This window comes from Shewanella sp. Koi 1, from assembly GCF_052907445.1.
In genome coordinates, this window is the sequence record NZ_JBREJM010000001.1 from 2,533,731 (window position 1) to 2,591,401 (window position 57,671).

At 48.0% G+C, this 57,671-nt stretch carries 53 protein-coding genes and 1 riboswitch (1 of these 54 only partly in view); of the genes, 24 read left to right on the forward strand and 29 right to left on the reverse strand.

Going from position 1 to position 57,671, the window contains the following annotated elements; genetic code table 11:
- The 4 genes from ACUZ8J_RS11150 to ACUZ8J_RS11165 all read left to right on the forward strand — a co-directional run.
- Positions 1 to 723, forward strand: the 3' portion of a protein-coding gene (locus ACUZ8J_RS11150; protein WP_089067852.1) for an alpha-L-glutamate ligase-like protein. 222 nt of this gene lie to the left of the window's left edge; only the last 723 of its 945 coding nucleotides appear in the window; the start codon falls outside the window, past its left edge; its stop codon occupies positions 721 to 723.
- On the forward strand, positions 698 to 2,605 hold the full coding sequence (locus ACUZ8J_RS11155; RefSeq protein WP_446693854.1) for a M3 family metallopeptidase: 1,908 nt from the start codon (positions 698 to 700) through the stop codon (positions 2,603 to 2,605). Before ACUZ8J_RS11150 ends, ACUZ8J_RS11155 begins: the two co-directional genes overlap by 26 nt.
- Positions 2,532 to 3,731: a DUF3541 domain-containing protein gene (locus tag ACUZ8J_RS11160; RefSeq protein ID WP_446693855.1), complete on the forward strand. Its 1,200-nt coding sequence runs from the start codon at positions 2,532 to 2,534 to the stop codon at positions 3,729 to 3,731. Before ACUZ8J_RS11155 ends, ACUZ8J_RS11160 begins: the two co-directional genes overlap by 74 nt.
- Positions 3,732 to 3,905: 174 nt before the next feature.
- A complete protein-coding gene (locus ACUZ8J_RS11165) occupies positions 3,906 to 4,808 on the forward strand; it encodes a LysR family transcriptional regulator (protein ID WP_011622660.1) in 903 nt (300 codons plus the stop codon).
- 176 nt (positions 4,809 to 4,984) lie between these two features.
- On the opposite strand, the gene ACUZ8J_RS11170 is transcribed toward ACUZ8J_RS11165, so the two are convergent.
- The 10 genes from ACUZ8J_RS11170 to ACUZ8J_RS11215 form a co-directional block, all read right to left on the reverse strand.
- Positions 4,985 to 6,667, reverse strand: coding sequence for a putative metalloprotease CJM1_0395 family protein (locus ACUZ8J_RS11170; RefSeq protein ID WP_446693856.1), 1,683 nt, complete (start codon positions 6,665 to 6,667; stop codon positions 4,985 to 4,987).
- 62 nt (positions 6,668 to 6,729) lie between these two features.
- Entirely contained in the window at positions 6,730 to 7,137 is a 408-nt protein-coding gene (locus ACUZ8J_RS11175) for a hypothetical protein (RefSeq protein ID WP_446693857.1), read from the reverse strand.
- A 2-nt stretch (positions 7,138 to 7,139) separates the two neighbouring features.
- Positions 7,140 to 7,403: a chemotaxis protein gene (locus tag ACUZ8J_RS11180; protein ID WP_086903466.1), complete on the reverse strand. Its 264-nt coding sequence runs from the start codon at positions 7,401 to 7,403 to the stop codon at positions 7,140 to 7,142.
- A 124-nt stretch (positions 7,404 to 7,527) separates the two neighbouring features.
- A complete protein-coding gene (gene thiH / locus ACUZ8J_RS11185) occupies positions 7,528 to 8,643 on the reverse strand; it encodes a 2-iminoacetate synthase ThiH (RefSeq protein ID WP_446693858.1) in 1,116 nt (371 codons plus the stop codon).
- Positions 8,640 to 9,404 (reverse strand): thiazole synthase, encoded by a 765-nt coding sequence (locus tag ACUZ8J_RS11190; protein WP_446693859.1) that lies wholly within the window; start codon positions 9,402 to 9,404, stop codon positions 8,640 to 8,642. The genes thiH and ACUZ8J_RS11190 overlap by 4 nt, the downstream gene beginning before the upstream one ends.
- A 1-nt stretch (position 9,405) precedes the next feature.
- Positions 9,406 to 9,609, reverse strand: coding sequence for a sulfur carrier protein ThiS (gene thiS, locus ACUZ8J_RS11195; RefSeq protein ID WP_446693860.1), 204 nt, complete (start codon positions 9,607 to 9,609; stop codon positions 9,406 to 9,408).
- Positions 9,606 to 10,622 (reverse strand): HesA/MoeB/ThiF family protein, encoded by a 1,017-nt coding sequence (locus ACUZ8J_RS11200; RefSeq protein WP_446693861.1) that lies wholly within the window; start codon positions 10,620 to 10,622, stop codon positions 9,606 to 9,608. The genes thiS and ACUZ8J_RS11200 overlap by 4 nt, the downstream gene beginning before the upstream one ends.
- On the reverse strand, positions 10,619 to 12,301 hold the full coding sequence (thiE, locus tag ACUZ8J_RS11205; RefSeq protein WP_446693862.1) for a thiamine phosphate synthase: 1,683 nt from the start codon (positions 12,299 to 12,301) through the stop codon (positions 10,619 to 10,621). Before thiE ends, ACUZ8J_RS11200 begins: the two co-directional genes overlap by 4 nt.
- 2 nt (positions 12,302 to 12,303) lie before the next feature.
- The gene (thiC, locus tag ACUZ8J_RS11210; RefSeq protein WP_446693863.1) at positions 12,304 to 14,484 is read right to left on the reverse strand and encodes a phosphomethylpyrimidine synthase ThiC; all 2,181 of its coding nucleotides are present in this window, start codon (positions 14,482 to 14,484) and stop codon (positions 12,304 to 12,306) included.
- A gap of 158 nt (positions 14,485 to 14,642) precedes the next feature.
- Positions 14,643 to 14,741, reverse strand: a riboswitch (TPP riboswitch).
- Positions 14,742 to 14,915: 174 nt separating this feature from the next.
- On the reverse strand, positions 14,916 to 16,082 hold the full coding sequence (locus tag ACUZ8J_RS11215) for a hypothetical protein (protein WP_446693864.1): 1,167 nt from the start codon (positions 16,080 to 16,082) through the stop codon (positions 14,916 to 14,918).
- Positions 16,083 to 16,356: 274 nt separating this feature from the next.
- Here ACUZ8J_RS11215 and trhA point away from each other — a divergent pair, with 274 nt between their 5' ends.
- Entirely contained in the window at positions 16,357 to 17,040 is a 684-nt protein-coding gene (gene trhA / locus ACUZ8J_RS11220) for a PAQR family membrane homeostasis protein TrhA (protein WP_446693865.1), read from the forward strand.
- A 98-nt stretch (positions 17,041 to 17,138) separates the two neighbouring features.
- On the opposite strand, the gene ACUZ8J_RS11225 is transcribed toward trhA, so the two are convergent.
- A complete protein-coding gene (locus ACUZ8J_RS11225) occupies positions 17,139 to 17,669 on the reverse strand; it encodes an NUDIX hydrolase (protein WP_446693866.1) in 531 nt (176 codons plus the stop codon).
- 114 nt (positions 17,670 to 17,783) lie between these two features.
- Positions 17,784 to 18,608, reverse strand: coding sequence for a tRNA (adenine(22)-N(1))-methyltransferase (locus ACUZ8J_RS11230; RefSeq protein WP_446694932.1), 825 nt, complete (start codon positions 18,606 to 18,608; stop codon positions 17,784 to 17,786).
- Positions 18,609 to 18,826: 218 nt separating this feature from the next.
- On the opposite strand from ACUZ8J_RS11230, the gene ACUZ8J_RS11235 reads away from it, so the two are divergent.
- The 3 genes from ACUZ8J_RS11235 to ACUZ8J_RS11245 all read left to right on the forward strand — a co-directional run bounded on the left by ACUZ8J_RS11235 (position 18,827) and on the right by ACUZ8J_RS11245 (position 22,619).
- A complete protein-coding gene (locus ACUZ8J_RS11235; protein WP_446693867.1) occupies positions 18,827 to 20,938 on the forward strand; it encodes a glycoside hydrolase family 97 protein in 2,112 nt (703 codons plus the stop codon).
- A gap of 310 nt (positions 20,939 to 21,248) precedes the next feature.
- A complete protein-coding gene (locus ACUZ8J_RS11240) occupies positions 21,249 to 22,133 on the forward strand; it encodes a helix-turn-helix domain-containing protein (protein ID WP_446693868.1) in 885 nt (294 codons plus the stop codon).
- A gap of 36 nt (positions 22,134 to 22,169) precedes the next feature.
- On the forward strand, positions 22,170 to 22,619 hold the full coding sequence (locus tag ACUZ8J_RS11245) for a carboxymuconolactone decarboxylase family protein (protein ID WP_279768286.1): 450 nt from the start codon (positions 22,170 to 22,172) through the stop codon (positions 22,617 to 22,619).
- Between the two features lie 85 nt (positions 22,620 to 22,704).
- Here the strand turns inward: ACUZ8J_RS11245 and ACUZ8J_RS11250 are convergent, their stop codons facing one another.
- From ACUZ8J_RS11250 to ACUZ8J_RS11260, 3 genes are all read right to left on the reverse strand, one after another.
- Entirely contained in the window at positions 22,705 to 23,712 is a 1,008-nt protein-coding gene (locus ACUZ8J_RS11250; protein WP_446693869.1) for a class I SAM-dependent rRNA methyltransferase, read from the reverse strand.
- A 187-nt stretch (positions 23,713 to 23,899) separates the two neighbouring features.
- Positions 23,900 to 24,778, reverse strand: coding sequence for an alpha/beta fold hydrolase (locus ACUZ8J_RS11255; protein WP_446693870.1), 879 nt, complete (start codon positions 24,776 to 24,778; stop codon positions 23,900 to 23,902).
- A 133-nt stretch (positions 24,779 to 24,911) separates the two neighbouring features.
- Complete coding sequence (locus tag ACUZ8J_RS11260) at positions 24,912 to 25,205, reverse strand: YciI family protein (protein WP_011622642.1); 294 nt, start codon at positions 25,203 to 25,205, stop codon at positions 24,912 to 24,914.
- 746 nt (positions 25,206 to 25,951) lie between these two features.
- On the opposite strand from ACUZ8J_RS11260, the gene ACUZ8J_RS11265 reads away from it, so the two are divergent.
- Together ACUZ8J_RS11265 and ACUZ8J_RS11270 are read left to right on the forward strand one after the other, a co-directional pair.
- Positions 25,952 to 27,547: an MFS transporter gene (locus ACUZ8J_RS11265; protein WP_279768279.1), complete on the forward strand. Its 1,596-nt coding sequence runs from the start codon at positions 25,952 to 25,954 to the stop codon at positions 27,545 to 27,547.
- 129 nt (positions 27,548 to 27,676) lie between these two features.
- Positions 27,677 to 30,193 carry a glucan 1,4-alpha-glucosidase gene (locus ACUZ8J_RS11270; protein ID WP_446693871.1) on the forward strand — a complete coding sequence of 839 codons (2,517 nt, stop codon included), beginning with the start codon at positions 27,677 to 27,679 and terminating at the stop codon, positions 30,191 to 30,193.
- A 180-nt stretch (positions 30,194 to 30,373) separates the two neighbouring features.
- Here the strand turns inward: ACUZ8J_RS11270 and ACUZ8J_RS11275 are convergent, their stop codons facing one another.
- Complete coding sequence (locus ACUZ8J_RS11275) at positions 30,374 to 31,186, reverse strand: AraC family transcriptional regulator (RefSeq protein ID WP_446693872.1); 813 nt, start codon at positions 31,184 to 31,186, stop codon at positions 30,374 to 30,376.
- A 78-nt stretch (positions 31,187 to 31,264) separates the two neighbouring features.
- Between ACUZ8J_RS11275 and ACUZ8J_RS11280 the strand changes: the two genes are divergently transcribed.
- From ACUZ8J_RS11280 to ACUZ8J_RS11295, 4 genes are all read left to right on the forward strand, one after another.
- A complete protein-coding gene (locus ACUZ8J_RS11280) occupies positions 31,265 to 32,653 on the forward strand; it encodes an SLC13 family permease (RefSeq protein ID WP_446693873.1) in 1,389 nt (462 codons plus the stop codon).
- A 284-nt stretch (positions 32,654 to 32,937) separates the two neighbouring features.
- Positions 32,938 to 33,333, forward strand: a complete 396-nt coding sequence (gene umuD, locus ACUZ8J_RS11285) for a translesion error-prone DNA polymerase V autoproteolytic subunit (protein ID WP_446693874.1) — start codon at positions 32,938 to 32,940, stop codon at positions 33,331 to 33,333.
- The gene (gene umuC, locus ACUZ8J_RS11290) at positions 33,330 to 34,604 is read left to right on the forward strand and encodes a translesion error-prone DNA polymerase V subunit UmuC (RefSeq protein WP_446693875.1); all 1,275 of its coding nucleotides are present in this window, start codon (positions 33,330 to 33,332) and stop codon (positions 34,602 to 34,604) included. The genes umuD and umuC overlap by 4 nt, the downstream gene beginning before the upstream one ends.
- Positions 34,605 to 35,052: 448 nt before the next feature.
- Complete coding sequence (locus tag ACUZ8J_RS11295; protein ID WP_109285935.1) at positions 35,053 to 37,725, forward strand: TonB-dependent receptor plug domain-containing protein; 2,673 nt, start codon at positions 35,053 to 35,055, stop codon at positions 37,723 to 37,725.
- Between the two features lie 85 nt (positions 37,726 to 37,810).
- On the opposite strand, the gene ACUZ8J_RS11300 is transcribed toward ACUZ8J_RS11295, so the two are convergent.
- Complete coding sequence (locus tag ACUZ8J_RS11300) at positions 37,811 to 37,987, reverse strand: hypothetical protein (RefSeq protein WP_446693876.1); 177 nt, start codon at positions 37,985 to 37,987, stop codon at positions 37,811 to 37,813.
- A gap of 171 nt (positions 37,988 to 38,158) precedes the next feature.
- Between ACUZ8J_RS11300 and ACUZ8J_RS11305 the strand changes: the two genes are divergently transcribed.
- From ACUZ8J_RS11305 to ACUZ8J_RS11345, 9 genes are all read left to right on the forward strand, one after another.
- On the forward strand, positions 38,159 to 38,563 hold the full coding sequence (locus ACUZ8J_RS11305; protein WP_446693877.1) for an ArsC family reductase: 405 nt from the start codon (positions 38,159 to 38,161) through the stop codon (positions 38,561 to 38,563).
- Complete coding sequence (gene dapE / locus ACUZ8J_RS11310) at positions 38,560 to 39,705, forward strand: succinyl-diaminopimelate desuccinylase (protein WP_011626270.1); 1,146 nt, start codon at positions 38,560 to 38,562, stop codon at positions 39,703 to 39,705. Before ACUZ8J_RS11305 ends, dapE begins: the two co-directional genes overlap by 4 nt.
- Complete coding sequence (locus ACUZ8J_RS11315; RefSeq protein ID WP_446693878.1) at positions 39,699 to 40,487, forward strand: M15 family metallopeptidase; 789 nt, start codon at positions 39,699 to 39,701, stop codon at positions 40,485 to 40,487. Before dapE ends, ACUZ8J_RS11315 begins: the two co-directional genes overlap by 7 nt.
- 65 nt (positions 40,488 to 40,552) lie before the next feature.
- Entirely contained in the window at positions 40,553 to 41,383 is an 831-nt protein-coding gene (locus ACUZ8J_RS11320; RefSeq protein WP_446693879.1) for an alpha/beta fold hydrolase, read from the forward strand.
- Positions 41,384 to 41,536: 153 nt separating this feature from the next.
- Complete coding sequence (gene can / locus ACUZ8J_RS11325; protein WP_086903490.1) at positions 41,537 to 42,142, forward strand: carbonate dehydratase; 606 nt, start codon at positions 41,537 to 41,539, stop codon at positions 42,140 to 42,142.
- A gap of 429 nt (positions 42,143 to 42,571) precedes the next feature.
- Positions 42,572 to 43,759: an 8-amino-3,8-dideoxy-alpha-D-manno-octulosonate transaminase KdnA gene (gene kdnA, locus ACUZ8J_RS11330; RefSeq protein WP_446693880.1), complete on the forward strand. Its 1,188-nt coding sequence runs from the start codon at positions 42,572 to 42,574 to the stop codon at positions 43,757 to 43,759.
- A 19-nt stretch (positions 43,760 to 43,778) separates the two neighbouring features.
- The gene (gene kdnB, locus ACUZ8J_RS11335) at positions 43,779 to 44,849 is read left to right on the forward strand and encodes a 3-deoxy-alpha-D-manno-octulosonate 8-oxidase KdnB (RefSeq protein ID WP_262251000.1); all 1,071 of its coding nucleotides are present in this window, start codon (positions 43,779 to 43,781) and stop codon (positions 44,847 to 44,849) included.
- A gap of 84 nt (positions 44,850 to 44,933) precedes the next feature.
- Entirely contained in the window at positions 44,934 to 45,671 is a 738-nt protein-coding gene (gene kdsB / locus ACUZ8J_RS11340) for an 8-amino-3,8-dideoxy-manno-octulosonate cytidylyltransferase KdsB (protein ID WP_011622622.1), read from the forward strand.
- A 28-nt stretch (positions 45,672 to 45,699) separates the two neighbouring features.
- Complete coding sequence (locus ACUZ8J_RS11345; protein WP_374916924.1) at positions 45,700 to 45,936, forward strand: DUF2897 family protein; 237 nt, start codon at positions 45,700 to 45,702, stop codon at positions 45,934 to 45,936.
- Positions 45,937 to 46,297: 361 nt separating this feature from the next.
- On the opposite strand, the gene ACUZ8J_RS11350 is transcribed toward ACUZ8J_RS11345, so the two are convergent.
- The 7 genes from ACUZ8J_RS11350 to ACUZ8J_RS11380 all read right to left on the reverse strand — a co-directional run bounded on the left by ACUZ8J_RS11350 (position 46,298) and on the right by ACUZ8J_RS11380 (position 51,526).
- Complete coding sequence (locus tag ACUZ8J_RS11350) at positions 46,298 to 46,720, reverse strand: GNAT family N-acetyltransferase (RefSeq protein WP_446693881.1); 423 nt, start codon at positions 46,718 to 46,720, stop codon at positions 46,298 to 46,300.
- Between the two features lie 105 nt (positions 46,721 to 46,825).
- Positions 46,826 to 47,443 carry an immunity protein Imm33 domain-containing protein gene (locus tag ACUZ8J_RS11355; protein WP_248968900.1) on the reverse strand — a complete coding sequence of 206 codons (618 nt, stop codon included), beginning with the start codon at positions 47,441 to 47,443 and terminating at the stop codon, positions 46,826 to 46,828.
- Positions 47,444 to 47,531: 88 nt separating this feature from the next.
- Complete coding sequence (locus ACUZ8J_RS11360) at positions 47,532 to 48,023, reverse strand: DUF2199 domain-containing protein (protein WP_446693882.1); 492 nt, start codon at positions 48,021 to 48,023, stop codon at positions 47,532 to 47,534.
- Positions 48,024 to 48,152: 129 nt separating this feature from the next.
- Positions 48,153 to 48,797, reverse strand: a complete 645-nt coding sequence (locus ACUZ8J_RS11365) for a hypothetical protein (protein WP_446693883.1) — start codon at positions 48,795 to 48,797, stop codon at positions 48,153 to 48,155.
- A 151-nt stretch (positions 48,798 to 48,948) separates the two neighbouring features.
- The gene (locus tag ACUZ8J_RS11370; RefSeq protein WP_337839571.1) at positions 48,949 to 49,902 is read right to left on the reverse strand and encodes a DUF4917 family protein; all 954 of its coding nucleotides are present in this window, start codon (positions 49,900 to 49,902) and stop codon (positions 48,949 to 48,951) included.
- Between the two features lie 83 nt (positions 49,903 to 49,985).
- Entirely contained in the window at positions 49,986 to 50,579 is a 594-nt protein-coding gene (locus ACUZ8J_RS11375) for a hypothetical protein (protein ID WP_446693884.1), read from the reverse strand.
- A 554-nt stretch (positions 50,580 to 51,133) separates the two neighbouring features.
- Positions 51,134 to 51,526 (reverse strand): hypothetical protein, encoded by a 393-nt coding sequence (locus ACUZ8J_RS11380; RefSeq protein WP_446693885.1) that lies wholly within the window; start codon positions 51,524 to 51,526, stop codon positions 51,134 to 51,136.
- A 307-nt stretch (positions 51,527 to 51,833) separates the two neighbouring features.
- Here ACUZ8J_RS11380 and ACUZ8J_RS11385 point away from each other — a divergent pair, with 307 nt between their 5' ends.
- Positions 51,834 to 52,793, forward strand: a complete 960-nt coding sequence (locus ACUZ8J_RS11385; RefSeq protein ID WP_446693886.1) for an integron integrase — start codon at positions 51,834 to 51,836, stop codon at positions 52,791 to 52,793.
- Between the two features lie 227 nt (positions 52,794 to 53,020).
- On the opposite strand, the gene ACUZ8J_RS11390 is transcribed toward ACUZ8J_RS11385, so the two are convergent.
- The 5 genes from ACUZ8J_RS11390 to ACUZ8J_RS11410 are packed head-to-tail and all read right to left on the reverse strand — an operon-like array spanning position 53,021 to position 57,076.
- Positions 53,021 to 53,608 carry a cytochrome c3 family protein gene (locus tag ACUZ8J_RS11390; RefSeq protein ID WP_011626281.1) on the reverse strand — a complete coding sequence of 196 codons (588 nt, stop codon included), beginning with the start codon at positions 53,606 to 53,608 and terminating at the stop codon, positions 53,021 to 53,023.
- An 8-nt stretch (positions 53,609 to 53,616) separates the two neighbouring features.
- Positions 53,617 to 54,102: a nitrate reductase cytochrome c-type subunit gene (locus tag ACUZ8J_RS11395; RefSeq protein ID WP_446693887.1), complete on the reverse strand. Its 486-nt coding sequence runs from the start codon at positions 54,100 to 54,102 to the stop codon at positions 53,617 to 53,619.
- A 10-nt stretch (positions 54,103 to 54,112) separates the two neighbouring features.
- Entirely contained in the window at positions 54,113 to 56,602 is a 2,490-nt protein-coding gene (napA, locus tag ACUZ8J_RS11400; protein ID WP_446693888.1) for a nitrate reductase catalytic subunit NapA, read from the reverse strand.
- A gap of 2 nt (positions 56,603 to 56,604) precedes the next feature.
- Positions 56,605 to 56,862: a chaperone NapD gene (locus ACUZ8J_RS11405; RefSeq protein WP_007648114.1), complete on the reverse strand. Its 258-nt coding sequence runs from the start codon at positions 56,860 to 56,862 to the stop codon at positions 56,605 to 56,607.
- 43 nt (positions 56,863 to 56,905) lie between these two features.
- Positions 56,906 to 57,076: a periplasmic nitrate reductase, NapE protein gene (locus ACUZ8J_RS11410; RefSeq protein WP_278892370.1), complete on the reverse strand. Its 171-nt coding sequence runs from the start codon at positions 57,074 to 57,076 to the stop codon at positions 56,906 to 56,908.
- Between the last annotated feature and the right edge of the window lie 595 nt (positions 57,077 to 57,671).

Consider the following 57,671-nt stretch of genomic DNA (forward strand, 5'->3'; position numbering starts at 1 on the left):
AAGGGCCGCACAGGGTTTGTGATCAAACCTGCCAAGGGCTCTGGTGGTAAAGGCATTTTAGTGATCACCCATATCGAACAGGGGCGTTACTATAAACCCAGCGGGCATGAAGTCAGCCCATCGGAATTGGATAGACACGTGTCCAATATCCTCAGCGGCTTATTCTCCCTTGGCGGCAAACCCGATGTGGCGATTGTCGAGGGGCTGATTGAATTCGATCCCGTGTTTGACGGTTACAGCCATGAAGGCGTGCCCGATATCCGCTTGATTGTCTTTAAAGGTTTTCCGGTAATGGGGATGCTCAGGCTCTCCACCGCCGCCTCCGATGGTAAGGCCAATTTGCACCAAGGCGCCGTAGGTGTGGGCGTTGACATTGCCACGGGAAAAGGGTTACATGCTGTGCAATTTGATGCTCCAATTGAGTTTCATCCAGACACAGGCAAAAAGCTCACCGATATCGTCGTCCCCCACTGGGACAGCTTGCTGCATACCGCATCGAGCGCATATGAAATGTGTGAGATGGGTTATTTAGGTACGGATATGGTGCTTGATCAGACTAAAGGCCCGCTATTATTGGAACTCAATGCACGCCCGGGACTGGCGATCCAGATTGCAAATGGAAAAGGCATTTTGCCTAGACTTAAGCATGTCGAAGCCATGTCATCCCATTCAATGACAGTTGCAGAACGTGTAGCCTATGCAAAAATCCATTTTAACGGCTAGCCTGTTTGGCTGGTGTTTATCCTCCCTCGGTGCAGCCTATGCTGCGCCAAGTCCTGTGCCGCTGCTGGTTGAGCAGTGTTTGCGCCAACCCAATATCGATTTGGCAGGCGCCTTCGCCAGTTACGCCAGCACCCACCAGCTCCCAAGCTTAACATTGGCGGATAAAGCCCTAGTGTTAGAGCAGCAAACCATTGGGCTGAATAATGTCAACGACAGACTCACCTACTACCGAGGTTTGCCACTGTCGGGGGATGAGCGCCAAGGTTTACTGCAGTGTCAGTTGCGCTTGGCCGATACTCTGAGCGACTTACTAAATCAGGCGGAATTTAGCCAACTGGCGTTTGAGCTGACGCAAGCAGCATCGATAAATCATGCTGCAGCAAGTCAAGAACAGGCCTTGCTCGGCGAGCAATTAACGGCTTTATTACGCCAACATTTATCCATTATGGATAAAGCCAAGCTGCACACGGCGCAGGCCAGCATTCGCCAAGGTTTAGGCAATCAGCAATTTCAACTGGATATTCAAGCGGCTAACTGCCAGCTCACGGATGAAGGAGCCGAGGTTAATACAGCCAATAACGAAGAAGAAACGACAAATTCAGGCACTTTTTCAGGGACTATCGCCAATTACCTGTTAAAGCAACCCAATGCCGAATGTCGACAAACCCTGTGGCAAGCCTATCAAGGTCGAGCCAGGGAACATAATCAAGTCGCCTTACACCGCATTGCCGAGCTGCGCCAACACATTGCCAATGACGCAGGTTTTAGCGATTACGCCAGTTACAGCCTCAGCGATCAGCTACTCAATACCCCGGAATTAGTTAAAGCGTTTCTCGATAGTCAAACCGAAGCGATTCAGGTTGCACCTTGGGATCTTGGCCGTACCTTATCGCAATTACCCAGTGCGCAAACCACCGCACTCAATACCCGTGAGCTGCTCGACAAGGCCTTAACAAGCTTAAGCGAGTTTGGTTTACGTTTTGAGGTGATTAGCGAGCATCTAGACTCGGCAGCCACTCAAACGGCACTTTCTCAAACGGCACTCGCACAAGCGCAGCAACAGATCCTCCGCGTTTACCATATGGATAGATTATTGGGAGAAGTGTATCTGGCTATCGGCGCTCAAGATAAAGTGAATAAACCTAGGAATGCCAGTCAACACACCCTCAGGCAAAATGTGATTGGACAGCAATTTGGTCAACAGGCGCTTGAGCTCCCCGCGACACTCAATAATTTCAAAGATATCGAACGCTTTACCCAAGCCCTCGCCGATGCAATGACCTCGCTGGCGCGCGGCAGTCATTTTTACCTTAATAACACCTTAGGCCCGACGCTCGATACCAATCAATTACCGAGTCTTTGGCTCGCTAAGGTATTACGCCAAACGCTATTCCCCCAATTTGATACCCTATATATTCAACCGAGGGAAACGCTCGCAAGCACCTATGCAACGCAGCTTAAAGCCTTTCGCGCTAAGGTAACACTTAACTTTTACCAGTCCTTAAACCAGCAAAGCTATCCGGATCTTCCTGCGGAGTTTAGCAAAAGCTTTGGGGCGAACTGGACACAAGCGATTGATTACCCTTACAGTTTCAATGCAATCGCCAACGAAGGCCCACGTTATTATCAATCCCTGTGGCAAGCCAAACTCGCAACGCTTGTCCATCAATCCACCCAAGACTGCCAAGATAAACTTGGGCTTTTTAATCTCCTCGTGGTCAATGAGACCGCACTCACCTTGAGCGAGCAACTGCGCGCCATACTTGGCGAACCCGTGGATGCCGCTGCGCTTATCCAAAGGATTATCCATGTCTCAGGATCTGAAAATCACCCATACACCACAACCGAAACACAAACTCACACTACCCATTGTGCTTTTTAGCGGTTTAGCCTTCTTTACCGCACAGAGTGCTTTCGCCAACACGCAAAGCTCACCCCCAAGTCACGCTGGGCTTGAGTACTCACAAAAGGTACTCAAGCCAAACGCCGCGGAGAAACCCGAATTAAGCCAAAGCGACGTTGCGCAGCTTATTCAACAGAACCTTGAAACCCATCTCTATACACTCCCGCCTCGGGTGCAAGGCCATTATGGGATCCGCCTCTATCGCCTGACGGGCGATGAGCAATATGCCAACGCGGCGTTAGTCGATCTTTATGCGGTAACCGAGGCCCAAGCATTTTATGCCTGCCAAATGGATAACCCTGAGTTTGTACGCCAAGCCTCACAAAATGCCATCGCCGAACTGGGCAATGGTCCCAGAGCCAAGGCCCGTAAAAAAGCACTCGCACCCTTTCCTGAGTTTTTATTTTATTCCGATGTGCTATTGCGATTTGCCAGTCGAATCGATGAGTTAGGTTTTACAGGTCCTTGCCATCGTCAAATGATCCAAGCCCTCAAAAAGGCCGACTTACGTCAAGGTTTGACTGATCCCGCGATGATTAAAGCCTGGGCTGCGCAGCTGATTAACTATGTGTATTGGGCCAAACAATTGGGTGTGGGAGATTATCTAGAGGATTATAAAACGGCCTTTACTCGGGTTTATCCTGATTCGCAGGATGCCACACTCAGCAAAGCACAGTTTCGTAATAAGCTCTACGGCATGACGCATTTTATCTTTGCCGCGAGTGAATATTATCAGCATCGGGTGGATGCCACTGAGTTTGCATGGATTTTGGACTACTTTGACGCCAACATTGAGCGAATTTTACAGGATGCGACCGACGATATTATTGCCGAAGTCGGCATTAGTTTTCTGCTAGCGGGCAAGACAGACCATACTGTCGTGGCTCAAACTCGGGCGTATATTGCCAACTCGTTCGACCCTGATAGCCAAATTATCCCCTCACCTAAGGGCAATCCTGACTTAGCCCTTGGCGAGCATCGTAATGTGCTTGCGATAATGTTGCTTAACTGGCCGGAGACGCTCTATCCCGGCCCCTATCTGAACGAACTTAACGCGACGAAAAAGTATTTACCTATGGGCGTGACGCCTAAGGTTATCGATTAACCCATTACTCATAGTTTGTACTGATAAGAGGTTGTCACGCCGCAGCATTGCAACGCGATAACCTCTTTTTCAATTAACACGATAATAGTATTGAAAAAACGATCATAGCTCGCCACTATAAGCCTCAATCTATCGCTTTTTTAGAAACCTGTCGTTTTCGACATGAGGACAACCATGACTCGCGCGAAATCCACCCTTGAGCAATGGCGTATTTTACAGGCTGTCGTCGACTATGGCGGCTACGCGCAGGCGGCAGAAAAGCTCAATAAGAGCCAATCCTCACTCAATCATGCGGTGGCTAAGTTACAACACCAGCTCGGTATAGAGCTACTCGAAGTTCGAGGCCGCAAAGCTTACCTGACACCACAGGGCGAAGTATTATTGCGCCGTTCGCGCCATGTGACTCAAGCGGTCAATGAGTTAGAACAACTCGCGAGCAACCTTGAGCAAGGTTGGGAGCCCACACTCACTATTGCCCGCGAAATCGTCTATCCGATGGAAAGTCTAGTGTGCGCGCTAAGTGACTTTTTGCCCCATAGCCGTGGCACTCGGATCATTATGTTGGACTCAGTCATCACAGGTACTCAAGAATTAATCCTTCAAAATAAGGTCGATATTGCGATTTGCGCCGGAATTCCACCGAAGGGCTATTTATCCGAGCCCCTGTGTGAACAGGAGCTGCATCTGGTTTGCCACCCGAGCCACCCCTTGGCAGAAATGGGCACCTTAGACGATGACAAGCTACTAGCGCAGCACCTGCAACTGGTGATCAAAGACACGGGCCTGCAACCCAATGTTGATATCGGTTGGTTGAAGGCCGAGCAGCGCTGGACAGTATCTAACTTCCATGAGGCGAAAGTCATTTTAAATCAGGGTATTGGTTTCTGCTGGATCCCATCTTTCCTTATCCAAGAGGAATTAGCCGCAGGCAAACTAGTGCGTTTACACCTCCAAGGCAGTCAGAAACGGCGGATTATGTTAAGCCTTGTGATCCCGAATCGTGACCAACAGGGCCCCGCTTCAAAACTGCTGGCCTCTTATCTCCTCAAACATCATGGTGTGAGTACAAGCGAATAACCACGCTCAACTTCTTCCACCGTGTGCGGCAAAACGAGCACCAGGCTGCAGGGAATCATTGTGGGTTTATCCTCTTAATGGCGACTGAACTTGTCAAACAGAACGGGCTTAAGCGATTGTCCTTAATAGGCAAACGCTAGTTAGTTAAAATTTGCGGGCATTTCGAGAACGAGAGGCTAGACATTCACATCTAAGAAGCGTGGACGGTGCAGTGCTAAGGTTTGAGGATTGAACAGGCCGCGTGTATTTTGACCGTTTGAGGACTCAAGCGCCAATCCATTGGACATAACACTGTCTGGCTCGTAGCTAGACGAATCACTTATCCGCTCAAGTGAAACATCATTCGAACCTGATTGATTAACTTCAGTATTTCCCTTACTTGCCAGCGTTGTTACAGCGACCGAGCCATAGAAACGCACCGCATTACTGCCGTTTGTTGTGTGACTCGATGTACCCTTGTTGTCACGAGACGACGCCAACCGCTGCATAGCAACCTCTGGCGCTTCATCCTTATTTGATACAGCGCCGATCGCTAAGGTCGCCGTTGGCGGCTCAATGGTCTCTGTCGTATCAACTTCAGAGGTACTTGCTGCATCTGAGGTTTTACTCGATGCGACCTGCGCTGCAATGGCTTGTTTAATCTTATCAATCACGTCTGTTACAGGTGCCGATGGTTCCTCTTGGGGCGCTGCGATATTGCCATTAGCATCAATCTTGCCTGTGACTTGAATTTGCCGCTCCTTAAGCGGTGGTAAACCTTCAATCTGTGCCTCGGCGCCAATCAGCGTTTCCGTTGTCGGTTGATCAACAATCTGCTGCTGACGTTCCTCTGCAAGTTTCGCCTTGGCCTCATTCATTTTCTGCAGCGCTTCTGCGGCAACACGAATATCCGCCGAAGAAGGATCCACGGGTGCCATCGCCGCCGCATAGACTTGCTTCATCTTATTGATGGTCGCCAGTGGATCGCCAGGTACTATCGACACATCGATTTGCACCTCACCGTCAGTCGCATAGCGTTGACCATCGGCACCTTTTTCATACTGGAAACTGGGGCTTTGGGCATATTGACCGCCCACGCTCGCATGGGCATGCTCATGGGCTTTGACTTCTGTGTCCCTTGATTTTAATGCGTCCACTTGGGCTTTTTGCTGCTCAATTGCCTTTTCTTGCGCCTGCTTAACTTGCTCCTTCGCTACGTCTTGCTGACGAGTTTGCTCATCCTGTGTCTGCTGAGCTTGTTTAGTTTGCTCTGCTTTGGCAAAAACCTCGGCTAACGCTTGCTGCTTTTGCTCCTGCTCTTGTGCCGCCTGCGCCCTTGCCTGCTTGGCTTGTTCATCTCGCGCATCTTGAGCCTGAATTTGTTCTGTTTGACTCTGCTGTTGTTGCGTTTGAGCATTTGGGGTTATTCCAGCACCGACTTGGCCACTTTCACCCGAAGATTCACTAAAGACACGGCTCAACTGCTCGCTTACACCGCTGGATTGATTGCCCTCTTGCAGCGCATTTGAATTGGCAAAAGCTGAAGCGCTGAAATGTGACGCTTTGCCTATCGTATCTGCACTAGCAAATTCAGTCGCAAAGGGAGTCACCACTGCACTTGAGGCATTTGGATTAATGCTATTAGACCCGGTTGAGCCAATATTCGTAGCAACCGCTGTCGATGTGGAGAAAATATTGGCTAACCCCAAACTCGCGGAGCCAACACTGCTATCGGTAGTAGCAATTGTGGCTGCAAGGCTTGGGGCTGGAGGAGAAAAAGGCGTAACAGCACCACTTGGTGCGCTAAAACCTACATCCGATGCCCCCAAGGTTGACACTGATGGCAGTGTGGCTAAAGCCGCAATTTGTCCCTCCCTCATTCCGCCAATCGAGCGAGGGCCTGTGAGTAAGCTAAAGCTATTTGAAGCATGAAGGCTTGTATCTAACGGAGTCGAAACAGTCTCGTTAGAATGTAGTTGTGCCTTGGCATTTCCACCGAGAGCGGTGAAAGCCTTCTGAACAATCCAGTATCAACATGAGATGAAATCGGAGGACTAGCAGGTTTGACATCAGTCAATGAAGCGGGCGGTGTCGTACTGATTGGCATAGCTTGGTCCATCACAGCCCCGAGGCTGCTTAGTGATGGTGCAAGTGCCCCACTCGCTTCGAGTTTTGGCGCATTTAGGTTAACGGTTGAAGCAAAGAGCGTTGCGACCGCCTGACCATTTCCCCCTTGATAAGTCTGCCCGCCTTGAGGTTTTACGCCTTTTGCTGACTCAATAGACTTATCCGCGCCCAAAAACGAAGTGGATGGCGCGCCAATTTGTGCTGACAGCGCCATAACCGACATAACTATACCTTGATGTTAATTATCGAACCTATGGTTTCTGACTCTCGCTGGAGTACCTCAGTCGATGCCTCACCTTGTCGCAATGATTCATTCGCCGCCAGTAACGCCGAAGTTTTATCGGGTTCATCTACCGCCTTAGCGGTTTCTGTCGGCGCAGCACTTTGCGATGGGCTAGGTTTGGCCACATCAATCGTTGCCTGCGTGAGCCCTGATTGAGCCGTTTGCAAGCCTTGCAGACCGGAAGCATAAGCAGATTGGATTTGCATAGGAGTATTCCTGCATCTGGTGATGACTGGATTAATTATTAACCAACTCTAGTGCGAAGTACAGATTTATCGCCCCTTCTAGCGGCATTTTCGAGCGCATTTCTGCAGGATCTTCGCACGCCATTTAACCCGCAATCCAAGCCGATTCCCAATCCTTAAAAACCGGATTAAATCCCCGAAGGCGCATCTGAGCCATGACTTGCTCAACGGTACGTTCATCGCTTATCTCAAACTGATCTAATTGGCTCTCTGGCGCCTGATAACCGCCAGGTTGCGTTGAACTCCCCGCACTCATTTGTGTTATCCCAAGTGGCAGTAAATTATCCCGAAGTGATGGCGCCTCGCGTGTCGATAAACTGATATCAAGTTGCTGATTAAAAAGCCTAAAGGCACAGATCAATTGTACCAGTCCAAGATCGGTTAAATGCACTTTTGGCGCTATACCGCCGGTACAAGGTCGTAAACGCGGTAACGAAATACTAAAGCGAGTCCGCCAATAATGCCGTTCTAAATAGTCCAAATGATGCCCCATCAGTAAGGCATCGAGTCGCCAGTCATCCAAACCCAATAACACGCCTAGGCCAATCTTATCGACACCTGCGCTGGCAACGCGGTCGGGCGTTGCCAGCCGATACGCAAAGTCCTGCTTATTGCCTCGAGTGTGATGCTTAGCATAGGTCGCCGCTTGATAGGTTTCCTGATACACCATCACAGCATCAAGCCCTAGCTCGACAAGCTGGCGATAATCAATCTCTTCAAGCGGCTGAACCTCCATGGCCAAATAACTAAACTGCTGTTTTACAATGGGTAACACGCGCTTAAAGTAATCCATCCCCACTTTGGTTTCATGCTCGCCCGACACTAGTAAGATGGAGTCAAAACCACGGGATTTAATAATCGCCATTTCGGCCGCAATTTCCTGCTCATTGAGCACTTTACGCTTTAGCTTATTACTCATGCTAAAGCCGCAATAGTCGCACTCGTTGGCACACAGATTAGACAGGTATAAGGGCAAATAGAGTCCGATATTGGCCCCAAAGCGTTGCCGAGTGAGCGCCGCCGAGCGCTGCGCCATTTCTTCGATATAGGGCTCTGCAGCTGGAGACAACAAGGCGAGTAAACTCTGCAGATTACCCTCGGGTTGCATCAGGGCGCGCTCAACCTCCACTGCCGTGCAGGAATATAACGCCAGCAATAACTTATCCCGTTCAATACGGGCAAATTGGTCGACAAAACTCATTGCTGCAAGAATCCCGTTAGTGGACTAGTATGCACAGCCTGGGTTTGCACTCGGCCAAGCCCCGCTTCAAAGGCGCGTCGCCCGCAATCCACCGCATCCTTAAAGCACAGCGCCATTTCAATGGGAGAAGCACTGCTCGCGATGGCGGTATTAACCAGCACGGCATCGGCTCCCAATTCCATCGCGTGCGCCGCATGGGATGGCGCGCCGATCCCCGCATCAATCACCACAGGCACTTTTGCCTGCTCAATAATCATCTTGATAAAAGGCTCGGTCACCAACCCCTGATTGGTGCCAATTGGGCTTGCCAATGGCATCACGGCGGCGCAGCCGACCTCTTCTAAGCGGCGACACAGCACAGGATCGGCATGCACGTAGGGCATCACGATAAATCCGCGCTCACACAAGGTTTTGGCCGCCGCTAACGTCTCGACTGCATCGGGCATCAGGTATTTAGGATCGGGATGAATTTCAAGTTTAACCCATTGTGTTCCCAGCATTTCCCGCGCTAATTCGGCGGCGAATATCGCTTCTTTAGCATTACGCGCCCCCGAGGTATTAGGCAAGAGTCGCACGCCCGCTTGCCTAAGTGGCGATAACAAATCATCGGCCCCTGTTTTTAAATCAATTCTTTTCATCGCAACCGTAACCAACTGCGACTGAGACGCCTTAATGGACTCCAGCATCAGCTGAGTTGAGCTGAATTTTCCCGTGCCCGTAAATAATCGTGACTCAAATTCCACGCCCGCAATCGTTAACATCTTAACCTCCCGCGACAACGGCAAATACATCAATCTTATCCTCGTGTTGGCACTGGATAGATGACCATCGGTGTTTTGGCACAACGGCCTCATTAAGCACTAAGGCAACCGAGTGTTGGCAAATATTTTGTGCTTCTAACAAGGCTTGTAAACTCAGCGGTTGTTGCAGTGTTTGGGGCACATTATTGAGATGAATTAAAATCATAACAAACCTCGATTAGGGACAGATTTGAATGAAACGGTTACGGTCGAATGCTGAGTGTTAGCATTCGCCTTTTCTACGCGCTCGCTTGATTGGCGTTGCATGAATTCACTCGGTTTTAATGAATTCAGCTTTAATGAACTCGGTTTTAATCCGCACACTTCGCACTCGGGATCACGGGTTAATGCGGCCGAATGCCATTGCAGCAACTTGGCATCGAAGCGCCAGAATCGCCCAAGTAGCGCTCTCACGGAGGCGATTGAATGGCTTGCCTCTTCGAAAGTCTGATTGGCTGTTTGCTTTGTTGCAGAGGTTGGCGGCGTGGCTAGGAGCAACAATTGCATTGCTAGCAGCGCCTGCATCGATGCCATCACGCCGACACTGGGGCCAAGCACACCTTGGCTGCTACAATTTTGTGGCGCGCGAGTATTCGAGGGGAAAATACAGTGATAACAACCGCCCATTGGGAAACGCTGTTGATCAACCGCAAACAGTTGACCGTTGAAAGCGGCAATGGAGGCACTCACCAGAGGTAAGGCATGCTCAATACACAGTCGATTGATACAGTGGCGCGCCGCAAGATTATCGGTACAATCAAGCACTAACCTCATCTCTTTGTCATGGGCTAACAAACGAGCGAATACATCGCTCGCAGACTCAAGAGTCAAATGCTCGGCAACGGCATCAATCTCACAACCTTGCGCCAACACGGCCAATTTCTGTTTCGCAATGAGGGCTTTGTGATGACCTATATCGTCGTCACTAAAGAGTAATTGTCGCGGCAGATTAGATAATTCCACCCTATCGCCGTCGACAAACGTTAAGCGTCCGACACCGGCGCAGGCTAAATACTGCGCCGCCAGTTGCCCAAGGCCGCCGAGGCCTACGATAAGCACATGAGCCTGTTTCAGCCGCAACTGGCCAGCCTCACCGACCTCGGGTAAAAATATTTGCCGCGAATAACGAATAAAGTCTTTATCGGCAAGGGATTGCGCCTGCGTTTGTGTCGTGCTCATAGGCTTGACTCCCAAGCTCGCGTCAATTCGGCAAAGGCCATTATTGGGTCATTCGCCTCGGTAATCGCCCGCACCACGGCAATATTTCTCACCCCAGTCGCTTTGACTTGGTCAAGATTAGAAGGCCCGATTCCGCCAATTGCCACTAAGGGATAGTGCGCTTTAAACAGCTCAACATAATGCGCTAACTTGAATAACCCTTGCGGCACCGATGGCATTTGCTTGGTTGTCGTCGGGAAGATATGCCCAAGGGCGATGTAAGATGGCGCATGTTGATGGGCACGCAGTAACTCGAAATAACCGTGGCTCGAGATGCCAAGAGCCAATCCCGCTGCATGAATGGCGTTAAGATCCGTCACCGCTAGATCTTCTTGTCCAAGATGCACCCCAAATGCGCCATGCTTTATCGCTAACTGCCAATGATCATTGATAAAAAGCTGCGCATCATAATGCTTACCTAAAGCAATCGCGGTTTGGATTTGTGCCTCAAGTTCGTCCGACGCCAGCGCATTTGACTTTATCCTGAGCTGTACCGTCTTCACGCCCGCCGCCAATAACTGCTCGAGTAATAGTAAGTTATCGACAACTGGATAAATCCCTAAGTCAGGATCAAGGCGCTTAAACGCGCCGCATTGCAAATCACTGGATTCACTCAAGCTGTTTTGAGAATAAGCAGTGACGTGAGGATATGCTGTTAAGCTGTGCGGCCAAGCGGTACGCGCGAGTGGCCCTGGGCCTTTGCCAATACCCTGTGCATAAGTTAAACCTTGATTAACATAGGCTTTTGCTACCACAACGGCATCCTGCAATACAAAGCCAAAGGCTAACACCGTGGCGATGGCTGAAGACAGAGTACAACCACTGCCATGATTATGGCGCGTATTTATCCGCGCGCTGCTGAGCCAAAAGCCGCCATTAGCGTCAAGTGGTGAGCAGCCCGTAACCTGATGACAAATCAGCAGATCTTCCGCCAAACACTGATTATTTGTGGCGATACGATGACTTGTGATATCGCTTTGTTGATCGCTTAAGTTATCCCTTGTGCTAATGCCTGTACTTGCCTGAGCCGCAAAATCAATATCCCCCCCCTTGGCTAATACGCTACAAGCTAACTGCGTAGAGAGTTGCATTGCCGCAGCGGCGAACGCTGCTCTTGTGTGAATTGCTGACACTTGTTTGTCTGTGGCGACAGTAAGCCTTGCCAACTCCTGCACATTCGGCGTTATCAGGCTAATCAAGCCCTTAAAGGGAGTAAAATCAAGTGGCCGGCTCGCCGTGCTCTTATCCCCAAGTTCATCCCCACAGCTTGCGACCATCACAGGGTCGAGAATAACGGGGACGAATGGAAACTGGGTTTTAAAACCAGCCAACCAATCGGTAACTAAATGCAGTTGCTGCTGATTCGCGAGTAAGCCAATTTTAATCGCCTGAGGCGGTAGATCGGCTAACAGGGTCGAAAGCTGCGTGAGTAGCATTGCCTCACTCACCGGCTCAACTAAATCCACTGCCACCGAACTTTGGGCCGTTAACGTGGTGATCACGCTGCATCCATGGCCGCCCAAATCCTTGATGGTGGCTAAGTCGGCTTGGATCCCCGCGCCGCCACCGCTGTCGGAACCCGCAATGGTCCAGACGATAGGTTTAGGCGCCACTTGGCTAATATGTTTAGCTGGGGTCATTATCAAACCTCCGCAACCTGTACTATGGATTGGAGTTCTGTCCCGTCCTTATGCTTGGCCGATTCTTTGGCTGTGTTGGCTGTATTGGCTGTATTGGCTGTATTAACATCGCCCAGCGGCAGATACAGTTTGGCGCCCGAGGCCGCAAACTCAGCCGATTTTTGCGCCATGGCCGCCGCTAATTCATCTTGAGTTTTGACTCTGATCTGCTGGATTGCTTCTGTGTTTGATTGCCCTTGTTGAGCAGGGTTTATCGATGCAAGCGCTTCAGCGCTCTCAACATTTTGGCTTGACGAAGCCACTGACAACGTACCCGCCGCTAAACTTGCCGCATAGTCGCGCACATCTTGGGTGATCTTCATTGAGCAGAACTTAGGGCCACACATAGAGCAAAAGTGCGCAACCTTTGCCGACTCCTGTGGCAGGGATTCATCGTGATAGGCACGGGCGGTATCAGGGTCAAGTCCTAGGTTATATTGATCTTCCCAACGAAATTCAAAACGCGCCTTAGATAACGCATTGTCGCGGATCTGCGCGCCTGGGTGACCTTTTGCAATATCGGCCGCATGAGCAGCAATCTTGTAGGCAATCAACCCTTGTTTGACATCCTGCTTATTGGGCAAACCTAAGTGCTCCTTCGGCGTCACATAGCAGAGCATGGCGCAGCCATACCATGCGATCATCGCAGCCCCAATTCCGGAGGTGAAATGATCGTAACCCGGCGCAATATCGGTAATTTGCGGCCCTAGGGTATAAAACGGCGCCTCGGCGCAGTGGATAAGCTGCTTATCCATATTCTCTTTGATAAGTTGCATCGGGATATGTCCAGGCCCTTCGATAATGGTCTGCACATCGTATTCCCAAGCGATTTTGACCAACTCGCCTAAGGTCTCAAGCTCGGCAAACTGCGCCTCATCATTGGCATCGGCAATCGAGCCTGGACGCATACCATCGCCTAATGACAGCGACACATCGTAGGCCACGCACAGCTCACAAATCTCACGAAAATGGGTATAGAGGAAGTTTTCTTGATGGTGGCTCAAGCACCATTTGGCCATGATAGAGCCGCCGCGGGACACAATCCCAGTCACCCGTTTGGCGGTCATGGGCACATAGCGCAATAACACGCCCGCGTGGATGGTAAAGTAATCGACGCCCTGCTCCGCTTGCTCAATCAAGGTATCGCGAAATACTTCCCAGGTCAGGTGTTCTGCAACCCCATTCACTTTTTCAAGTGCTTGATAAATCGGCACTGTGCCAATAGGCACTGGCGAGTTGCGGATGATCCATTCGCGGGTTTCATGGATATACCTTCCCGTAGACAAGTCCATCACAGTGTCCGCGCCCCAACGGGTTGACCAGACTAGCTTTTCGACTTCCTCCTCGATGGAGGACGTAACCGCCGAGTTACCGATATTGGCATTCACTTTCACTAAGAAGTTACGGCCAATAATCATAGGCTCAGCTTCTGGATGATTGATATTTAACGGAATAATCGCGCGCCCACGGGCAATTTCATCGCGGACAAATTCAGGGGTAATAGGTTTACCAATCACAGCGCCGAAGGATTCACCTTGGCCGCGGCGGTTTAAGATTTCATCTTGCACCTCGGCGAGCGCCATATTTTCCCGAATCGCCACATACTCCATTTCGGGGGTAATAATCCCTTGGCGGGCATAGTGTAATTGGCTCACGCGTTTACCCGGTAAGGCGCGGCGAGGACGAACAATCGCACTTGAGCCAGCTTCGAAACGCAAATGATCGAGCCCATCATCCTTCAGGCGTTGCTGGGTAAAATCTGAGGTCGCACAATCGAGCACTTCAGTATCTTGGCGCTCGATAATCCAGGGCAATCTGAGTTTGGCTAAACCTTGGCGCACGTTAATTTGCGCAGCCGGATCGGAATAAGGACCGGCACAGTCATACACAGGAATGGGAGGATTTTTCTCGACTATGGGCGCGGTCGCTGTGCCGCCAATCCGTGTATCGGTTTGCAGAATTTGCCGCATCCCTACACGGAGATCCTCGCGGCTTCCCTGCAAATACAACTTTTGCGAATTAGGGTGTTGTAATGGTTTAAGGGTATCGATAAATGCTTGGGCCTGGGCGCGCGCCGCACGACGACTCGTTTGTGCCTGGATGTTATCGGCAATCGATTCTGAGGACGATTCTAAACTGGACATAAGCAATCTCACTTTAACAAATAAAAATGGGGTTGCTTGTCTGGAGACTTGAGTGTTGAAGCTGAGCCTTGCAAACCCTAAGCGGATTTGCGGACTCAATAACGACTAAATCGGTGGGTTAATACAGGGCAAAAGGTGGCCGCTGATACGATTTAATGGATGTTATTATGCTTGTTTCCTTCGCAGGTTTTAACCTGATCAGGTTCAACGGATCCCGAATAAACGGTCTCAGCCAAGAGGCACTCCGACAAGATGGGCAAAAGTATAGGCAGAAGCGCAGCGAACAAACAAGCGTAATTTCAAGGTAAAAATCAAATTACCAATCAAAAATAAAGAACGAATAACATATTGTATAAAAACAGATTTAATTTTAATAAACTCTATAAACCACAATAAATACCATTTTAGTGAAAATTTATCATAGCTATTTTTCAACCTTTGGGCCGCTTTACCATCATTTTATCCAGCTGCGCCTTAATGGCATCGTCAATTTCTTGATTCATTTTCTTGCCACTGCAATTGAAGGGGAACCCTAAATTCTCCGCATAGGGATTAATTTGGGTGCCGACTTTAACAACCCGATAGCAGGTATCCCCTTTACGGACAATTCGATTGGGATCCAGTTCTAAATCTAAACTGGTGGGGCCGCTAAAATCGTCAGCATTGGGCACAATCAACACCTCCATCTCAGGACTCATTTCTGACAAATTCGACCGTTTGCTGTAATGATTTGCCTGCTCTAGCACTAAATCATCCAAGGCTTGCTCACGCTGACGTTCAAAATAGCGCTGGGTAAATAATCCTACGCTGCCTGCCGCCCCGCCGCCGCTTTGCCCACTTGCCGCTGACTGCTCTGTACTTACCGCTTGTGCCGAGCTTGATTGGACTTCTGACTTATGAGGTTTAATAGCTTCTTTTGCACTCTTCTGGGTTTGGCTTTGTGTTGAGGCGTTAGGTGTTGAGGCGTTAGGCACTGATGTGCTTGGTACTGGTGCTGTTGATTCTGTTACTTCTGATGCTTTTACTTTTGATAATCGGGCACTGACTTCAGGAGGCTTTGCAATCTGCTTTGTAGTTTTTGGCATCGGCTTTACCGTATTAGGCGCTGAAGTTATCGGCTCGCGAGAAACCGCAGACTCTTCCACTGAGATATCTTGAGCCGGATCCGCTGGAGCGGTTTGCGTTGGCGGCGCATAAATAAAATATGCCTTTAATGCTTTGGTTGCAGTTCGAGCATTGGCTGAAGATTCGCTAAACGACAGCCCTAACTGCTCCGACTGGGTTCGCCATAAAAAAATTAATAATAACAGCAGTAAGCCATGGCCCAGGATGACCCAAAACAATGGCTTAAGATTGAAGTAATGCGACCACTCTCGCCAACTGAAGCCTAAGTTGGGTCTGAATGCGCTATCGCTCTCTCTTTGGTTAGCCTCAGTCAAATTGAGGTTTATAGCACTGCCCAAAGACTCTGCATGGGCGCTAAAAGAGGTTGCACAAAAAGGCATAACGGAAAATGGTACAGTCTCATCGTTTGTCACGCGGCCGTACGCATCAAAACTAAGATCATCTTCTGGGGTAATATTTGAGCGAACAGGCAAAATCCATCCCTTAGTACTTAATGGACAAAGTACTTAACAAATCCATGATTACTATTGGGGATTAGAGAAAGTGCATCGCACAAAGTTCCAAGGCGTTGACATTAATCGGTCGTAAATGGGCACCATAATGTTGTACAACTAGATAAGAGCTCGCTAAGTCTCAGTTGATAGTGTCAACCCCAAATAAATTAGCTTACACGTGTAAGCTAATTATAGCTTTCCAATTTATCTACTGATAGACTCAGTCATTATCGCCATCGAGTGGATCAACAGCATGCCAAGCCAGAGTTTGATAGAGCCGCAAATGAGTCATGAAAAACCATTGAACATCAGTAGCTATAGCCTTAGTGAAGAGATTGCCAATAGCATCAGCCATGGTCTAGGGGTGATCGCGGGCGTGGTTGGCTTAGTGTTTATGATCCTCAAAGGCGCCGACCACCTTACCAACATTCAGCTCACAGGTGTTATTATTTATGGCACAAGCCTCGTTCTGTTGTTTTTAAGTTCTACCCTGTATCACAGCGTGACGCATATAGGCTGGAAACATAAACTCAAGATTGCAGACCATTGTGCTATCTACTGCTTAATTGCAGGCACCTATACCCCGCTGATGTTAATCAGCCTGCAAGGACAGCTTTCAACCGTTATCCTCACGGCGATTTGGTCTTTGGCTATTGGTGGAATTTTATTTAAAACTTTGTTTATTCATCGCTTTAAAAAAATGAGCCTAGTGCTCTATTTAGTGATGGGTTGGCTGTGTGTGACTGTGATAGGCGATTTGACGGCGGCGATGTCACCGCTAGGATTTAAGCTTCTGCTATTGGGTGGGTTGTTTTACACCTTAGGGGTGATCTTCTATGTCGGTAAACGCATTCCGTACAATCACGCGATTTGGCATTTATTTGTATTGGCGGGCGCGATGAGCCATTTCTTTTGTATTTATTTAACCGTGATCTAGCCGCTAACACTGTCTTTCCTCACAAGCCATCCTCAGGATGGCTTTTTTATGGCGGCGCTTTAAACCACAGTGCATTAACCCCATCAAGCTGACTTTATCTACAGCAACTCTTCAACGATTCGTTTGAGCAGAAAGGTTTCCCTGTCGATAGATTGCCCTTTATTGACAAACGTCCGTAAGATCGCTTCATTATGGGCAATCGCTTGATGGATGTTGATCCACTCAGGTCGCATCCCATTTTTTATCTCGTGGGCTTCAAGTCTTGGCTCACCTAGGCCGCGATCACCAAGGCTCATATCGATTTCGCACAGGTAACAGTAAGAATCCATATGTACAACATTTGCGCCCTCACGAAACCAGGAACGATATTCCTCATAACGGCCAAATGGCGCTAACACTCTGGCGGCAATGGCGCCGGTTTCTTCCTGCAATTCGCGAATAAGTCCGACTTCGATACTCTCGCCCTTATCCACCCCACCGCCAGGCAAACCATAGTCGCGATATTTTTGAGTATAGAGCAGCAAAATATCTTCCCCCGACAACACTATGGCGCGGGCGGCTTGACGATAAAAAATCTTCGCCTGTTTAAGATTGAGATTGGCAGCTTGGGTGGACTTCAATAAACGCATAATAAAACTCAAGATTAACGGCTTGATAGCATAAACCAACTCGATGGATTTACAGAGTAAAACCGTTTCAACGCCAAGGCTAAGCGCTAAATGACTACATGTTGACCTATGAGGTTAACAATTCAGTTGCTGCAAAATGTGCTGATAGGCCGCCACAATTTGCGACTTGTTTGGCATGCGATGCTCAGGAATACGCTGATAGTGGCCTATGGTTTGGTCAAGATACCGTTTGGCTTGGTTGGTTTTATCCGCATCTAGCCCTTGCCACATGATTGAGCCCGTCGCACTTAAGGGCACTGCTTCAGTTGTTTTTGAACTGGTATTCGTTTTTGAGCAGGCATTGGCCTGAGTTAAATGCAGGATCTCGTAGAAACGTTGGTTTTCTTCGAGTAAATATTCATCTTTAAGGGATAAGCCCAATTCCGCCAACGCGCTGCGCACATGGTAATTATGATGCACGGGACACAAAATAAATTCGAGCAGGCCACCGCCTTGACTAAAGTCATGATTGCTAAAATTATTTCCACTCTGAGCATCACTTTGACTTTGCTGGTTTATAACAATGCTGCGCACCAATTCAACCAGCAACTCACCGCCCACACCCGCAATAATCACCAAGTGCTTGGCTTGTTTGCCGTATTGCGCCAGTGGCAAGGCCGCCACATCGAGGCAATGCACTTGCCATTCACTCTGGGGATTGGCCTGTTGCTCAGCGTTTTGAGTGTTTGAGATAGACGGCTGGGGGAAAAACCTTGCTAACTCAAGGCTGAGTTGCTGCATCAAGGGCGCGACACAATCGACAAAATGCACCTTAGGCGCGGCATTTCTTTGCAGTAACAGCATGCCGAGTAAACCATGATCGCAGCAGCAGTCCCAAATATGATCGTATCTTTGCTCTACCAACTGATTGATCTGCTGTAATCGCTGACTGATTTTCACCGCTGACGCCTCAAAAATCGCGCCCATACATGCTTGAGCGCCATAAAGCCGCGCATTCTACCCGAGTCAGCGGTTAAAACCCATCTCTTTAGGTTTGCCTATCAGGCTGCCAGCCTCTAGGCCGCACCGGTGAATACGTATGCAACCCATTGCGAGCAAAAAGCCATCACCACTAGTATGCATTGACCCATATTCACTATAAAAACAAGGATCAGGGAATGTTCAGCAATCCTCTTACCCATGCACGCCACATCAACTCGCCAACGCGAAATAACCACCATTGGGCCGCCAGCCTATTTACGCCCAGCTTGCTCGCACTCAGCATTGGCAGTATGCTCAGCACCAGTGCCACAGCACAGACCCTCAACCTGAGCTCACCCGATAAGCAAATCGTCTTGAGTGTGAGTGATGATACGGGCCGACCCGAATACCAAATCCATTTTCATGGCAAATCGATTATCGAACCAAGCCGCTTAGGGTTAGTCTTTGCCTCATTGGGCGAATTAGGCCAAGGTCTTCGCATCAAATCGAGCAACAGCGCCAGCGCCGATGACAAATGGCAGCAACCTTGGGGTGAACAAGAGTGGATAAAGGATCGACACAATCAACTGAGCGTGGTATTAACCGACGGTAAAATCGACTTAAACCTCGAGTTTAAAGCCTTTGACGATGGCATAGGCTTTCGTTATCACTTAGCGACCCAAAACGCACTGCCGACCAATACGCCGCTTGCCATTACCGATGAACTTACCGAATTTAATATTGGCCAGAGTGATAAGGCCACCGCCTGGTGGATCCCTTCTCGTGGATGGAACCGCTACGAATATTTGTATCGCACCAGCGCGCTCAATCAAGTCGACCGAGCCCACACCCCTTTTACCTTTAAACTGGTCGATGGCACCCATTTGAGCATTCACGAGGCGGCGTTAGTTGATTTTGCCTCGATGACCCTCGATCAGCAGCGTGATGGCAAGCTCAAGGCCGATCTCACCCCTTGGTCTGATGGTATTCGGGTTAAAACCCAAGCGGGCTTTTATACCCCATGGCGCACGATTCAAATCGCCGACAAGGCCACGGGCCTGCTTAATTCTCACCTTATCCTCAACCTGAATGAACCCAATAAACTGGGGGATGTCTCTTGGGTTAAACCGGGCAAATATGTCGGCATTTGGTGGGGGATGCACCTCAATGAAAACACTTGGGGCTCGGGCCCAACACACGGCGCAACCACCAGCGAAACAGAGCGCTATATGGATTTCGCCGCCAAGTATCAGTTTGATGGCGTCTTGGTCGAAGGTTGGAACCAAGGTTGGGATGGCGATTGGTTCCATAATGGCGATCAATTCAGTTTTACCAAGGCCTACGATGATTTCGATTTACCCGCCATTACCGCCTACGGCGCGAATAAAGGCGTGCGCCTGATTGGTCACCATGAGACCGCAGGCTCAGTGACCCATTATCGTAATCAAATGGATGATGCCTTCGCCCTGTATGAAAAACATGGCGTGACCCAAGTCAAAACTGGTTATGTGGCTGACGGTGGACAAATCAAACGCATCGATGAAAACGGCATCACCCGTCACGAATGGCACGATGGACAGTTTATGGTCGGTGAATATCTGCACAGTGTAACCGAAGCCGCAAAGCACCATATCAGCATCAACAGCCATGAGCCGATTAAAGATACCGGACTTCGCCGCACCTATCCAAACTGGCTTGCCCGCGAAGGCGCACGCGGACAGGAATACAATGCCTGGGGCAGCCCACCAAATAACCCAGAACACACTGCCATGCTGCCCTTTACCCGCATGCTGGCAGGGCCAATGGACTTTACACCGGGGATTTTTGACTTAGCACCCAAGGGCTTAGATGCCGAAAACCGCGTGCAAACCACCTTGATGAAGCAGCTTGCCCTGTATGTGGTGCTCTATAGCCCAATCCAAATGGCTGCCGACTTGCCGCGCAATTACCAAAAACATCTAGATGCTTTCCAGTTTATCCGCGATGTACCAACAGACTGGTATCAAAGTATCGCACTGGCTGGCGAAGTGGGTGATTATGTGGTGTTTGCCCGTCAGGCCAAGGATCAACAGGATTGGTACTTAGGCGCGCTGACCGACGAAAATGCCCGTCAGGTTAAGGTAAAACTGGATTTCCTCGACCCAAATAAACGCTATCAAGCACAGATTTACCGTGATGGCACTAAAGCCGAATGGAAAACCAATCCTTATGATTATGTGATTGAAACCAAAGAGGTTAGCGCCAAGGATAGTCTGACATTACAGCTAGCCAGCAGTGGCGGCACAGCGATCCGCTTTAAAGCGCTGTAACGACAAGCGCTAACATGAACGCTTAAAAACCCCGAGCAATAGTCACTGAGAAGCCCTTCTTGGTGACTATTTTTTATTGAGCCACTTCGTTACTTGTTTAAGTTACTTTGCTTAAGTTGCTTTGTTTAAGTTCCTTTATTTTAGTCACTTAGTTTGAGTTGCTTAATTTTAGTCACTTAGTTTAAGTTACAGCGCCTAACAACCGTTGGTGGATTGCATGTGAGCAGTACCACGCCCTCCACTACTGAATCACACTTGATACGGATGCAAATTGCATTAAGTTAGCTTAAGCTAAACTCCCCAATGCTTAATGGTGACGACTTTGCGATACACGGCTAATGAACTCGAAATGCGCAGTTTTAAGCGTTTCGAGACCCAATTTGCCCACTTAGGCTTTAATGATTTTCAAGCCATTGCCCCACTGCGTCCTTGGGTGCAGCGTTATTTTCATTTGCATGTCGCAGCAGATTTACCACAGTCAATCGAACAATGCTTCTATCCTGACGGCGGCACAAGCCTGCATTTCTATTTACCATCACCCGGCACTGGCGATACGCCTTTAGTGTATTTTTACTCGGGACAGCAGCGGCATTATCACAGCTTCGCACCGGGTACCGAGCAAATTACGGTGCGTTTTCAGCCCGGTGGCGCCTTCCATTTATTGGGTCTTGAGCTAGCCGCTATCCGCGTCGATACGACAACAAACGTTATCGATGTGACCCAGTGGCCCATCGTGGGTTTAACGGCGCTCTTATACCAACTCGTCGACACATCACAGCCTAGCGAGCGTATCGCCCTCGTGGAATGCTGGCTATTGCAACGAGCGAAGCAATTAGACTTAAGCTTATCGACGCGAATGAGTCTAGTCCCCGCAACCTTACCTCGACTCATCCACACCCAAGCCAATTTAGACACGTTTTACGGGCAACTCCCCATGAGTCGGCGCCAATTTGAACGTAAATTTAAGCAGGAAACGGGTTTATCGCCCGCGCAATTATTGCAGCTGAATCGAGTCAAAATCGCCCGCAACTTATTGAGCCAATCGCCATCCCTTAGTCTCGCGCAAGTGGCCTTCGATTGTGGATTTTACGATCAAGCCCACCTACACCAGCATTTTTTGCGGGTAATGCAGCAAACACCGGGGCAATATAAAAAACGCAAGATGTCGCAAATCTCCAATAAAACGCCCGATTAAGCCCTTAGATTGAAGCCTCAACTTACAGGAGGCTTTATGTCAGAACGAATTCCACGCCAACAGATTTACCAACTCCAACCCGAACTCGCCAAAGCACTCATTAGCCTAGATAAAGCGGCGGCTGACTCGGCGTTTTCGCCATTATTGGTGCATTTAGTCAAACTGAGAGCATCGCAGCTCAATGGCTGCGCGTTTTGTCAGCGAATGCACGCCGAGGAGGCGCGCCACGATGGTGAAACCCAGCGGCGTTTAGATTTACTGGCCGCTTGGCACGAAGTCGATGATCTCTTTGATGCACGGGAGCAAGCAGCGCTGCGCTGGACCGAAACCTTAACCCGCGTCGCCCAATCGCCGGTACACGACAGTGAATATGCCGCGCTCGCCGAGCATTATTCTGAGAAAGAAATTGTCGATCTCACCTGCCTAATCATCGCCATTAATGGTTGGAACCGCGTCGCGATCGCCTTCCATTTACAACCCATCTAGTGGCACATAAATCGACAAATAAACAGGGCACCGAATCGGGTGCCCTGCTTGTTAATATCACTGTGTCGTTCGTATCGCTATGTCGTTAGTTTAAGGTCAACGCGACAATTTTAAGTGGATGATTATCATCGAATGACGGGAAATCCTCATGGGGATCGAGCCAAGTGTGCTCAGTCACACCTCGGCCTTGTTTTTCAACGCAGCGTACTAGGCTATCAAACCAATCTTGTCGATCTACTTTGGCGACATTATTGCAACACACTATTGTGCCACCGGCCTTGGTTGATAATAACGCAGGTTTAAATAACCCTTGGTAATCATTAACTAAGTCGACAATTCCGAAGGCACTTTTGGCATAACGAGGAGGATCGAGGAACACCAGATCAAACTGGGTTTGCGGCAATTTAGGGTAACTCGGCAATTTTTGATTGCGACGTCCGCCCACATTTAAACCTGCTAATTGGCGCAGGGCTGGAAACGCATCACTCTGCACAAATTCACATACCTCTGACACTTGGTTTAACTCGGCATTAGTTCGCCCCGCGGCGAGTGCAAAGGAGGAAAAGTCAACATTCACAACCCGTTCTGCACCGCCCATGGCAGCTGCGGTTCCGATACCACAGGTATAAGAAAACAAATTCAGCACGGTTTTATCTTGGCTATGTGCCCGCACATATTCACGACCAATACGCATATCAAGAAATAGCAGCGGATCCAGTCCTTCGTGGCGCAGCTTAGTGGTGAATTTAATCCCATTTTCCTGCATCACCAACTCCGCACAGGCAATATCATCCAGCTCAGGGCTTAATGCATTGAGCACGCGGGAATGTCCAGCGGAGCGATCGTTATACACCACAGGCAGAGCCACTTCTTGGGTGAGCACTTCCACAATTTCAGCTAATTCCGCATCGGTTAAAGTTTGGTGAAAACTCTGCACTAACCAATTATCGCCGTAGCGATCGACATTCAAGCCACTGACGCCTTCGACTGTGCCATGGAACACCCGAAAACAATCGGTATGGTCTTGTTCTGCTTGTAGTAAAAAATCATGGCGCTTGGCCAGAGCCGTCGATAACAGCGTTTGAATAGACATAAAAAGCGGGACTCATACAGCGAAAACCTGCGTAAGGTTTCGAGGGCAAAACGGCATAATACCAAACTAGGCCGCAGAATATCGGATAAATTCACCCTGCTGGTGCGAAAAAATAGCCTTTAGCATCTTGGCTCGCCGCGATTGTTAGTTCGCTTTTTAGCTTTAGTCGTTACCGCTAAATGCATGCTCAGACTAATTTATACCTTCCGTTTCGATGCAATTCAGCGAGTCCACTTTGGATAAGGCTTAAGCAGGCAGAGGGAGCCTCTAATGGCAGCAGATGTCCATAGCGCTTATCTTCTAAAAACACTGTGTCTGGCGCGAGCTGTTGCCAGCGCAGCCAAGTCGCTTCAGAAAAGAAAACTGACGGTTTCCCTCTGATGGCGACGCAGGGAAGCTTTAGCTGCTGCAATATCGATAATACATTCGGCGGTTGAGTGTAATTATGCGCTTCCCACTGTTTAGGAAACTTCAACGTGAACTGTCCATCAGTGTTTTGATAAACCCCGAATTGGGCTAAGGCGGCAAACGCCTCATCATCAAAGCGTTTGTATAGTTTACTCATTTTGCAATATTCAAGAAAATGCTCACGGCTTTCCCACATATCGCGCTTCTTTAAGGTGTTTTTTGCGGGCGCAGTAAAATTCATTAGTGATTTAGGCATCAGCTTGGCAAACCAAGCGATAGAACGCGATACCATTGCGGGTTCAATAAGGACCAATGCCTTAAACAAATCGGGTCTTTTGCTGGCGGCAAGAATAGTACTGGTTGCTCCCATCGAATGGCCTATGCCCACAATTGGCTCACTGCAATGTTGTTCAATATGCGAGATCAAATCATCGGCATATAGCTGCCAATCTCGGCGCTTAGGCGGCAAACCAACATCGGGCCATGTCGCTCTTAACTCGAGTGCACTCAGGCTAAACGCTTGCTGCAACTTTGCTAATAAGGGCGCATAAACCCCCAATGGAAACCCATTAGCATGGTAAAAATGCGCACCTTCACCAGTGCCAGAAAAGGTCTTAAAAACCTTAGCTTGTTGTAACTCATTGCAAATTTGATCCATCAAATCCTACTTATCGCGTCCCGCTGTGCTAGTTAAGCGGGATGAAATTACCCAACCTCAGCATTTGGCACCTCTCGCTAAAGCGACGAAATCTAGCCTGCCGATATCAGCCTCTAGACAAACTTAAAGGCCATTAAATCACTTCAATCAACTGCTCTAAACCAGCAGCGGCTCGAGTGGGGACAAATTCTACCACCTCAAATTCGGCCACCTCTTCGATATAGAAGGGGTCGAGTTTGACAATGGCTTCAAGCTCGGCGCGATTATCCGCTTTGGCAAGGATCACTCCGCCAGTGCGGGGAACCTTACGGCCAGAGGCGATAAAGGTGCCCTTGGCATAATATTCATCGAGATAGGCAATATGGGCCGCCAAATGCAGTTCCACATCGGCCAGCGTTTTTTTGTAGGTTAAGGTGATAACAAACATAGCGTTCCTTAAGGGCGTAATAACAAGCCAGTATGAATTCTCAATTGCTCTTGCCACACACTTCAATGGCGGCAAGTCGCCAATAGTCAGTAAAGTCTGGCGACATAGTGATGCATTATGCTTTCGCTATCAATAGCCTAGGGAGTGTTGATTAAGCTGAAAGATGATCCATGAACTTACCCATCGGTCTGAGTGGATTGAATGCATAGCCCCCCCCATCACAGCGCGAGTGACCCATGGAGCAAGGTTCTGAACTCCCCCCACCGATGTGAGAACTGGATAAATCGAGGGTTTAAACCCATCCACGCCTCACGTAAAATCCACACACTATTAGTTAAATGGCTGTTTCGCTAGGGTTATCAAGGAATGATGAATACGTATGTAAGCGGTTGTGCGTCAATTGGCGCTGCGGCTACTATAAATTCGCTAGTTTCACCCTCTGCTTGTGGGGTTAAACACTGTGAGGTCGTTTCTGGTGGTTGCCTTTGAGGATAGCTGTCAGGCTTAGGTTCTTTTCTGCTATTGAGCATTTGCATCATTGAGTATGAAAATGAATTTATTGGCGAATATGCTTCTGAGGGAGAGGTATATTCGCCATTTTTTCACCCACATCTACAAGCGCTGATGCACTTTGGGGAAGCTAGCACAACACGCGTAAAACTGAGCAAAGGCCATTGAATAGGCCACACATTATAACGATAAATGACTCAAGGCAGCCCCGCTGCCCGCTACTGAAGGGAAGTTGCATGTCCGCGGATCAACAAACGGTTACCCCATTAGAGAATTTCTCGCCCAAGGTGGCGCAGCGCGCCGTGCATAGGGTGCAACCCGAGCTGAATTTCTGGCAAATCTTCAATATGTGCTTTGGCTTTTTGGGGATCCAATTTGGCTTTGCACTGCAAAATGCCAACGTCAGCCGCATTTTCCAAACCCTTGGCGCCTCTATCGATGATATTCCTATCCTGTGGATTGCCGCGCCGTTAACGGGTCTGCTGGTTCAACCTATTATTGGTTATCTGAGCGATAACACTTGGGGGCGTTTAGGTCGCCGCCGGCCATATTTTTTAATCGGCGCCATTTGTACGACTCTCGCCATTTTTGTGATGCCGCATTCCCCTACGTTGTGGATTGCCGCAGGCATGCTGTGGATTATGGATGCCTCAATCAATATCGCCATGGAGCCCTTCCGTGCCTTTGTGGGGGATAATTTACCCCCCAAGCAGCGCACTCAAGGCTATGCTATGCAAAGCTTTTTTATCGGCATCGGCGCGGTTGTGGCTTCGGCCCTGCCCTATATTCTCAGCAACTTCTTTGCTGTCGCCAATACCGCGCCCGCGGGCGAAATAGCCGATTCGGTGCGTTATGCCTTCTATTTTGGCGGCGCAGTGCTGTTTCTTAGCGTGGCTTGGACTGTTGTGTCTACCAAAGAATATTCCCCCGATGAACTTGCCGCCTTCCATGGCAATGCTGACGCAGGCATAGATGAGCAACAAAACCGCACACGCACCCACAAGAATTATCAATTTGCCGCTATTGTTTGGATGGCTGTAGGCGCACTGCTAACGCTTGCGGTGTTGACACAGGATTTAGATAAGCAGCTGTATATTTTAACCTTAGGGATTTTTGCCTTTGGCCCATTGCAACTTTACTGCGCCCTGCGTTTAGGCAAATCAACGCCCTCACAGCGCGCGCAACTGGGCATTGTCTTTAATGTGGTCGATGATTTATTCCATATGCCTAAGGCCATGCATCAATTAGCCATAGTGCAGTTTTTCTCTTGGTTCGCGCTCTTTGCGATGTGGATTTACACCACTTCGGCGGTGACGTCCTACCATTTTGGCAGCAGCGATGTGTTGTCTAAGGCCTATAACGATGGCGCCGATTGGGTGGGTGTACTCTTTGCCTCCTACAATGGATTTTCGGCCATTGCGGCCCTGTTTATCCCACTGCTTGCTAAACGCATCGGCATCAAACTGACCCACACCTTTAATATGTTCTGCGGCGGTTTTGGGTTGATCAGTTTCTATTTTATCAAAGATCCCAGTCTGTTATGGCTACCCATGATTGGCGTAGGTATCGCCTGGGCTTCGATTCTCTCCGTGCCCTACGCCATGTTATCCGGCGCCTTGCCGCCGAAAAAGATGGGCGTGTACATGGGGATTTTTAACTTCTTTATCGTGATCCCACAGCTGCTCGCGGCCAGTGTTTTAGGCTTAATTCTTAATGGATTATTTGATGGTCAGCCCATCTACGCCCTGATCACCGGCGGCGTTCTGATGCTCTGCGCCGGGATAGCTGTGCTCTTTGTTGAGCAGCCGAATACTCAGCACACTCAAGCGTAAATCGCAGATCCTACAACTCGGCACCCTTGGCGTTTGGGCAACTAAACGCCAAGACGTATGGCCACATAGCTTACAACAAGAATAAATCACAATTAGCACCATCTATTGATTGGGGAGATTTTGAAGAATATGGCATCGACAACAGTACCTTCGCAGCAGGCTCGCAGCTTAACAAACCGCCGCAACTTAACTCGTAAGCCGATTGCGCTCGCAATTGCCGCAAGCCTTATCGGCGTTGCCAGCTTAACGGGCTGCTCACCCTCGGCCCCCAATGCAGACACATCAACACCTGCCGTCATCAAAGCCACAGACGCACAGATTGCCCCCGGCGCCCCCGGCAAAGCCCCAACCTGGGCGTTTTCCGGCAAAACCGGTATCGGTACCTCCTATGAGCCTTATACTCAGGGGCAATACCAAGACAGCGCGCAAAATCCCATTAGCCGAGTGTGGTTCTCCGTCGCGCAGGGGATTTTAACCGAGACCATGTACGGCCTTATTCATAATGCTCAGCTCAAAGAGTTGCAATTTGTGATCACAGGCAATGGCTTTGTCGATACAGAGAAAGACAACACTATCAGCAGCATTGAATACCTAGATACCGACGCTAATGGTCGCCCACAATCCTTGGCCTATAAGATTATCAATCGCGATGTTGAAGGTAAGTATCAGATAGAGAAACATATCTTTACCGATCCCGACCGCGATACCCTGATGATGCGCGTGACGTTTACCGCCTTTGAAGCTGGCATCACACCGCATTTATACGTTAACCCCCATATCGATAATGCGGGCGCGAATGATATTGGCAGAATCGATCATCAAGCCCTTATCGCTCGCACAGCCGATCCCCACAGCAGCGTGATGACGGTGAAATCGGATATCGATTTTGCGCAGGCGACTACGGGCTTTGTCGGTGTATCCGACGGTTTGGCCGATTTAGCCGATAACGGTAAGCTCGATACGCTGTATCAGGCCACCAGCAGCGCCGAAAAGCCCACTCAAGGCAACATTGCTTTTACCGCCAGTTATCCCGCACTCCAAGCTAATCAACCTCTTAATGTGAATTTGGCGATTGGTTTTGGCCAGGATGAAGCCAGCAGTTTAGCCAATGCCAACGCCAGCTTAACGGCGGGGTATGATGCAGTGCTGAGCCAATACAACGCCGGTTGGCACAGTTATTTACAATCGCTACCCGCGATGCCTGATATGGCACAGAGCACCACAGATAATGGCAAACTGCTGTATACCAGTGCCATGGTACTCAAGGCGCAGGAAGATAAAACCTATGCGGGCGCCCTTATCGCATCGCTTTCTAATCCTTGGGGCGATACTGTCCCTGCTGTCACACCCAGCACGGGTTACAAAGCCGTTTGGCCCCGAGACTTTTACCAGTGCGCCATGGCATTTCTCGCCATGGGCGATACGCAAACGCCTAAAGTCGCCTTTGAGTACCTTAAAAAGGTGCAAGTGAGTGACAAAACTCCAGGCTATAGCGGCACGCCCGGTTGGTTTTTACAAAAGACCCATGTGGATGGCCAAATCGAATGGGTGGGCGTACAGCTCGATCAAACGGCGATGCCGATCATGCTCGGCTGGAAACTCTGGCAGGCAGGCGTACTCAGCCAAGCGGAACTGAGCTATTGGTATCAAGAGATGCTAAAAGCCGCGGCGGACTTTTTAGTCAGCGGCGGAGAGGTCAATCTCGACTGGAATCACACGCAAATTACGCCACCGAAAACCCAACAAGAACGTTGGGAAGAACAAGCCGGTTATTCGCCCTCCACCACGGCCGCAGTGATCGCAGGTTTAGTGGCTGCGAGTGATATTGCCAAGGCAGTAAACGATAGCGATGCCAGTCAGCGTTATCTAGCAACCGCCAAAACGCTTAATCAACAACTTGAAAAACACTTAGTGACGACCCAAGGTTTGCTTACCGATAGCCAAGGCATTAAGGCGCCTTATTATCTGCGATTAAGCCCCAACGGTGAGCCAAACACCGCCGAGCAACTCGCCGCTAATAATGGTCGTGCGGGATTAGATCAACGTCAGATCCTCGATGGCGGCTTTTTAGAGCTGGTGCGCTATGGCGTGCGTGGCGCCACCGATAAGCTGATTAATCAAAGCCTAGCGCTGGTGGATAACACCGAGCTTGAAGACAATTTACGCCTCAAATACAACTTTACTGCAAAAGATGGCAGCAGCGTTCCTGGGTTTAGACGTTACGGTAACGATGGCTACGGTGAAGATACCCTCACTGGCGCAAACTACGCCGAATCGGGCAGTAATAGCGACAACCAACGCGGCCGCGTCTGGCCCTTCTTCACCGGTGAGCGTGGCCATTTTGAGCTGGCCCTCGCCAGCGCTAAGGGAGAGCTAACGGGTGCTCACGCGCAGCAAACCAAACAGCAGCTTATCAATACCTATGTGCAAGGTATGGAAACCTTTGCCAACGCGGGGCTAATGCTCCCCGAGCAAGCGTGGGACGGTGTGGGTAACGCCACACGTTACCAATATCAACTCGGCCAAGGCACTAACTCCGCCACCCCGCTCGCCTGGACCCACGCTGAATATATCAAGCTGGTGCGTTCGATGAGCGATGGTCGAGTCTGGGATAACTACCCTATCGTCCCAGAAGCGTTGAAATAAATCCTACGCAATACAATCTAATGTGTCCCTTAGCCGCTAATTAGCACTAAGGGACTCTGTTTGGGAACGCTCTTAAGGGGCTATTTCTAAGAGCTATCTAAAGGAGCTAGCTTAAAGAACTATCTTTGCCGCTATCCAAAGCAGCTCTCTTTGTCGCTATTTGATTTAAGATTGGTAATACTACCGCGTGGTTTGCACGCTTTTTTGGGCGTATTCCTGAGGCGTGCAACCAAATAAAGCTTTAAATGCTGCACTAAAGCTACTGACACTCAAATACCCCAGACTATGGGCTACGCTTGTTGTGCTCTCCCCTTGGGTTAACCGCTCAAGGGAGTTGAGTAATCGGTACCTTTGGCGCCATTGTCTATAGGTCTGTCCGGTTTCGGCTTTAAAGAGTCGTTCTATGGTTCTGATACTCGCCCCCGCGCCTTGGGCTAATTCGGCCAAGGTATACTCCGCCTGCGGTTTTTTGATCAACAGTTGGATCACTCGGCCAAGACGCGGATCCGAGCCCGCATTCAAATAGGTGTTCACACCGTCGAGTGTATCTAGCTCGTCAATGGCACTTAAGCCCAAGCGGAAATATTTTGCGGGTTCCATCGAAGTGTTTTGACATAGCTTCAGCACCATTTCGCGCATTAGCGGCGTCATAGTAACCATCACCACCTGCGTGTCCTGCACTCTAACGCGATAACTGGGATCGATATACAAGTTGCGAAGATGGGCATGGGTTTCACAGTTAATTTGATGTCGGCAACCACTGGGGAGCCACACGGCATGGGTCGATGGCACCACCCAAACCGCATTGTCGCTCTGTACCCGTAAAATCCCTTTTGCCGCCCAAAGTAACTGCCCCCGTGGGTGAGAATGGGGTTCAACGCCCATTTCGGCCTCGAGATTGCGCGCATTACTCAATACGGGACGATTTGCGTCTAACGTGAACGCAAATTGGCTGGGCGCCAACATTGTCGCTTTAGAAATAACATCTGACACATTACCACCTTAAAACGCCATACCAACTGGGCTATCTTAGGCCGCAATATCAATGCCCGCAATATTAAGGTGATCCCTATGGGTAAGTTAAGTATTAAAAAATGGCTGATCTTTAGCGCCATGTTCGTCGCCGTTTTGTTGGCTATGTTTCCACTCAAGCAGCACCCGGCACTTTTTTCCTACAGCGCATCGGTCGTACTCATTACCCTGCTGTTTTGGAGCACGGGTTTTATTCCGCCCTTTATGGCGGGGCTGATCTTTTTTGCCTTGGCCACCATTTTTAAACTGATCGATCCCAGTGCGCTGTTCTCGGGATTCGGTTCGGCGGCGGTGTGGTTAATTATCTCCGGATTTGTGATTGGCAGCGCCATTTCAGAGTCGGGATTAAGTCGTCGCCTCGCCGCCCTTATCGCCCCCGCGTTAACCATGAGTTATCCACGCATGATTGCAGGACTGGTCATCAGCGCGATGTTACTGGGATTTGTGATGCCATCCTCCGTGGGGCGCGCGGTTGTGATGCTGCCCATCGGTATGGCCTTGGCCGAGCAGCTCGGGTTTAGCCGCGGTAGCAATGGCAGAATAGGCATAGCCACCGCCCTAGCACTCGCCTGTAATATGCCAAGCCTTGCGGTACTGCCCGCCAATATTCCCAACATGATTTTGGCTGGTGCGAGCGAAAATCTGTTTAACGTGCATTTTGGCTATGCAGAATATCTGTTTCTACACTTTCCGATTTTAGGTCTGCTCAAATCGGCCATCATAGTAGCACTCGTGGTGTATTTGTTTCCGGCCAAGATAGATAAAACCCAGATGGCAGCAGCGACGGATATCGAAGCGTATGATGTGGTCAAGCAAGTTAAACTCGGGGTGTTACTCATCATCACCCTGTTATTTTGGATAACTGACTCATGGCATGGGATAAATCCAGCATGGGTGGGGCTAACGACCGCCATCATCCTCTTACTGCCGAAATGGGGCATTATTGAGCCAAAGCGTTTTAATCAATCGGTTGATTTTTCGACGGTTATCTTTGTTGCCGCCGCACTCGGACTAGGCGTCTTAGTCAATCAATCTGGGCTTGGCAGCGAACTCGGCCAAGTATTCAGTCAATACCTTCCCTTGTCACAAGGCGCCTCCTTCCTCAACTTTATGTCCTTATCACTGATATCGACCTTAACTGGATTAGTGGCAACCGTGCCTGGCGTACCCACGGTATTAACCCCAATGGCTGCCGACTTAGCGAATGCGACAGGGTTTTCTCTCCCTGCGGTATTGATGACCCAAGTGATCGGCTTTTCGACGGTGATTTTCCCCTATCAAGCGCCGCCGCTGATTTTGGCGATGCAACTATCTCAGGAGTCTCTCGCCCATCTGCTGAAAGTCACCTTACCCTTAGCGCTGATCACCTTACTAGTGCTGATGCCGCTGGACTACCTCTGGTGGCAGTTATTGGACTGGATAAGCTAAGCCTTTGAGGTATAGGAAAATAACCCTAGTTTTATGAGCCAAACGAGACTCTAAATTGCGGCAAAGGAGTGCCGCAACCAACTTAGCGAACAACCCCATGCGTTAACGTAAGTGAATTAGAAGGTTGTGACCTAAAGTCATCCCCCACGTCGTGCTTACTATTCCTTTGCATCTGATTGTGCGACGTCAACGTTTGCCTGTCGTCTTACTCAACACACTTTCGACAAGTCATCAAAATACGTTATACTGTTTTTATATACAGTATTTTGATTTTCATTATTCATATGCTCACACAAACACAGTATCCACTTTTTAGCTCCTCCGTTGCGGCTGGATTTCCTTCTCCTGCCCATGATTACATTGAGCATTCACTCGATCTCAATGAACTTTGTATTAAACACCCCACGGCAACATTTTTTGTGAAGGTACAGGGAGACTCAATGGCCGATGCGGGCATTTCGAGTGGCGACATATTAGTGGTGGACAGAGCATTACAGGCTACGCACGGTGATATTGTGGTCGCATCCGTCGATGGTGAGTTTACCGTTAAACAATTGCAGTTACGTCCAATAGTGCAATTAATACCCCGTAATCCGGCATTTAAAGCCATTAACATCCACCATGATTCCGAGCTAAACCTATTTGGTGTTGTCACCTGTGTGGTGAAGAAATTCAAATGACTGCTACGCTATTTGCCCTCGTCGATTGCAATAACTTCTACGCTTCCTGCGAACGCTTGTTTCGCCCCGATCTTCAAGGCAAACCCATTGTTGTGCTTTCCAATAACGATGGTTGCGTGGTTGCGCGCTCATTGGAGGCAAAGCAATTAGGCATAAAAATGGCCGTCCCCGTGTATCAGGTGATGGACATGATCCGCGCCCATAATATAGCGGTATTTTCCTCCAACTATGCACTTTATGCCGATATTTCAAATCGAGTGATGACCACTCTCGAGCATATGGTGCCAAGGGTAGAAGTTTACTCAATTGATGAGGCTTTTTTAGATTTGTCTCGGCTCGATAGATGCCAAGATATCACTCAGTTAGCCGCGGATATTCGCCAACGGATCCAACAATGGATTGGGATCAGTGTCTGTGTCGGCATAGGTCCTAGTAAAACCTTAGCCAAACTCGCCAATTATGCCGCTAAAAAATATCCCATGACTCAAGGTGTTGTCGATTTACGCACGACGGAACGCCAACGGCGATTAATGGCCTTGACGCCAATTGATGAGGTATGGGGGATTGGCCGAAAAATTGCGCAACGTTTAAAGCTTATGGGTATACATACCGCCCTACAGCTCGCCGATGCCCCACCTAAGCTCATCCGAGACAGCTTCTCGGTCACAGTCGAGCGAACGGTGCATGAGCTAAACGGTATTGCCTGTGATGATATTCAACAACTTGTGGCGACAAAACAGCAAATCGTCAGTTCTCGCTCTTTTGGTGAACGCATTACCCACCTCACAGCAATGCAGCAGGCCATCAATGATTACACCTGTCGAGCCTGCGAAAAACTGCGTGTTGAGGGTCAATTTGCACGTACCCTATCCGTATTTATTCGGACCAGTTATTTCACTGAACATCAACCCCAGTACAGTCAGGTGCTCACAGGCAATTTAACTTATCCCAGTGACGATACCCGCGATTTTATCGCATTAGCGCAGCGGCTCTTGTCTAGGCTTTGGCGTGAAGGATATGCCTATGCCAAGGCGGGCGTCATGCTGGGGGATTTTTATGCGCCAGGTGTGTTTCAACTAGGATTATTTGATGAAGTCAAACCACAGCCAAAAAGTAGAGCCTTAATGAACCTACTGGATAGCGTTAATCACAGCGGTAAAGCCAAGATCCAATTTGCAGGTCAAGGACTTAATGCAAATTGGAGCATGAAGCGTAACCAACTCTCCCCCCGCTACACCACACAGTGGGCACACATTCCGACAGTAAAATAAGCCATAGTATGCAAACACGCTATTTGCTTACCTGTTAAGGTTTGTTAAATCCCTAAAGCTGCGGCAATAATGCGCTATTTTTCAACAGTTAATAAGATACTTCCAATCCACCACTTTTATCCCAACTTGATTCAGCTCACAGAATCTAAAACTCAACCAAACTAAAGACCTAGGATGCAAATTGACATTGTAAAGACAATGTTTCGTTACATTGAGATACAACCACGCCATAGCACATACCGTGCCGCCATTCTTTATTTCCCCTCACACTTAATTAGCCTCCCCGCTTTTACAAACACAACATTTAGGCATCATGCGCACAACAATTAAGCTGTTGATATTAAAGTTGTTAATGATAATTTTCCGACTATGGAGGGCAGTTGCAAATAAATATAAGCCGTGATGAAACCCTTCCTGATCGTCATGGCATTGTTAAGGGAATGAAAATATGACTACGCAAACAACCGTGGCGCGTGCGGTTCGTTTTAGTTTACTCGCTTTGGTCTCCGCCTCGGTGACACCGCAAGTATTTGCCGCCGATGAAGCGGCCGTTATCGATGATAAAGTGGAGCGTATTGAGGTCACGGGTTCACGCATTAAACGTACCGATCTTGAAAATGCCTCCCCTATCGTGGTGGTGAGCGCCGCAGATATCGAAAAAGGTGGCTTTAACTCAGTGCAAGACGTGTTAGGCAACCTGTCGCAAAACTCCGGTGGTTCGATGACTCAGCAGGAAGTGCACGGCTTTACCCCTGCGGCATCGGCCGTCAACCTGCGTGGTGTGGGCGCTGGACGAGTGCTGACGCTGATCAACGGTAAACGTGTACCTAAATATCCCTTTGGCGCCGGCGGCACCGACAGCTTTGTCGATACCGCCAACATTCCATTAGGGGCGATTGAGCGTATTGAAATTTTAACCACGGGCGCCTCGGCCATTTACGGCTCCGATGCGATGGGCGGTGTAATCAACATCATCTTGAAAAAAGACGTTGAACAAAGCACCTTCAAATACCGCCATTCAGATACCTTCGATGGCGGCCTGCAGAACAACCAGTTCTCCTTTATGACGGGTGTCAGCAGCGATAAAGCAAACCTGACCTTCTTCGCCGAATATGAAGATCGCCAAGCATTAAAAGCCTCAGATCGCCCTGAATGGGGCACAGATATTATCCCGGGTAACTATTATGCTGGTTACAGCTCCTATGGCGCCAACCTTGTGGATAGCAATGGCAAATTACTCAAGAGCTTAAGCGCCGCCGAATGTGATGCGCGCGGCTATGTGATGATGTCCAATGGCAAATGTGGTTTCGATCGCTCCGCACAGCGCGACTTTTCGCCTGAGCAAAAGCGCTACTCCACCATGATTAACCTCACCAAAGACTTAAACGACAATCATCAGCTGTATTCGCGCCTCGATTACACCCATGCCTCGACCTACACAGAAATTGAATCGGCCACTGTGGGCGACGATTTTATGTTTAACGTGTCGGGCGATAACGTCACTATCGTCGATGAGCTCAATGGCTTATCCCAAGTGTTCGATAAAAATACTGCCTTCGGCGGAGATTTTGCCGGCGCTGCCGATGGGGACTATTACTACACTCGCCGTATGTCTGAGCTAGGTCCACGCACCTCTGATTTTGAGACCAATAACTTCTCCTTCTTATTAGGCAGCAAAGGTTACCTCACTGATACTATCGAGTACGACACCTCGTGGTCGATTGCGCGCCAAACGGTAGATTCCACCACCGCAGGCTCACCCACCTACCAAAGCATGTGGAATTACCTCACCGCAGGCACAAACGGCAATTCGCTACTGGATGTGATTTCACCGGACGATGCCGCAATGCTGGATTTCCAAGGTGGCAAGAAGGGGCAATCTACCCTGTCGAGCTTTAACGCGGGGATCAGTGGCGAAGCCTTTGAATTACCAGCAGGTACAGTGGCTTATGCCGTGGGCGTCGAATACGGTAAAGAATGGTTCTACGATAAGTCCGATAGCTTTACCAGCAATGGTGGCGTGATTGGTAAAGGCGGCAGCAGCGCTCAAGGTGAACGTGAGCAATACGCAGGTTATGCCGAAGTCGCCGTGCCTGTGATTGAAAACCTCACCGTCACCCTTGCGGGCCGTTACGACTACTATGACGATTTATCCGATGTCGGCGGTCAATTCAGCCCACAAGTCGCAGTCGAGTATCGTCCGATTGATAATCTGTTGTTACGCGGTCTGTATGCAGAAACCTTCCGAGCGCCAGACATGCAGCGCTTATTTGGTGAGCCAACGGCAGCCTATAGCACAGTGATCGACACTCCAACCTGTGAGGCCGCGGGTGGCACGGGCCCAGCCTGTGAGAAGATTGACTCACTACCAATTACTATCGGTGCAAACCCAGAACTTGAAGCGGAAACCGGTAAAAACTATAACCTCGGCATGGTGTGGGATTATAACGATCTCAATTTAACCTTGGACTACTGGATTGTTGAAATCGATAACCTAGTCAATAGCCCAAGCGCCCAGTATATCTTGGATCACTCTGACGCCTTCGCCGATAAGATTTTCCGCGATGCAAGCGGCAAGTTAATTCAAGTGAATACTCAAGCCATCAACATGTCATCCCAAGAAACCTCGGGTATCGACTTCTCGGTAGGCTATCGCTATGAGACTTCAGGCTACGGCGATGTCACCGCCCGCTTGGAAGGCACCTATTTGCTGAAGTGGGAGGAGCAATTAACCCCAGATTCAGAGCCTTTAGATCTGATCGATGGTGACGGCTCTGCCCCGCAAATCCGTGGTAACTTAAATCTGGGTTGGAACTACGATGACTTCGCGACCAACCTGCTAATCAAGTACACCGACAGCATGAATGGCCAGCGTAAAGAGGCATTCATTAACAATGGGTTAGCGGATAAATATGCCGTCACTATCGATAGCCATGTCGAAGTGAACTGGGCCGCCAGCTATATGTTAACCGATGCGATTAAGTTCTCCGGCGGGATTAATAATATCTTCGATGCAGGCCCTGAGATTGATGAAACCCAAAACTCTTGGCCACATTACCCACGTTCTTACTACAACGTTGTTGGACGTGAATATTATTTAGCGGTAGAGATGAACTTCTAATCAACCACATGTTTTGATTAGCATTGCTTCCTAAAACACAAAGCCGAGCAACTGCTCGGCTTTTATCTATTGGCTTCACACTCTGTTACGCGTAGGTATCAATCGATTCGCCTTGACTCGCCTCACGGGCGCGCTCCTTGGCGGACTCACTCACCTCTTCCACCTTGGCTGGCGCAGGCTGAGCGGGTAACGTAGTGGGTGAAGACGAACGGTTGGCAGCATAGCTATGCGCTAACATTGGGCTGCTTGCACTGATATTCATAGCGATCCCCTTGTCGATTTAGGCTCAATGCTCAGGTTCAATACTTAGGCTAGAAGCCAATACTTAAGTGACGCTTAAGCACTTGTGCTGAAAAATCCTTTGCCATTGGCTGCATCGGCTGCAATTGATGACCACACAATACGATAACCCCCTTGTGGCATCTAACGCACAATGCCACAATGCGAGCAAAATCAATGCGTGCCAACGGCGCCCCTCGATAGGAGCATCATCTTGACCCTTTTTGGTATTAAAAATTGCGATACAGTGCGTAAAGCACGTAAATGGATTGAAACCCATCAACTTTCGGTCAACTTCCATGACTTTAGGGAAGATGGATTAGCAGAAAAGGATCTTCAGCATTGGTGTCAAATTGCAGGATGGGAAACTGTCTTTAACAAACGCAGTACCAGTTTTCGCGCCTTGAGTGATGTAGATAAGGCCAATATCGACCAAGCCAAAGCCATTCAACTGATGCTCACTCACCCGACGCTGATCAAGCGCCCAGTGCTGGTTGTGGGTGAACAAGTGCTGGTGGGCTTTAACGAAGCCGAATATAAGAAGGCCTTTTCCCTATGACGCACGCTTCGAACACCCACCCAGTTACCGAACTGACTAAAGAATTAATCGCCCGTCCTTCGGTCACCCCGCTGGATGAAGGCTGCCAAACCCTGATGGCCGAACGTCTTGCCGCCATTGGCTTTAATATTGAGCCCATGGTCTTTGAAGACACCACCAATATGTGGGCGCGTCGCGGTAATGAAGGCCCAGTATTTTGTTTTGCCGGCCATACCGATGTAGTGCCCGCAGGCGATTTAAGCCGCTGGCATACCCCGCCTTTTGAGCCAACCATTATTGACGGTTATCTCTATGGCCGCGGCGCGGCAGACATGAAAGGCTCACTGGCGGCGATGATCGTCGCGACCGAGCGTTTTGTGGCTAAGCACCCAAATCATCCCGGCTCGATTGCGTTTTTGATCACTAGCGATGAAGAAGGCCCCTTTATCAATGGCACCACACGGGTTATCGACACCCTAGAAGCCCGTAATGAAAAAATCACTTGGGCGCTGGTGGGCGAACCCTCATCGACCCTAAAACTCGGTGATGTGGTCAAAAATGGGCGCCGTGGCAGCCTGACCGCCAACTTAACCGTTAAGGGCATTCAGGGCCATGTGGCCTATCCGCACCTTGCGGATAACCCAATCCACAAAGCCGCGCCGTTTTTAGCCGAGTTAAGCCAAACCCATTGGGATAATGGCAACGAATTCTTCCCGCCCACCAGCATGCAAATCGCCAATATTAATGGCGGTACGGGCGCATCGAACGTGATCCCAGGCACCCTAGAGGTGATGTTTAACTTCCGTTATTCGACCGAAGTGACCGCCGAGATATTAATCGAGCGCGTGGAAGCCTTATTAACCGCTCACGAACTGGATTATGACATCAGCTGGACCTTCAACGGTCTGCCATTTTTAACCGGCGAAGGCCCACTGTTAGACGCGACTCGCCATGCTATACGTCAGATCACTGGCTATGATACCGATCCGCAAACCACGGGCGGCACCTCTGATGGACGCTTTATTGCACCAACGGGCGCCAAAGTGTTGGAACTCGGTCCAGTGAACGCCACTATCCATAAAGTGAACGAGTGCGTGAAAATCGACGATCTCGAGCAGTTAGCCCTGTGCTACGAAGTGATTTTGGAACAGTTACTGTGTTAAACGCCACGCCACGCTTAACCAACACCGCCCAGCTTTATGGGATAGAGAGTGGGGTCACAAGCGGTTTAGACACGGGCTTACATACCGACTTATCCGCTGCTGTAACACAAGAGTCAGCGGATAAGCTGAAGCTAGTCGAACTGCTCAGTCCCCATCACCCGAGCGAAACACGCTTCATGCTGGAGGCTCAAACCGCCCTTGCCTTTAAGGCGATGGCGGACAGCGCCGCCAAAGATGGGATAGCCCTCGCGATTTGCTCGGCCTATCGGCCTTTTGACAGGCAACTCGCCATTTGGAACGCCAAGGCCAGCGGTAAGCGTGTAGTGCTGGATATCAACGAACAGCCCGTGGATATCAGTCCACTGAGCGATGATGCATTAGTCGATTTGATTTTGCTCTGGTCGGCACTGCCTGGCGCGTCACGCCATCACTGGGGTACGGATATCGATGTGTTTGATGCCAAACAAATCGAGGTGAAATCCCTACGGTTAGTCGAAGCCGAATACACTGATGGCGGCCCCTGCGCCCACTTGCACCAGTGGCTACTCCAGCACGCCAAGGATTTTGGGTTTTATTTTCCTTTTCAGCGCGGTAAAAGCGCCGTCAGCGCCGAGCCTTGGCATATCAGCTATTTTCCCGTGTCTCAAACCCTGTTACCCCAATTTGAGGTGCAGGCCTTAGCGCAGGTTATCGAGCGCAGCGATATGTTGCTTAAAGAAGCGGTGCTCGCCCGTTTACCTGTGCTTGTGGCGGAATATGTACATCGAATTGCGAAGCCTTAAGGTGTCGCAATTCATACAACTTGATGGCGCCTTACACTCGGCGCTTATCTTTATAAGTAGGTTTTATGGATTTTTCTTCACACAGAAAACAACTCAACATCGCCGGTAGCCAACTCAGTTACCTCGATATAGGTTTAGGCCCTGCGCTGTTATTTGGCCACAGTTACCTCTGGGATAGCGCCATGTGGGCGCCGCAAATTGCCAGCTTAAGTCAACAGTATCGCTGCATCGTGCCCGAACTCTGGGGACACGGCCAATCGGGCGCAGTTCCAGAAAGCTGCAACAGCCTCTTAGACATCAGCGAGCATATGCTAACCCTGATGGATAGCCTCAATATCGAGCAATTTGCGATTATCGGTTTATCCGTGGGTGCCATGTGGGGCGCCGAGCTCGTGCTTAAAGCCCCCGCGCGCGTCAATGCACTGGTGATGCTCGACAGTTTTATTGGGTTTGAGCCAGAGATCACCCGCGCTAAATATTATGGCATGCTGGACACGATCCAAGCTGCCGGCAGCATACCTGCGCCGCTCATCAGCGCCATTTCGCCACTGTTTTTCGCCGATAATGCCAAAGCGAATAATCCCGAATTAGTACAACGCTTTGAAGCCTACTTAGCCGCGCAAACGCCAGAGACCATCCCGAGCATAGTTAAGCTTGGCCGAATGATTTTTGGCCGCCGCGATACCATGGAATTTGCCGAGCAATTGACTCTGCCCTGCTTAGTCATGGTCGGGGTTGAAGACAAGGCCCGCAGCGTGCTCGAAAGTTACCTGATGAGCGATGCCATCGACGGCAGTCAATTAGTGCATATTCCTAACGCTGGGCATATTTCCAGCCTAGAGCAAGCCGAGTTTGTCACTGAGCATTTAACTCAGTTTTTAGCGAAGGTATTGTAAAGGCGCACCTATCATCAATGTGTCACTACACTGTGGCACATTGGATAGACCAGCAAGCGTAAATTTACTGGTATACTCTTGCTACAAATGTGCTGCTTGCATCACTTAGGGCAATAAAGACATTTTAATATGTCAATAAAACAATAGGTTAAAATGAAACTACTCAAACCCTTATTCGATAACAACCGCCGCTGGGCCGGACGCATTCGCCAAGAGCACCCTGATTTTTTTGAACAGCTGGCGAAACAGCAGAACCCTGAATATCTTTGGATTGGTTGTTCCGACAGCCGAGTACCTTCAAACCAAATCATCGATTTAATGCCGGGCGAAGTCTTCGTTCACCGCAATATTGCCAACATGGTGATCCACACCGATCTTAACTGCCTATCAGTTCTGCAATACGCCATCGATGTGCTTAAGGTGAAGCACATTATGGTGGTAGGCCATTACGGCTGTGGTGGTGTACGTGCCGCCATGGGGAATCAACGCTTAGGTCTTATCGACAATTGGCTCGGTCATTTGCGTGATGTTTACCGTCTTCATCAGGATGAATTAATGCAAATGGATGATGCCAAGCGTTTCGACCGTCTGTGTGAACTCAACGTAATTGAGCAAGTGGCCAACGTCACCAGCAGCACAATCGTGCAGGAAGCTTGGGCTCGCGGCCAAGAACTGGCGATCCACGGCTGGATTTACGGTATCGATAATGGTCTGTTAACCGACCTTGATGTGACTGTCGACCGCGCGCAAAAGATTTAATTCGATTTGAGTGAAACGCGCCATAAGCGCCGCAAAAAGCCTGCCCCGTGCAGGTTTTTTGTTTTAATGCATGCCAATATCTATTGCACGCCACATACAAGCTCCATCCGCCTGATTTAACTTGTCGCCAAGATAATTCCACACTCACCTTATTGCTCTGAATGGCGCAGCTCATCTCAACCAATCGGCTAAGCCTCGAGCTGCACCTCGCTTAATGGACTCCCATGCCACGAATACAACGGCTCGCAAAGGCTAACAAGCACGAACACATGCAATAACACAGTGTTAAGTGAGCAAAATCTAAGCTCGAAACGTCAACATGAGCTTATTTTCATCAATAAAACATCGCAAGGGATCTTTAGCCCAGTTATAATCCGCCAGTTAATTGCAGCGCGACCATGCGCCACAAATTCTAAGGAGATACCTTCCATGCCCGGTTTTGAATTATTTGGTCCAGAAGAAAAGCAAGAAGTCGCCGATGTGATGGAGCACGGCTTTACCTTCCGTTATAACTTCGACCATATGCGTAATGATCGCTGGAAGACTCGCGATATGGAGCAACTGCTCTGCGAGAAAATGAATGTTAAGCATGCTCACCTCTTATCTAGCGGTACTGCTGCGCTGCAAACAGCCTTAATGGCGGCAGGCATTGGTGCTGGCGACGAAGTTATCGTGCCACCTTTTACCTTTGTTGCTTCTGTAGAAGCGATTTTCATGGCCGGTGCAGTACCAATTTTTGCCGAAATCGACGAGACACTGTGTCTATCACCAGAAGGCATTGAAGCGGCGATCACCCCACGTACTAAAGCGGTGAACTTAGTACATATGTGTGGCTCTATGGCCAAGATGGACGAAATCAAAGCCGTCTGCGCTAAACACAACATCGTATTGTTAGAAGATGCTTGCCAAGCCATTGGTGGCAGCTACAAGGGCCAAGCCCTAGGTACTATCGGTGATGTAGGTTGTTACTCTTTCGATTCTGTTAAAACCATCACCTGTGGTGAAGGCGGCGCGGTGATCACCAATAACACCGAAATCTACGATCACGCCCATATGTTCTCCGATCACGGCCATGACCATATTGGTAAAGACCGTGGCGCCGAGTCACACCCAATTATGGGTCTGAACTTCCGTATCTCTGAAATGAACGCGGCCTTAGGTTTAGCCCAGTTACGTAAACTCGATACCATTATCGACATTCAACGTAAAAACAAAAAAGCCATTAAAGAAGCCATGGCGAGCATTCCTGAAGTCAGCTTCCGCGAAATCCCCGATCCAGAGGGTGATTCAGCTGGCTTCTTAAGCTTTATGTTACCAACAGAGGCTCGTACCCAAGAGATCAGCAAAAAACTGGCTGAGAATGGCGTTGACGGTTGCTTCTACTGGTACGTGAACAACTGGCATTATCTGAAAAACTGGAAACACATTCAGGAGCTTAAGGCCCCTGCTGCGTTGCCAATCACATTAATCGCCGACAGACCTGACTATACTCAAATTTCTGTGCCGAAATCTGATGCCATTATGAGCCGCACTATTTCCATGCTCATTAAATTGTCTTGGACCGATGCTCAGATTGCCGAGCGTATTGAAAACATTAAGAAAGCATTTGCCCAATAATTAAACGGGAGTTTTTGCAATGAGTTTTAAAAATTTTAAAGTAGTTGAAAAGATGATCTTCGGTCGTGGCTCCTTCGCACAATTAGACGAAGTATTAGCTGCTCAGCGTAAGGCCGACGATGACTTCGTGGTATTTTTAGTCGATGACGTTCACCAAGGCAAACCACTCGAAGCACGCATCCCAGTGAAAGCCCAAGACTTACTGATTTGGGTTAACGTAGATGATGAGCCAAGCACAGTGCAAATCGACACCCTGACCGAGCAAGTTCAAGCCTTCAACGGCAAACAACCGGTTAGCGTCGTCGGTTTAGGTGGCGGTTCAACCATGGACGTCGCAAAAGCAGTATCACTGATGCTGACCAACCCAGGCGGCTCTGCCATGTACCAAGGTTGGGATTTAATCAAAAACCCAGCGGTTCACCACATTGGTATTCCAACGATTTCAGGTACGGGTGCTGAAGCGTCACGCACCGCAGTATTGTGTGGTCCAGTGCGTAAACTGGGTCTGAACTCAGATTACACAGTGTTCGACCAAATCATCATGGACTCTGAGTTAATCGAAGGTGTTGAAACTGACCAATGGTTCTACACAGGTATGGATTGCTATATCCACTGCGTTGAATCATTAGAAGGTACCTTCTTAAACGAATTCTCTAAGTCATACGCCGAAAAAGCCATGGAGCTTTGCCGCCAAGTGTACTTAGAAGATCACCCAGAAAAAGACGACAAGCTGATGATGGCGTCATTTATGGGCGGTATGAGTATCGCTTACAGCCAAGTGGGTGCATGCCACGCGGTATCTTATGGTCTGTCTTACATCCTCGGCTACCACCATGGTATCGGTAACTGTATCGCCTTCGACGTGTTAGAAGAATTCTACCCAGAAGGTGTAGCTGAATTCCGTCAGATGATGAAGAAACACAACATCACTCTGCCAAAGAACATCTGTAAAGATCTGCCAGATGAAACCATCGCGAAAATGGTTGCCGTGACTAAGAGCATGGGTCCATTATGGGCAAACGTGTACGGCCCAACATGGGAAGAGAAAGTCACTGACGAAATGTTGACTGCCCTGTTCCGTCGCATTTAAGCTCTCAAGCAGATGACAAGGGCTCATTGTGAGCCCTTTTGTCTATCTACACTGCATATCTCTGATAAAGTAGGATAAAATTTAATGAATGTGACTCTGTTAATCCCGGCGCGTTATGGTTCAAGCCGCTTCCCGGGCAAGCCCTTAGCCCCGATTAACGGCAAGCCGATGATCCAACACGTGTACGAACGCGCGTCGTTAGCCAAAGGCCTCACCAATATTTATGTTGCAACCGATGATGAGCGTATCAAAAGCGCCGTAGAAGGCTTCGGTGGCAAAGTGGTCATGACCAGCCCTGATGCAGCATCGGGCACAGACCGTATCAATGATGCGATTAACCAATTAGGTTTGAAGGATGACGATCTGGTCATCAACCTTCAAGGCGACCAACCCCTAATCGACCCGACTTCCATCGAGCAAGTGATCAGCCTCTTCGAACGCCACCCAGGCGAGTTTGAAATGGCAACCCTCGGCTATGAAATTGTCAACAAAGCCGAACTCGACGATCCTATGCATGTGAAGATGGTTTTCGATAACGACTACTACGCGCTGTATTTCTCCCGCGCACGTATTCCCTTCGGCCGAGATACCAAAGATTATCCAGTTTACAAGCACTTAGGTGTGTATGCTTACACCCGCAGATTCGTGCAAGCCTTCGCTGCCCTCCCCTTAGGTCGTCTCGAAGATCTGGAAAAATTAGAGCAGCTACGCGCCCTAGAACATGGCCATAAGATCAAAGTCGCCATCAGCGCCTTTGACTCAATCGAAGTTGACACGCCGGAAGATATTCGTAAGTGTGAGCAGCGTTTAGCCGTTGATTAATCAGGGCGTTGCTCAATAAGGAGTTGTCATGTCGAGCTTAGAAGTGTGGATCATTATTATTTTGGTGGTCGGTGTGATTGCCAGCAATCTTGCCGCACTGAAATACAGTGCCAAATTCAAACTGCCACAGTTTGGTCAGCACGATAAAGAGAAACAGTTAAAGACCGATAATCACGCGAATTCCTCACCCGCTGCCGATAAGTCTGCGGATACGGCGATTGAAAATCGCGATAAATCAACCCAAGTTGAGCAAGATAAACCCTAATCGAGTACTGATTTATCCATCCAAAAGGCGCAATAGCGCCTTTTTTGTGGGTGAGAAATAACGTTTCGGCCTAACTTGGCGTATACGTCCAATCTTTCACAGCAAAGATGAAGTATTGAATTATCAAGAATAATACTCGCCACTAAAATGCGTCAGGAAAAGAGCAGCCTCACGTATTGAAGTTTCATACAAGCCGAAGCAAGAGCGCGCGGAAAGGGACAAAAGCTTATCAGGACGTCAGCTGTATCAGGTGAATTTCGGGTAAAAATGTCTATGGGTTAACGCCCACATTTAGCAAGGAAAGCCGCCCTGCGGGTTGACGTCACCGCCAGCGCTTTTTGCTGGCGATAAAATTTGATGGTTAGCAGACGGCACGGCTCATATAGTAAAACCGATCATCTTCACTTGTTAAACCAAACCCTTGTCTCTTATACAAATGAACGGCAGGGCTATTTTTAAACACTTTAAGCTTCAAAATGTGAGAGCCATGTTCTTTAGCCAGACGTTCCGCCTCAGCAATAGCGATTGAGCCAATCCCACGATTCTGGCAACTCTGATCCACTTGCAAATATCGTAACCAGCACTCTTCAGTGTCAAAAGATAATCTAACAACACCAACAAGCTTTTCTTCAAATAAAATATCAAAGTTCACAAGCTCTTGTGTCATTTTCTCAATCTGAGCTTCATCCCAATCTACAGCGTATTGTGCATAATATGGCTGCATATTCGACAGAGTAAAATATGCTGCTTTTGCTAAATCCTTAGCTGGTCTAAATGTAACCACTAGTCTAGTCTCCTAACGCCCCAAGCAGGGGCAAATTTTAAACTGGCTAAAGTTAGGAGCGAAACGACGGGAGCCAGCTTAAAATTGTCCCGTTAACTTGGCGCGTTATATTTTGATAAACGCAGATATGGAGTTATCCCATGAATACTCATGCTCATAGTCTTCTATATCTAGTAATGAAATAAACCTATCACATTGGTTTAAAACTGCACCTAGAGATACGTAATTCCAATTTTCACCATTTTTTAGGTACTCTTCAGTTTCTAAACCAGAAAATAAAGTCCAGCCACTATAATTCTCTTCCTCTTCTGATGGGGGCTCGCGATACAATTGACCAACGGGTAACCCATCTTTTAATACTTGTGAAGTTACATAACATCTGGGTAGGTACTTTTCGACAATATCTTCTTCAGTTTCTTCTATGTCGGTTTGCATTATGTGCTTAGCTTCAAACTCAACTAGATCCTGATATTTAATATCTGGTATGTAACTTGGGTCATTGTCCAAGGTACCTTTATAGCAACCATTGTTAGCTTCAGTAATAATTACCCACATCCTTTCAGCCGTCCAACCATGCTCATTTTCAACACCACATTTAAACATTAGCTTTACAATATTTCCTTCTTTCAGTTGCTTGATCACAGAACTTGAAGGTAAATAAAAAGTGTATGGAGCCCCCTTACCGATAATAGTAACATCTTCCAATGACCAAGTTTTACTCACGATATCTCCATAACGCCGCCAACAGCGGCCGAGCGTAGCGAGGTCCAGCTCCGAAGGGGCGATGCTGCTTGGCTTTGTTAGCAGTTTTTCAATGCTGCATGACTTGATGAACGATTTCATGCACGCGCTCCATAGTGATGCCATTCTGCTGTTCATTTGACAGCGGATGATCTGATGGCTGAATTTGAATAAGCGGAACAACACCCACCGGTTGAATTTGAACATTAGTTTTGAGGTGAAGTGTGTCCGGATAGCAAGGTAGCTTTGTCATAAGCCACCCGAAATATGGCTCTGCCTTTTCTCTACCTTCCAATTCCCAGCTTTCACACATTTGATCAAAACTCTGTTCGCTAACCGAAACCCAAACAGACCAAATAAATACCTCGCCTGTATCAGTGACTGGTAGCTCGATATGCCCTCTCACGAAGAAATGTTTGCCATCAACAATACATTGGTCTGCATTTTCTTCGACGCGCCTACCATATTCATTCTCAGGAACCATGAGTAATGCTGGGGAGTTGCCAACAAAACACATTGGCACTTCTCCAAGATCACAGTTACATACTTTGCATTTGCTCATATCTATAGACTGCTAACGCCCAGTTAAGGGGTGAAGCACGCAATGACCAAGCCACTGCATAGCACTTCAACACTAAAACCACCGCATACCAAAAATGCCACGCATGCTGAATCCCTCTTGAACTGTTTGTTAGCTTTTTGAGTTTCTTAGTATATCCACTTTCCAGTATTTACCATATTTCGATGCCTTTCCGTCCAAATGACAACGAGTGACTTTTCTCTGATTTAACGGCATATCGAGTATAAACCAATTAAGTTTACTGTTATCCTTGCTAAGCATAAAAGAAGGAATATTCTCTATTTCAATTCGATTTGGTTCAATTGGGCTGCATATTAAAAAGTGTGGAATAACATTACTCCAATTTTCATTATTTTCACCAAAAATAGCACGTAACCTATTAGCTTTACTCTGGAGCTGATTGTTAGTAAAAGGTGTATCTCCTTTGGCTTCGATCATAATAATGTGAGTGTTGCCAGATTCATCCTCAAAAGCCAATAAAAAGTCGACATCTTCCTGGGTAGCAGTGATGCGTAGAGAATCTCTTGTTCTAGGTTCATTTCCATGAACATACGCGAGTTCTAAACTTGCGTATATCCAATCTAAGTGATAATCCATCGCAGAAAAATAGGATGGAGGTGTGTCCAACTCTAATAAGTCGAGGATTTTCTGTAATATACTTGGATCAAGATTAAATTCGGTATTGCCCAGTAATTGACCGACAAGATGAAAACGTTCTTTTCTATTAAAAGATTTTAAATATTCAATTATTTGCACAAAAACACCTAATTAACATTGAATGCTAACGCCCAATTAAGGGGTGAACAACGCCTCCACCCAACCTAAAGCATTGTGCCATAAACACTAAATTTGAAGTAGAAGCAAAAATGCCAAGCGTTGTGAATCCCTCTTAAATTGCTTGTTATGGCTACTGTCTGAGATCACCAAATGGGTGCGAATCAGACTCAAAAAATACAACATCAATAGGAGCTAAAGCTTCGCGAACTCTTGCTACAAAGCTATTTTTCCGCAGAACCGGTAAACGACTAAATACGCTAACAGCTACAAAATCGATCTGACTGTTCTTTATTGCTTCTACAATGTGCCTATCAAAGTCTTCATGTAAGTCATGACCAAAAACAAGCATTGAACCATTCGACTGCTCTAAACTATTGAAACAGAAGCGTAAATAGCTATTCTCATCGATTTTTTGACGTTTTAAATCAGAATGTCCCTCTGAAATGAACAACGGGAACTCTCCAGTACCAATGTCATCAAAAAAATCTTCTGGGTGATCTAGTGTAATTCTAGATTTATACGATTGACCATATATGTTTGATTTTAAATGTAGAGCTCCATGCAAGTAGTATATAGGCGTTTTTCCAGAGAAGACTTCTGTATGACTTTTGTTAAAAGGCATGTCACATCCCCAAAAAAAGTCTACGAATCGGTCACTTAGCTCGTTTAAAATAACCCAGTATAAAATCAAGTCATAATTAGTAGTATAAACATTTCTATAGTAGCAAAGCTCTTTTGCTATATCTTTGACTTGTACACTATTGAACTGAGGATGGATTGATTTCACTGCACTTATAAGAGCACTTCTAACGTCAGAATATAATGTATTTAAAGCAACTTCGTTATCAATACTAACTATCAACGCATGATAGATAGCTTTCAACACCGTTTCAAAGTTGCTAGTTTCCAGTTTATCGAAGATGTCTTTAGTGCATCTATATCTACCTACAGGTCTTCCATCAAATATATCGAGCAATGACTCGTACCCAAAACTAGTAGAGACATTCATACTAAACCCATTACCTAAAAGTAAATTATCAAATTCAGTATCTTGTATTTCTTTCCAACTAACTATTGTTGTCATAGTAACCCTTTAGCCATAACGCCTTGCTAAGAGGCGAGTAATTGTTGGCTAAAAAGTGAAGCGAAGCGGAACCGAGCCAACTGTTACGAGTCCTGCTTGAGCAACTTGTTAAGGTTCTGCTCACTCAAATACTTTGACAGTACAGAGTATTTATTTAAATGGTCGGCACTATAAGCCGGAAGTACAAACAAGTTCATTTCAGCTGCCAAACTAAACATTTTGAGGCAATCTTCTTGTTTTTTGTATTTAAAGTGGATTGTCCAATTATCTTCAAACCACAAGTCTACACCTAATGCATAAAATACTATGTTTGGACAATACACGTCATCAAACAAATTAGAGACATATTCACCTACTTTTGGACTTTCGACATAACGAGAGAACTGTAAACGCTGCTTCGTATTACGTCCTACGTACTTATACCGAATAGGTTGTTCTATGTCGCAAAGTTTGGATAAGAACGTTTTTATACGTTTATTCCACTCTAGTTTTTGCTCGTTTGTCGCTTCGTCAATAATATTGAATGAGTCAGTTTCATAAAGCCAATGATCAAAAATTGTTATGGCAGCCCATGAGAAATCTTCTTCCGTGCAATCTTCATTGTACTTAAGAAGAAACGAAAACTTCTCCGACAACTGATTGTTTTCTTTCTTTGGAAGATTTCGAAACTTTCTCATAAGAACCTTAACGCTTTGCTAAGGGGCTGGCGCCACGCGCCAGTCCCACGGAGCCAGCCTTGGCTGGCGGAGTAAACTTGAGCAACTGGTTAGGTTGCATTGTTAAGAGCACTCAATGTTAACTTGGCTTGCCCCATAATATGAGCCCACGTTGTATTTGCAAGAAGATCATCAATAGACAGATTTTCACCTAGCTCAGCGTCAAATATTTGCCAAGTTTTGGTAAAAACCTCGAGGATCTCAATCTCTTTGAGGTAAAAGCTTTCTTAAATATTGGGCTCTCTGGGTGCCAATCTTCAAACCACCACTCGTAAAATTCGTCAGCATAATTTGCGTAGGCAACATCTCCGGCAAATTCCCTTTGCTTCGTTTCTGAAGCTATAAATTCAACTAGATCTGTTCGCGACAATCTGAATTGGTGAGTTACATCGTCCATTTGCAACCTAACGCCGCAATTAGCGGCAAATTTGGAGTGGATTGTTTTGTGCTAGCGTAGCGTTAAAGCACAAAACGAGCCACGGAAAATTTGTCCAGCACCAGCTTGCTGGTGCGAGCTACATTGCCTTGTTAGAGCTGCATTCCATACTTGCCTCGTAGGACAATGACTTATAGCCGCAATGCTGTTCCATTAACTTCAAAAACTCTTTCATTTTTTTAAGCGAAGCGTCCGTCTCTTCACAGCTGGGAGCCGCATGCATTTGCATATAGTACAACTCCATTTCGTTTCCGTATTTTGGCATTACCGAAAACAAATACTTACCGTTTTCATTGCTGGATATTGATAGTTGGTTTTCGTTACGTCGCTCAGCCTTAAGATTGATGGAAGCAATATTGTCATATACACAATCCCAACTCCCTTCATATGCTGGTTTCACAGGTAGGCGTAAACCGTAGAATGTATCGCACCCAGAAATTAAAATTAGTGTGAAAAGTAGTATGTATTTCATAAATGCTCTAACATTTTATTAGTGCGCATGCGCGTTTATCTCGTTGGACCAGTGAAAACGCGCACTGTTAACTATCTGTATGCAAAGAACTTATCAGCATTCTGTTAAATATACCATCAGTAAAAACGCGCATGCGCGTTTTCCAAACCTATTATCTCAAATCGCAAAAACATAACTTTTTGATAAACATAAACAATCTGAATTTGTTCATGTACAAACGCGCAAAATTTTTTCACTATTCTCCTTGATATCTTGGAATTTCAAATAATACTGTATAAAACAACAGTATTTAAAGGCGAGGGTCATCATGAGTCTAAAAAGCCCATTTCTAAGCAGCCTTCAAGAAGAAATGCGTATGCGTGGTTACAGTATTAGAACGGAAAAAACCTATCTGTATTGGATCAAGGCCTTTATTAACTTTCACGGCAAGCGTCACCCTGAAACAATGGGAACGGAAGAAGTGACACAATTTTTAACCTTCCTTGCCAATCAACGAAATGTGGCCATCAACACACAAAAAATTGCACTTAACGCGTTAGCCTATTTGTATCAGAAGCATTTGCACCATGAGCTTGGGGATTTAGGTTTTTGCTATGCCACTAAACAGAGACATTTACCGACAGTGTTATCCCCATCAGAAATCTCACTAATACTAAATGAACTTGATGGTCGCGATAAGCTAATAATAGAACTACTCTATGGTAGTGGACTAAGAGTGTCAGAATGCCTCAGGTTACGTATCCAAGATATTGATATTGAGAGAGCTTCGCTGACCGTTAGAGACGGTAAAGGACATAAAGATAGGCAAACCATCCTCAGCCATAGATGCGCAGAAAAGCTCACTACATATATTGAAAAGGCTATTAAGACTCAGCAGAATGACAACCTTCAAGGGATAGGTCCATCTCAGCCAAATGCATTAGAACGCAAGTATCCCAATGCGTTTAGGCAACACGGATGGATGTTTATTTTCCCTTCTAGTACAACCTGTATCAATCCTTATACAGGAACACTTTGCAGGCATCATTTACATCAAAGTGTTATTCGTAAAGCGCTCGGGAATGCCGTGCGTAATATTCAAATGAATAAACGCGTCACCTGCCATACGTTTAGGCATAGCTTCGCAACCCATTTGCTTCAAGCTGGTCGTGATATAAGAAGTGTTCAAGAGTTACTGGGCCACAACGACGTTAGTACCACACAAATCTATACACATGTACTTGGCCAACATTTTGCGGGGACAACTAGCCCGTTAGACACATTATAAATGTCAGAGCCCTTTCGAAACTAAGTACCATTACTAAAATTTGGTCTACTTACAGCTTGCAGAGTTAATTGTCAGTAGCCCCGATAGCGCGCCATGGTGAAACAAGCCAGAAAAGGCGATAGCGAACTAAATCCCGCCTATGCCACATACGGATTTATCTACGCCATAAAAAAGGCCAAGTGTGGAGAGCACTTGGCCTTTGGCTGGAGATGGAATGTGAGTCGAGTTTAGAAGCCTTCAACCCCTGCCATATCGGGAAGATGGTGAGCAATCCCTTTATGACAATCGATACAGGTTTTCTCACCACTGGCCAAGGATGTCGAGTGCATCTGGGCGGCGCGTGGCGACTGTCTGGTAAAGTCCATGTAGGTAAAGTTATGGCAGTTACGGCATTCAAGCGAGTCGTTTGCCTTTAACCGTTCCCATTCATGTTCTGCCAGCTCGCGACGTTTATTCTCAAACTTTTCGCGGGTATTGATGGTACCAAACACTTTACCCCACACTTCTTTCGATGCCTGCATCTTACGGGCAATCTTATCGGTCCAGTTGTGCGGCACGTGGCAGTCAGGACAAGTCGCACGCACACCACTGCGGTTAGTGAAATGGATAGTCGACTGTAACTCTTGATAGACGTTATTTTCCATTTCGTGGCAACCGATACAGAAGGCTTCTTTGTTGGTGGCTTCAAGCGCGGTGTTAAAGCCCCCCCAGAAGATCACCCCCGCCACAAAGCCACCTAAGGTTAAAAACCCTAAACTGTAGTGCACACTCGGACGATTGAGAACTTGCCAGATTTTTTTGAGTTTATCTAACATGCTGACTCCTAGTGTGTTTTCTGCTCAGTGTTGGCTTTAATCAGATGATCCATATCCACAAAGTCGTTCTCGACCAGTAATTTGGCATCCAGTTGCGGCACATGGCACTGAGTGCAGAAGTAACGTCTTGGCGAAAGTTCAGCTAAGAAGTTGTTATCCCTATCCATATAGTGAGTCACGCTGACCATAGGCGCTTGGGAGTCCCCCGTGCGTTGCCTTGCGTGGCACGCCATACATTTATTGACCTTAAGATCGAGCTGATAGCCATCGATCTTATGTGGGATCACGGGTGGCTGCATCGGGTAGTTACGCACCTCTTTGATATCTTTGTTCAGCACCGCCTGCATCACGGGCGGTGTTGGCTCAACGTTAATCGGCGCCTGGCGTAAGGTATCGATTTTATCCCCCGGAATACTGGCTGCAGTCACACTGGTTATCATCAGGGCTGAAAAGGCAAGCGCACTAAATGCTGAAACTAATTTGAATGTTTTCATCCTGTACTCCTTATACCTTGACGATTTTCACAGCGCATTTCTTAAAGTCGGTTTGTTTTGACAGTGGATCTGTCGCATCCAAGGTGACTTTATTAATGAGCTGACTGGCATCAAACCAAGGTACAAACACCAGACCCACTGGCGGCTTGTTACGACCACGGGTTTCGACACGGGTTTTGATTTCACCGCGGCGAGACACCACGCGCACTTCATCCCCACGGCGTAAACCGCGTTTTTTCGCATCTTCTGGGTGCATAAAACACACTGCATCGGGGAAGGCACGGTAAAGCTCTGGCACGCGTTGAGTCATCGAGCCCGAATGCCAGTGTTCAAGCACACGACCTGTTGATAACCAAATATCGAATTCTTCATCAGGAGACTCTGCTGGTGGCTCATAGGGCAGCGCAAAAATCACCGCACGGCCATCAGGATGTCCATAAAATTCAAAGCCTTTACCCGGTTTAACGTAGGGATCGGCTCCTTCTCGGAAACGCCATTGGGTTTCTTTGCCATTAACTACGGGCCAGCGAAGACCATGGGCTTCATGATAAGCATCAAACGGGGCCAAATCGTGACCATGGCCACGGCCAAAGGTGGCGTATTCTTCAAACAGGCCTTTTTGGACATAAAAGCCAAAATGTTTCGCTTCGTTGTTCAAATACTTAGGATCGGTATCGGCCAGAGGGAACTTATCGACATTGCCGTTTTTGTACAGCACTTCAAATAGGGTTTTGCCCTTAAATTGCGGATTAGCGGCCAAGACTTCCTTCGGCCAGACTTCGTCGGTCGTAAAGCGCTTAGAGAACTCCATCAACTGCCACAGATCCGAGTGAGATTCACCCGGCGCCTGCACCATTTGATGCCAAAATTGAGTGCGACGCTCAGCATTACCATAGGCGCCCTCTTTCTCAACCCACATCGCGGTTGGCAGAATTAAGTCCGCAGCTTGGGTCGTCACAGTGGGATACGCATCGGACACCACAATAAAGTTGGCGGGATTGCGATAGCCAGGTAAGCCTTCCTCATTGATGTTCGGGCCAGCCTGCATATTATTGTTCACTTGCACCCAATAGCAGTTCAAGTCGCCATCTTTTAAGCGGCGGTTTTGTTCGACGGCGTGATAACCGGGTTTTGGCGGAATAATACCGCTGGGGATCTTCCAAATTTCTTCGGCGTGTTTTCGATGCTCAGGGTTTGTTACCACCATGTCGGCGGGTAAACGGTGGGAGAAGGTTCCCACTTCGCGCGTCGTACCGCAGGCAGAAGGTTGGCCAGTTAACGAGAACGGGCTGTTACCGGGAGTTGAAATCTTACCTGTCAGTAAGTGGATGTTATAAATCAGATTGTTACACCACACACCGCGGGTATGTTGGTTAAAGCCCATGGTCCAGAAAGAGGTGACTTTAGTCTCGGGATCGGCATAGAGTTTGGCCAACTCGATGAGTTTAGCCTCAGGTACGCCCGACATTTTGCTGACCTTCTCCACCGTATATTCGGCGACAAAGGCCTTAAAAGTATCGAAATCAATCGGAGTCGAATCCCCTGCCGTTTTCACGTTTTTGGCTTTCTGCTCCAGCGGATGGGTTGGACGTAAGCCATAGCCGATATCCGTGGTACCTTGGCGGAAGTTAACGTGCTTCTTCACAAAGTCCCAGTTTACTTTATCGTTTTGAATGATGTAGTTGGCGATAAAGTTCAGGATGGCTAAGTCAGTTTGCGGCGTAAATACAATAGGTAAATCCGCTAAGTCGAAGGAGCGATGCTCAAACGTCGATAAAACTGCAACCTTCACATGGGATGCGCTTAAACGGCGATCGGTGACCCGAGTCCATAAAATCGGATGCATTTCGGCCATGTTAGAACCCCACAGCACAAAGGCATCGGCCGCTTCCATATCATCGTAACAGCCCATTGGCTCATCGATACCGAAGGTACGCATAAAGCCCACCACGGCGGACGCCATACAGTGACGCGCATTCGGATCAATGTTGTTAGAGCCAAAGCCCGCCTTCATCAACTTAACCGCGGCGTAGCCTTCCCAGACGGTCCATTGGCCCGAGCCAAACATTCCAACTGCGGTAGGGCCTTTGGTCTTGAGGGTTTCTTTCCATTTTTGCGCCATGATATCAAAAGCGCTGTCCCAGCTAATAGGAGTAAATTCACCGTGCTTGTCGTACTTGCCGTCGGTCATTCTGAGCATTGGCGTGGTCAAACGATCGCTGCCATACATAATTTTCGACAGGAAGTAACCTTTAATACAGTTAAGGCCGCGGTTCACTTCGCTGTTTGCATCACCGTGGGTCGCAACCACTTTGCCGTCACGGGTCGCAACAATCACGGAACAACCCGTGCCGCAGAAACGACAAGGCGCTTTGTTCCATTCGAGTTTAGTTTGTTCTGAGCTGGTAATTAAGTTGCTTGCGCCCGCGGGCAAGGCTAAGCCTGCGGCACCGGCCGCGGCGATCACCGCGTTGGCTTTAATAAAATCGCGTCTGTTCATGTTCATTCTTCACCCTCTTCGAGCGTTTCACTCTGGTGGTAAACCATAGTGGCGGATAGGACGCCAGGAATGGCATTGATCTTTTCTATGCCGTCCATCAAGGCGCGTTGGGAATCGCCTTCAAGTACAACGACCAATTTCACATCGTTATTTACGGAAAGTTCGGCGTTTTCAATCGTCATAATGTGTTGCCTAACGTCTGCCATTTTCTGCGGCAATACTTGCACCACTAAACTGGTGATATGCAGCTCTTTGCTCATCCGACACTCCGCTTTAATTCTGTTGTTATTATTTTGTATTGACTCAACCAGCCCCAGGAGGACCCGTGAGAATTTGATTAAACCAAATCGCAAAACCTAGGCCACTGACCAGTAATACGGACAATATCGGTGCTAATAGCACGGTTAAAAAGAGGAAAATTTTTAATTCTAAGCGCTTACTATCACTTGCTTCATCACTGGTTTGAGTTGTCATAATCTCTCCCAAATTTCTGCATAAACATGCTGTTATCCACGCGGCTGCGATCCACTTAACTGTCTCGTTCCACCGTAAATCCCCCTTAAAATCGATGTAACACGAGCCAATTTTGAAGCACAAAATCAAACACATTTTTGTCACATTGTTTTAGCTTTTATCATCATAGGAGACTTTAGGTGAAAAGCCTCTTCCTCTAAGTAGGTATTTGCCTATAAGCGTGATCTCGATCCACAAACGGCATTCACGCAAAACCACCTCGCTCACCTCCCACCCAACAACCGATTAAGGCCATGATTAATATCTATACAAGCGTCGATATTCGAGCCTTCTAAGCTACTGAAATTGCACTATGAATATAACATCCGCCCTCGATACTCACAAAGGGATATTATTCACAAAAACAATTATTTATTGATCGCGATCAACAACACCCCATTTTAACCATGTAAGACTTTGTGCACAAATCCAACCAAAATCATCCAGAAAAAGTACAAAAATTAAACAATTAGAAATGGTTTCTAACCAACACCAAATCTATCCATAGAGTCAGGCAACGAGTATTGCTTTTGCGTCAATTAGCATTCTCTGTTGA

What these genes read in the sequence shown, in the direction of transcription:
- umuD (WP_446693874.1), top strand. Translation starts at nt 32,938, where the DNA reads ATGCTCACACAAACACAGTATCCACTTTTTAGCTCCTCCGTTGCGGCT.
- ACUZ8J_RS11160 (WP_446693855.1), top strand. Translation starts at nt 2,532, where the DNA reads ATGTCTCAGGATCTGAAAATCACCCATACACCACAACCGAAACACAAA.
- thiC (WP_446693863.1), bottom strand. Translation starts at nt 14,484, where the DNA reads ATGTCCAGTTTAGAATCGTCCTCAGAATCGATTGCCGATAACATCCAG.
- ACUZ8J_RS11170 (WP_446693856.1), bottom strand. Translation starts at nt 6,667, where the DNA reads ATGAGGGAGGGACAAATTGCGGCTTTAGCCACACTGCCATCAGTGTCA.
- ACUZ8J_RS11155 (WP_446693854.1), top strand. Translation starts at nt 698, where the DNA reads ATGCAAAAATCCATTTTAACGGCTAGCCTGTTTGGCTGGTGTTTATCC.
- ACUZ8J_RS11410 (WP_278892370.1), bottom strand. Translation starts at nt 57,076, where the DNA reads ATGACAACTCAAACCAGTGATGAAGCAAGTGATAGTAAGCGCTTAGAA.
- napA (WP_446693888.1), bottom strand. Translation starts at nt 56,602, where the DNA reads ATGAACAGACGCGATTTTATTAAAGCCAACGCGGTGATCGCCGCGGCC.
- ACUZ8J_RS11385 (WP_446693886.1), top strand. Translation starts at nt 51,834, where the DNA reads ATGAGTCTAAAAAGCCCATTTCTAAGCAGCCTTCAAGAAGAAATGCGT.
- ACUZ8J_RS11305 (WP_446693877.1), top strand. Translation starts at nt 38,159, where the DNA reads ATGCCACAATGCGAGCAAAATCAATGCGTGCCAACGGCGCCCCTCGAT.
- ACUZ8J_RS11375 (WP_446693884.1), bottom strand. Translation starts at nt 50,579, where the DNA reads ATGAGAAAGTTTCGAAATCTTCCAAAGAAAGAAAACAATCAGTTGTCG.
- ACUZ8J_RS11270 (WP_446693871.1), top strand. Translation starts at nt 27,677, where the DNA reads ATGGCATCGACAACAGTACCTTCGCAGCAGGCTCGCAGCTTAACAAAC.
- ACUZ8J_RS11190 (WP_446693859.1), bottom strand. Translation starts at nt 9,404, where the DNA reads ATGTTAACGATTGCGGGCGTGGAATTTGAGTCACGATTATTTACGGGC.
- ACUZ8J_RS11250 (WP_446693869.1), bottom strand. Translation starts at nt 23,712, where the DNA reads ATGTCTATTCAAACGCTGTTATCGACGGCTCTGGCCAAGCGCCATGAT.
- thiH (WP_446693858.1), bottom strand. Translation starts at nt 8,643, where the DNA reads ATGAGTTTTGTCGACCAATTTGCCCGTATTGAACGGGATAAGTTATTG.
- ACUZ8J_RS11345 (WP_374916924.1), top strand. Translation starts at nt 45,700, where the DNA reads ATGTCGAGCTTAGAAGTGTGGATCATTATTATTTTGGTGGTCGGTGTG.
- ACUZ8J_RS11235 (WP_446693867.1), top strand. Translation starts at nt 18,827, where the DNA reads ATGTTCAGCAATCCTCTTACCCATGCACGCCACATCAACTCGCCAACG.
- ACUZ8J_RS11360 (WP_446693882.1), bottom strand. Translation starts at nt 48,023, where the DNA reads ATGAGCAAATGCAAAGTATGTAACTGTGATCTTGGAGAAGTGCCAATG.
- ACUZ8J_RS11200 (WP_446693861.1), bottom strand. Translation starts at nt 10,622, where the DNA reads ATGAGCACGACACAAACGCAGGCGCAATCCCTTGCCGATAAAGACTTT.
- ACUZ8J_RS11225 (WP_446693866.1), bottom strand. Translation starts at nt 17,669, where the DNA reads ATGCGTTTATTGAAGTCCACCCAAGCTGCCAATCTCAATCTTAAACAG.
- ACUZ8J_RS11380 (WP_446693885.1), bottom strand. Translation starts at nt 51,526, where the DNA reads ATGAAATACATACTACTTTTCACACTAATTTTAATTTCTGGGTGCGAT.
- umuC (WP_446693875.1), top strand. Translation starts at nt 33,330, where the DNA reads ATGACTGCTACGCTATTTGCCCTCGTCGATTGCAATAACTTCTACGCT.
- ACUZ8J_RS11370 (WP_337839571.1), bottom strand. Translation starts at nt 49,902, where the DNA reads ATGACAACAATAGTTAGTTGGAAAGAAATACAAGATACTGAATTTGAT.
- dapE (WP_011626270.1), top strand. Translation starts at nt 38,560, where the DNA reads ATGACGCACGCTTCGAACACCCACCCAGTTACCGAACTGACTAAAGAA.
- ACUZ8J_RS11295 (WP_109285935.1), top strand. Translation starts at nt 35,053, where the DNA reads ATGACTACGCAAACAACCGTGGCGCGTGCGGTTCGTTTTAGTTTACTC.
- ACUZ8J_RS11390 (WP_011626281.1), bottom strand. Translation starts at nt 53,608, where the DNA reads ATGTTAGATAAACTCAAAAAAATCTGGCAAGTTCTCAATCGTCCGAGT.
- ACUZ8J_RS11255 (WP_446693870.1), bottom strand. Translation starts at nt 24,778, where the DNA reads ATGGATCAAATTTGCAATGAGTTACAACAAGCTAAGGTTTTTAAGACC.
- ACUZ8J_RS11175 (WP_446693857.1), bottom strand. Translation starts at nt 7,137, where the DNA reads ATGTCGGTTATGGCGCTGTCAGCACAAATTGGCGCGCCATCCACTTCG.
- kdnA (WP_446693880.1), top strand. Translation starts at nt 42,572, where the DNA reads ATGCCCGGTTTTGAATTATTTGGTCCAGAAGAAAAGCAAGAAGTCGCC.
- ACUZ8J_RS11300 (WP_446693876.1), bottom strand. Translation starts at nt 37,987, where the DNA reads ATGAATATCAGTGCAAGCAGCCCAATGTTAGCGCATAGCTATGCTGCC.
- kdnB (WP_262251000.1), top strand. Translation starts at nt 43,779, where the DNA reads ATGAGTTTTAAAAATTTTAAAGTAGTTGAAAAGATGATCTTCGGTCGT.
- ACUZ8J_RS11165 (WP_011622660.1), top strand. Translation starts at nt 3,906, where the DNA reads ATGACTCGCGCGAAATCCACCCTTGAGCAATGGCGTATTTTACAGGCT.
- thiS (WP_446693860.1), bottom strand. Translation starts at nt 9,609, where the DNA reads ATGATTTTAATTCATCTCAATAATGTGCCCCAAACACTGCAACAACCG.
- ACUZ8J_RS11395 (WP_446693887.1), bottom strand. Translation starts at nt 54,102, where the DNA reads ATGAAAACATTCAAATTAGTTTCAGCATTTAGTGCGCTTGCCTTTTCA.
- ACUZ8J_RS11405 (WP_007648114.1), bottom strand. Translation starts at nt 56,862, where the DNA reads ATGAGCAAAGAGCTGCATATCACCAGTTTAGTGGTGCAAGTATTGCCG.
- ACUZ8J_RS11320 (WP_446693879.1), top strand. Translation starts at nt 40,553, where the DNA reads ATGGATTTTTCTTCACACAGAAAACAACTCAACATCGCCGGTAGCCAA.
- ACUZ8J_RS11240 (WP_446693868.1), top strand. Translation starts at nt 21,249, where the DNA reads ATGGTGACGACTTTGCGATACACGGCTAATGAACTCGAAATGCGCAGT.
- ACUZ8J_RS11260 (WP_011622642.1), bottom strand. Translation starts at nt 25,205, where the DNA reads ATGTTTGTTATCACCTTAACCTACAAAAAAACGCTGGCCGATGTGGAA.
- ACUZ8J_RS11245 (WP_279768286.1), top strand. Translation starts at nt 22,170, where the DNA reads ATGTCAGAACGAATTCCACGCCAACAGATTTACCAACTCCAACCCGAA.
- thiE (WP_446693862.1), bottom strand. Translation starts at nt 12,301, where the DNA reads ATGACCCCAGCTAAACATATTAGCCAAGTGGCGCCTAAACCTATCGTC.
- ACUZ8J_RS11265 (WP_279768279.1), top strand. Translation starts at nt 25,952, where the DNA reads ATGTCCGCGGATCAACAAACGGTTACCCCATTAGAGAATTTCTCGCCC.
- ACUZ8J_RS11180 (WP_086903466.1), bottom strand. Translation starts at nt 7,403, where the DNA reads ATGCAAATCCAATCTGCTTATGCTTCCGGTCTGCAAGGCTTGCAAACG.
- ACUZ8J_RS11280 (WP_446693873.1), top strand. Translation starts at nt 31,265, where the DNA reads ATGGGTAAGTTAAGTATTAAAAAATGGCTGATCTTTAGCGCCATGTTC.
- can (WP_086903490.1), top strand. Translation starts at nt 41,537, where the DNA reads ATGAAACTACTCAAACCCTTATTCGATAACAACCGCCGCTGGGCCGGA.
- kdsB (WP_011622622.1), top strand. Translation starts at nt 44,934, where the DNA reads ATGAATGTGACTCTGTTAATCCCGGCGCGTTATGGTTCAAGCCGCTTC.
- trhA (WP_446693865.1), top strand. Translation starts at nt 16,357, where the DNA reads ATGCCAAGCCAGAGTTTGATAGAGCCGCAAATGAGTCATGAAAAACCA.